The sequence below is a fragment of the Metabacillus fastidiosus NBRC 101226 genome (assembly GCF_001591625.1).
Lineage (GTDB): Bacteria > Bacillota > Bacilli > Bacillales > Bacillaceae > Metabacillus > Metabacillus fastidiosus.
The window spans coordinates 1-57,671 of the sequence record NZ_BCVG01000010.1; the positions used below are offsets into that span (position 1 = coordinate 1).

The 57,671-nt window shown below is 34.2% G+C and carries 53 protein-coding genes, 1 pseudogene and 1 riboswitch; of the genes and pseudogenes, 37 read left to right on the top strand and 17 right to left on the bottom strand.

Annotation, left to right across the window (positions count from 1 at the left end; translation table 11 throughout):
• Nucleotides 1-1,158 precede the first annotated feature (1,158 nt).
• The 12 genes from BFA01S_RS04465 to BFA01S_RS04520 all read left to right on the top strand — a co-directional run bounded on the left by BFA01S_RS04465 (nucleotide 1,159) and on the right by BFA01S_RS04520 (nucleotide 17,367).
• A complete protein-coding gene (locus BFA01S_RS04465; RefSeq protein WP_066226309.1) occupies nucleotides 1,159-2,505 on the top strand; it encodes a nucleobase:cation symporter-2 family protein in 1,347 nt (448 codons plus the stop codon).
• Nucleotides 2,506-3,147: 642 nt separating this feature from the next.
• A complete protein-coding gene (locus BFA01S_RS04470; protein ID WP_066226312.1) occupies nucleotides 3,148-3,903 on the top strand; it encodes an IclR family transcriptional regulator in 756 nt (251 codons plus the stop codon).
• A 316-nt stretch (nucleotides 3,904-4,219) separates the two neighbouring features.
• Nucleotides 4,220-5,044, top strand: a complete 825-nt coding sequence (locus tag BFA01S_RS04475) for a transketolase (protein ID WP_066226313.1) — start codon at nucleotides 4,220-4,222, stop codon at nucleotides 5,042-5,044.
• A 1-nt stretch (nucleotide 5,045) separates the two neighbouring features.
• On the top strand, nucleotides 5,046-5,993 hold the full coding sequence (locus BFA01S_RS04480) for a transketolase family protein (protein ID WP_066226316.1): 948 nt from the start codon (nucleotides 5,046-5,048) through the stop codon (nucleotides 5,991-5,993).
• 32 nt (nucleotides 5,994-6,025) lie between these two features.
• Nucleotides 6,026-7,474, top strand: a complete 1,449-nt coding sequence (locus tag BFA01S_RS04485; protein ID WP_066226317.1) for a four-carbon acid sugar kinase family protein — start codon at nucleotides 6,026-6,028, stop codon at nucleotides 7,472-7,474.
• Between the two features lie 13 nt (nucleotides 7,475-7,487).
• The gene (locus tag BFA01S_RS04490; protein ID WP_066226319.1) at nucleotides 7,488-9,248 is read left to right on the top strand and encodes a thiamine pyrophosphate-binding protein; all 1,761 of its coding nucleotides are present in this window, start codon (nucleotides 7,488-7,490) and stop codon (nucleotides 9,246-9,248) included.
• A 178-nt stretch (nucleotides 9,249-9,426) separates the two neighbouring features.
• Entirely contained in the window at nucleotides 9,427-10,359 is a 933-nt protein-coding gene (locus tag BFA01S_RS04495) for a sugar phosphate isomerase/epimerase family protein (RefSeq protein WP_235842966.1), read from the top strand.
• A gap of 158 nt (nucleotides 10,360-10,517) precedes the next feature.
• Nucleotides 10,518-11,390: an NAD(P)-dependent oxidoreductase gene (locus BFA01S_RS04500; RefSeq protein WP_066226322.1), complete on the top strand. Its 873-nt coding sequence runs from the start codon at nucleotides 10,518-10,520 to the stop codon at nucleotides 11,388-11,390.
• Nucleotides 11,391-11,470: 80 nt separating this feature from the next.
• Nucleotides 11,471-14,245 carry an ATP-binding protein gene (locus BFA01S_RS04505; RefSeq protein ID WP_066226324.1) on the top strand — a complete coding sequence of 925 codons (2,775 nt, stop codon included), beginning with the start codon at nucleotides 11,471-11,473 and terminating at the stop codon, nucleotides 14,243-14,245.
• Between the two features lie 11 nt (nucleotides 14,246-14,256).
• A complete protein-coding gene (locus tag BFA01S_RS04510) occupies nucleotides 14,257-15,096 on the top strand; it encodes a CheR family methyltransferase (RefSeq protein WP_066226326.1) in 840 nt (279 codons plus the stop codon).
• Nucleotides 15,071-17,146, top strand: a complete 2,076-nt coding sequence (locus tag BFA01S_RS04515; protein WP_066226328.1) for a PAS domain S-box protein — start codon at nucleotides 15,071-15,073, stop codon at nucleotides 17,144-17,146. The genes BFA01S_RS04510 and BFA01S_RS04515 overlap by 26 nt, the downstream gene beginning before the upstream one ends.
• Nucleotides 17,147-17,166: 20 nt before the next feature.
• Complete coding sequence (locus tag BFA01S_RS04520; protein ID WP_066226332.1) at nucleotides 17,167-17,367, top strand: hypothetical protein; 201 nt, start codon at nucleotides 17,167-17,169, stop codon at nucleotides 17,365-17,367.
• A gap of 60 nt (nucleotides 17,368-17,427) precedes the next feature.
• On the opposite strand, the gene BFA01S_RS04525 is transcribed toward BFA01S_RS04520, so the two are convergent.
• Complete coding sequence (locus BFA01S_RS04525) at nucleotides 17,428-18,291, bottom strand: YitT family protein (protein WP_066226335.1); 864 nt, start codon at nucleotides 18,289-18,291, stop codon at nucleotides 17,428-17,430.
• Between the two features lie 301 nt (nucleotides 18,292-18,592).
• Nucleotides 18,593-18,883, bottom strand: a complete 291-nt coding sequence (locus tag BFA01S_RS04530) for a Dabb family protein (protein ID WP_066226337.1) — start codon at nucleotides 18,881-18,883, stop codon at nucleotides 18,593-18,595.
• 234 nt (nucleotides 18,884-19,117) lie between these two features.
• On the opposite strand from BFA01S_RS04530, the gene BFA01S_RS04535 reads away from it, so the two are divergent.
• A complete protein-coding gene (locus tag BFA01S_RS04535; protein ID WP_066226339.1) occupies nucleotides 19,118-19,468 on the top strand; it encodes a hypothetical protein in 351 nt (116 codons plus the stop codon).
• Nucleotides 19,469-19,501: 33 nt separating this feature from the next.
• On the opposite strand, the gene BFA01S_RS04540 is transcribed toward BFA01S_RS04535, so the two are convergent.
• Nucleotides 19,502-21,214, bottom strand: a complete 1,713-nt coding sequence (locus BFA01S_RS04540; RefSeq protein WP_066226340.1) for a methyl-accepting chemotaxis protein — start codon at nucleotides 21,212-21,214, stop codon at nucleotides 19,502-19,504.
• A gap of 227 nt (nucleotides 21,215-21,441) precedes the next feature.
• Between BFA01S_RS04540 and BFA01S_RS23160 the strand changes: the two are divergent.
• The 3 genes and pseudogenes from BFA01S_RS23160 to BFA01S_RS04545 form a co-directional block, all read left to right on the top strand.
• Nucleotides 21,442-21,605, top strand: a pseudogene (locus BFA01S_RS23160) (carboxylesterase); the annotation flags it as partial.
• On the top strand, nucleotides 21,604-21,753 hold the full coding sequence (locus tag BFA01S_RS22270) for a hypothetical protein (protein ID WP_156483534.1): 150 nt from the start codon (nucleotides 21,604-21,606) through the stop codon (nucleotides 21,751-21,753). The pseudogene BFA01S_RS23160 and the gene BFA01S_RS22270, both read left to right, overlap by 2 nt.
• Before the next feature lie 104 nt (nucleotides 21,754-21,857).
• Nucleotides 21,858-22,673, top strand: a complete 816-nt coding sequence (locus BFA01S_RS04545) for an MOSC domain-containing protein (RefSeq protein ID WP_156483535.1) — start codon at nucleotides 21,858-21,860, stop codon at nucleotides 22,671-22,673.
• A gap of 14 nt (nucleotides 22,674-22,687) precedes the next feature.
• Here BFA01S_RS04545 and BFA01S_RS04550 read toward each other — a convergent pair whose 3' ends face one another.
• Together BFA01S_RS04550 and BFA01S_RS04555 are read right to left on the bottom strand one after the other, a co-directional pair.
• Nucleotides 22,688-23,377, bottom strand: a complete 690-nt coding sequence (locus tag BFA01S_RS04550; RefSeq protein WP_066226343.1) for an ankyrin repeat domain-containing protein — start codon at nucleotides 23,375-23,377, stop codon at nucleotides 22,688-22,690.
• A 24-nt stretch (nucleotides 23,378-23,401) separates the two neighbouring features.
• The gene (locus tag BFA01S_RS04555) at nucleotides 23,402-24,088 is read right to left on the bottom strand and encodes a class I SAM-dependent methyltransferase (RefSeq protein ID WP_066226345.1); all 687 of its coding nucleotides are present in this window, start codon (nucleotides 24,086-24,088) and stop codon (nucleotides 23,402-23,404) included.
• A gap of 97 nt (nucleotides 24,089-24,185) precedes the next feature.
• On the opposite strand from BFA01S_RS04555, the gene BFA01S_RS04560 reads away from it, so the two are divergent.
• Nucleotides 24,186-25,067, top strand: a complete 882-nt coding sequence (locus tag BFA01S_RS04560; RefSeq protein WP_066226347.1) for a hypothetical protein — start codon at nucleotides 24,186-24,188, stop codon at nucleotides 25,065-25,067.
• 118 nt (nucleotides 25,068-25,185) lie between these two features.
• Here BFA01S_RS04560 and BFA01S_RS04565 read toward each other — a convergent pair whose 3' ends face one another.
• From BFA01S_RS04565 to BFA01S_RS04580, 4 genes are all read right to left on the bottom strand, one after another.
• A complete protein-coding gene (locus tag BFA01S_RS04565) occupies nucleotides 25,186-26,097 on the bottom strand; it encodes an EamA family transporter (protein ID WP_066226348.1) in 912 nt (303 codons plus the stop codon).
• A 176-nt stretch (nucleotides 26,098-26,273) separates the two neighbouring features.
• Nucleotides 26,274-26,453, bottom strand: coding sequence for a hypothetical protein (locus BFA01S_RS04570; protein ID WP_066226349.1), 180 nt, complete (start codon nucleotides 26,451-26,453; stop codon nucleotides 26,274-26,276).
• Nucleotides 26,454-26,798: 345 nt separating this feature from the next.
• On the bottom strand, nucleotides 26,799-28,073 hold the full coding sequence (gene hmpA, locus BFA01S_RS04575; protein WP_066226351.1) for an NO-inducible flavohemoprotein: 1,275 nt from the start codon (nucleotides 28,071-28,073) through the stop codon (nucleotides 26,799-26,801).
• A 90-nt stretch (nucleotides 28,074-28,163) separates the two neighbouring features.
• Nucleotides 28,164-29,336, bottom strand: a complete 1,173-nt coding sequence (locus BFA01S_RS04580) for a M20 family metallopeptidase (protein ID WP_066226353.1) — start codon at nucleotides 29,334-29,336, stop codon at nucleotides 28,164-28,166.
• Between the two features lie 160 nt (nucleotides 29,337-29,496).
• Between BFA01S_RS04580 and BFA01S_RS04585 the strand changes: the two genes are divergently transcribed.
• Nucleotides 29,497-29,883, top strand: a complete 387-nt coding sequence (locus tag BFA01S_RS04585; protein WP_066226355.1) for a hypothetical protein — start codon at nucleotides 29,497-29,499, stop codon at nucleotides 29,881-29,883.
• A gap of 102 nt (nucleotides 29,884-29,985) precedes the next feature.
• Nucleotides 29,986-31,509, top strand: a complete 1,524-nt coding sequence (locus tag BFA01S_RS04590; RefSeq protein WP_429994845.1) for an MDR family MFS transporter — start codon at nucleotides 29,986-29,988, stop codon at nucleotides 31,507-31,509.
• A 48-nt stretch (nucleotides 31,510-31,557) separates the two neighbouring features.
• On the opposite strand, the gene BFA01S_RS04595 is transcribed toward BFA01S_RS04590, so the two are convergent.
• Nucleotides 31,558-32,049: a QueT transporter family protein gene (locus BFA01S_RS04595; protein WP_066226359.1), complete on the bottom strand. Its 492-nt coding sequence runs from the start codon at nucleotides 32,047-32,049 to the stop codon at nucleotides 31,558-31,560.
• A gap of 8 nt (nucleotides 32,050-32,057) precedes the next feature.
• Nucleotides 32,058-32,102, bottom strand: a riboswitch (PreQ1 riboswitch).
• Nucleotides 32,103-32,278: 176 nt separating this feature from the next.
• Between BFA01S_RS04595 and BFA01S_RS04600 the strand changes: the two genes are divergently transcribed.
• Nucleotides 32,279-34,855 (top strand): bifunctional diguanylate cyclase/phosphodiesterase, encoded by a 2,577-nt coding sequence (locus BFA01S_RS04600; protein WP_066226360.1) that lies wholly within the window; start codon nucleotides 32,279-32,281, stop codon nucleotides 34,853-34,855.
• 178 nt (nucleotides 34,856-35,033) lie between these two features.
• Here the strand turns inward: BFA01S_RS04600 and BFA01S_RS04605 are convergent, their stop codons facing one another.
• Nucleotides 35,034-35,273, bottom strand: coding sequence for a YiaA/YiaB family inner membrane protein (locus BFA01S_RS04605; RefSeq protein ID WP_066226362.1), 240 nt, complete (start codon nucleotides 35,271-35,273; stop codon nucleotides 35,034-35,036).
• Between the two features lie 1,666 nt (nucleotides 35,274-36,939).
• Between BFA01S_RS04605 and BFA01S_RS04610 the strand changes: the two genes are divergently transcribed.
• The 4 genes from BFA01S_RS04610 to BFA01S_RS04625 all read left to right on the top strand — a co-directional run bounded on the left by BFA01S_RS04610 (nucleotide 36,940) and on the right by BFA01S_RS04625 (nucleotide 40,814).
• Nucleotides 36,940-37,506 (top strand): competence protein ComK, encoded by a 567-nt coding sequence (locus BFA01S_RS04610; protein ID WP_066226364.1) that lies wholly within the window; start codon nucleotides 36,940-36,942, stop codon nucleotides 37,504-37,506.
• A 748-nt stretch (nucleotides 37,507-38,254) separates the two neighbouring features.
• A complete protein-coding gene (locus BFA01S_RS04615) occupies nucleotides 38,255-39,097 on the top strand; it encodes an ABC transporter ATP-binding protein (RefSeq protein ID WP_066226366.1) in 843 nt (280 codons plus the stop codon).
• Entirely contained in the window at nucleotides 39,030-39,782 is a 753-nt protein-coding gene (locus tag BFA01S_RS04620) for an ABC transporter permease (RefSeq protein WP_066226369.1), read from the top strand. The genes BFA01S_RS04615 and BFA01S_RS04620 overlap by 68 nt, the downstream gene beginning before the upstream one ends.
• Nucleotides 39,783-39,794: 12 nt before the next feature.
• Nucleotides 39,795-40,814 (top strand): aliphatic sulfonate ABC transporter substrate-binding protein, encoded by a 1,020-nt coding sequence (locus tag BFA01S_RS04625; protein ID WP_066226371.1) that lies wholly within the window; start codon nucleotides 39,795-39,797, stop codon nucleotides 40,812-40,814.
• A gap of 112 nt (nucleotides 40,815-40,926) precedes the next feature.
• Here the strand turns inward: BFA01S_RS04625 and BFA01S_RS04630 are convergent, their stop codons facing one another.
• Both BFA01S_RS04630 and BFA01S_RS04635 read right to left on the bottom strand, forming a co-directional pair.
• On the bottom strand, nucleotides 40,927-41,136 hold the full coding sequence (locus BFA01S_RS04630) for a hypothetical protein (RefSeq protein WP_066226373.1): 210 nt from the start codon (nucleotides 41,134-41,136) through the stop codon (nucleotides 40,927-40,929).
• A 12-nt stretch (nucleotides 41,137-41,148) separates the two neighbouring features.
• Nucleotides 41,149-41,487, bottom strand: a complete 339-nt coding sequence (locus tag BFA01S_RS04635; RefSeq protein ID WP_066226374.1) for a YrdB family protein — start codon at nucleotides 41,485-41,487, stop codon at nucleotides 41,149-41,151.
• A gap of 92 nt (nucleotides 41,488-41,579) precedes the next feature.
• Between BFA01S_RS04635 and BFA01S_RS04640 the strand changes: the two genes are divergently transcribed.
• A complete protein-coding gene (locus BFA01S_RS04640; protein WP_066226376.1) occupies nucleotides 41,580-42,020 on the top strand; it encodes a GNAT family N-acetyltransferase in 441 nt (146 codons plus the stop codon).
• A 138-nt stretch (nucleotides 42,021-42,158) separates the two neighbouring features.
• Here the strand turns inward: BFA01S_RS04640 and BFA01S_RS04645 are convergent, their stop codons facing one another.
• Nucleotides 42,159-42,494 (bottom strand): ArsR/SmtB family transcription factor, encoded by a 336-nt coding sequence (locus BFA01S_RS04645; protein WP_066226378.1) that lies wholly within the window; start codon nucleotides 42,492-42,494, stop codon nucleotides 42,159-42,161.
• Between the two features lie 28 nt (nucleotides 42,495-42,522).
• Nucleotides 42,523-44,274 carry a SulP family inorganic anion transporter gene (locus tag BFA01S_RS04650; protein WP_066226380.1) on the bottom strand — a complete coding sequence of 584 codons (1,752 nt, stop codon included), beginning with the start codon at nucleotides 44,272-44,274 and terminating at the stop codon, nucleotides 42,523-42,525.
• Nucleotides 44,275-44,428: 154 nt separating this feature from the next.
• Here BFA01S_RS04650 and BFA01S_RS04655 point away from each other — a divergent pair, with 154 nt between their 5' ends.
• Complete coding sequence (locus tag BFA01S_RS04655) at nucleotides 44,429-44,905, top strand: DNA mismatch repair protein (RefSeq protein WP_066226382.1); 477 nt, start codon at nucleotides 44,429-44,431, stop codon at nucleotides 44,903-44,905.
• A 220-nt stretch (nucleotides 44,906-45,125) separates the two neighbouring features.
• Here the strand turns inward: BFA01S_RS04655 and BFA01S_RS04660 are convergent, their stop codons facing one another.
• A complete protein-coding gene (locus tag BFA01S_RS04660; protein WP_066226384.1) occupies nucleotides 45,126-45,401 on the bottom strand; it encodes a hypothetical protein in 276 nt (91 codons plus the stop codon).
• Between the two features lies 1 nt (nucleotide 45,402).
• Nucleotides 45,403-45,819, bottom strand: coding sequence for a heavy metal-responsive transcriptional regulator (locus tag BFA01S_RS04665; protein ID WP_066226386.1), 417 nt, complete (start codon nucleotides 45,817-45,819; stop codon nucleotides 45,403-45,405).
• A 106-nt stretch (nucleotides 45,820-45,925) separates the two neighbouring features.
• On the opposite strand from BFA01S_RS04665, the gene BFA01S_RS21735 reads away from it, so the two are divergent.
• The 11 genes from BFA01S_RS21735 (at nucleotide 45,926) to BFA01S_RS04715 (ending at nucleotide 57,667) form a co-directional block, all read left to right on the top strand.
• The gene (locus BFA01S_RS21735) at nucleotides 45,926-46,120 is read left to right on the top strand and encodes a helix-turn-helix transcriptional regulator (RefSeq protein WP_082799855.1); all 195 of its coding nucleotides are present in this window, start codon (nucleotides 45,926-45,928) and stop codon (nucleotides 46,118-46,120) included.
• A 153-nt stretch (nucleotides 46,121-46,273) separates the two neighbouring features.
• Nucleotides 46,274-46,954 carry a phosphoribosylaminoimidazolesuccinocarboxamide synthase gene (locus BFA01S_RS04670; RefSeq protein WP_066226387.1) on the top strand — a complete coding sequence of 227 codons (681 nt, stop codon included), beginning with the start codon at nucleotides 46,274-46,276 and terminating at the stop codon, nucleotides 46,952-46,954.
• 226 nt (nucleotides 46,955-47,180) lie between these two features.
• Nucleotides 47,181-47,927: a zinc ribbon domain-containing protein gene (locus BFA01S_RS04675; RefSeq protein ID WP_156483536.1), complete on the top strand. Its 747-nt coding sequence runs from the start codon at nucleotides 47,181-47,183 to the stop codon at nucleotides 47,925-47,927.
• Between the two features lie 88 nt (nucleotides 47,928-48,015).
• Nucleotides 48,016-49,416 (top strand): TcaA 3rd/4th domain-containing protein, encoded by a 1,401-nt coding sequence (locus tag BFA01S_RS04680; RefSeq protein WP_066226391.1) that lies wholly within the window; start codon nucleotides 48,016-48,018, stop codon nucleotides 49,414-49,416.
• Nucleotides 49,413-50,585: a beta-N-acetylhexosaminidase gene (nagZ, locus tag BFA01S_RS04685; RefSeq protein WP_066226393.1), complete on the top strand. Its 1,173-nt coding sequence runs from the start codon at nucleotides 49,413-49,415 to the stop codon at nucleotides 50,583-50,585. Before BFA01S_RS04680 ends, nagZ begins: the two co-directional genes overlap by 4 nt.
• A 134-nt stretch (nucleotides 50,586-50,719) precedes the next feature.
• On the top strand, nucleotides 50,720-51,412 hold the full coding sequence (locus BFA01S_RS04690; RefSeq protein WP_066226395.1) for a response regulator transcription factor: 693 nt from the start codon (nucleotides 50,720-50,722) through the stop codon (nucleotides 51,410-51,412).
• A complete protein-coding gene (locus tag BFA01S_RS04695; RefSeq protein ID WP_066226397.1) occupies nucleotides 51,390-53,633 on the top strand; it encodes a sensor histidine kinase in 2,244 nt (747 codons plus the stop codon). The genes BFA01S_RS04690 and BFA01S_RS04695 overlap by 23 nt, the downstream gene beginning before the upstream one ends.
• Before the next feature lie 348 nt (nucleotides 53,634-53,981).
• Nucleotides 53,982-54,986 carry an LLM class flavin-dependent oxidoreductase gene (locus BFA01S_RS04700; RefSeq protein ID WP_066226399.1) on the top strand — a complete coding sequence of 335 codons (1,005 nt, stop codon included), beginning with the start codon at nucleotides 53,982-53,984 and terminating at the stop codon, nucleotides 54,984-54,986.
• 12 nt (nucleotides 54,987-54,998) lie between these two features.
• On the top strand, nucleotides 54,999-56,327 hold the full coding sequence (locus BFA01S_RS04705) for an LLM class flavin-dependent oxidoreductase (RefSeq protein WP_066226401.1): 1,329 nt from the start codon (nucleotides 54,999-55,001) through the stop codon (nucleotides 56,325-56,327).
• 9 nt (nucleotides 56,328-56,336) lie between these two features.
• The gene (locus BFA01S_RS04710; protein ID WP_066226403.1) at nucleotides 56,337-56,861 is read left to right on the top strand and encodes a GNAT family N-acetyltransferase; all 525 of its coding nucleotides are present in this window, start codon (nucleotides 56,337-56,339) and stop codon (nucleotides 56,859-56,861) included.
• Nucleotides 56,858-57,667 (top strand): transporter substrate-binding domain-containing protein, encoded by an 810-nt coding sequence (locus tag BFA01S_RS04715; RefSeq protein ID WP_066226405.1) that lies wholly within the window; start codon nucleotides 56,858-56,860, stop codon nucleotides 57,665-57,667. Before BFA01S_RS04710 ends, BFA01S_RS04715 begins: the two co-directional genes overlap by 4 nt.
• The last annotated feature ends 4 nt before the right edge of the window (nucleotides 57,668-57,671 follow it).

Genomic DNA, 57,671 nt, shown 5'->3' on the forward strand with positions numbered 1-57,671 from the left:
GAGAGAAAAAGCATCAGCTAACTCTGAATACGTTTCACAAGTTTAATAACTGCTTTATAAATATGTACAGAGAAGGCCATCAGTTTTGATGGTCTTTTCTTATTTTGCTAAGGATTGGATCTAAGATCTAGTTGGGGAAAGATTCTATCATCCATATTTGGCAGTATAATTAGCTCTTTTATTTTTTGCTAGTTAAAATAGAAGATATAAAGAAACTTATATAGTATATCTATGTTTAGTTAATAAGATCTATAGTGAAAATTAGATTAAAATACAGATATTTCCTAAATGAGGTTAGAAAAAGCTCATAAAATGTCGAATATGATAATGTGGAATATGTCGAATAACAGAGAATAAGCTAGATATTTATTTTTTTAATGGAACAAAAGAAGTTAAGTTGAGCTTACAAACAGCAGCAATTTAACATATTTTTCTTTCACCTAGAGAAAATTGGACTATTAAGAATGTTCTCCATTAGAAATTCACTTTAACTACAAAAATGTAAATATATTGAAAAATATCTGCTTTAAGTTGTGATTTTTCGGTAGTGTATAGTTCCTACAAAAAATTTTTTAGAATTTTTTTATAGGAACTTTTTTATAGAAATAAAATATGAAAAACAGGGAGAGCTTTGAAAAAACCCAGTGATAATGCGTTTTTCAAGATTTTTAATTTTTAATTTTAATGTTACAAGGAACCTTTTTCTGGTCAGTGAATGATTAAAAAATAATAATTTTAATTTTCAAAATTTTAAAAACTATTGAAATGATGAAAAAGTGATGTTATGATTCATTTATGAAAAATGTTAGGAACCACGTTTCGTTATAAACAACAATATTTAACAATCCTGCTAAATATTGAATTCCTAGTATTTTCCATATAAGAAAAAGATAGCGTTTACATGTTTCGAGAATAATGGTATAAAGGAGGAGAGAAATAAAAAAAGCGGTAATTTTCGATAAATTGACAAATATCGCTTAGGGGTAAAAGTTTTGAAAATTAGCAGACTAGTAGTGTTGAAGCAGTATCGCTGGAATACTTTGCAAAGCTATTGTTAAAAAGAGAGAATAATAAAACTGCAAAAATTCAGCAAGGGGAATGGTTATACTTTTTGAGTATAATGGATAACAAGTTTGTTAACTAGAGGAGGATTTAGGGATGAAAGATGAAAAACTAACGTTTTGGCAGTTACTTATTTTAGGTTTCCAACACGTATGTGTTATGTACGGGGGAGCAGTTGCGGTTCCGTTAATCATTGCACCAGCAATTGGTTTAACACAGCAACAACTAGTATACTTAATTTCATTTGACTTATTTACTTGTGGTGTAGCAACTTTAATTCAAGTTATCGGATTCAAAGGGGTAGGTATTAAACTTCCAGCTATGATGGCAATTTCCTTTACAGTTGTTCAGCCGGTTATAGCGATTGGGCAGATTCACAGTATTACAGGGGTATTTGGAGCAGTTATCGTTTCTGGTCTTATCGTTGCAATCGCAGCACAATTTGTTGGAAAGGTTTTACCATACTTCCCACACTTAGTAACTGGAGCAATCGTATTTATTATCGGGGTCTCCCTCATGCCTGTTGCGATGAATAATGCAGCTGGTGGTGTAGGAGCTGAAGATTTCGGTTCAATGAGTAACTTAGGATTAGCACTTGCGACATTGCTATTATTCTTAATATTCAACATGTTCTTAAAAGGCTTTTTGAAAGCGGTATCAGTACTTTTTGCAATGGCACTCGGTACACTCATTGCTTCTTTCATGGGCAAGGTAGATGGTTCTATTATCGGTCAATCTGATTGGGTAACACCAATTAAGCCATTCTACTTCGGTATGCCGACATTCGATATTCCGTCTATCATTACAATGACAGTTATTGCTATGATTATCATGATTGAAAGTATCGGTGTATTCATGGCATTAGGGGAAATCAGTAAACAGCATATCGGTGACTATGAAGTTAAAAAAGGTTTACGTGCAGAAGGTCTAGGAGCAGTATTCAGTGGTGTGTTCAACTCATTTAACCACTCAACATTCTCACAAAACGTTGGACTTGTTTTCTTAACAGGTGTTACAAATAGATTCGTTGTAGCAATGGGTGGGGTAATCCTTTTACTACTAGGTCTATTACCAAAGGTTGCAGCTGTTGCAACAATGATTCCAGCACCAGTTCTTGGTGGAGCTATGATCCCGATGTTCGGTATGTTAATCGCTGCTTCTTTAAGAATTATTGCACAATCTGATTTATCAAAACCTTCTAACCAATTAATTATCGCTGTTGGTGTTGGTGTTGGTTTAGCAATTAAAGGTGTACCAGGTGCTTTCGAAGCATTCCCAGATACAGCTAAAATGTTAGTTGGTAACGGTGTTGTTATGGGTACTCTTGTTCTATTCGTTCTTAACTTAGTGTTAAATGGTAAAGGTGATAGCCACTCTCATGAAGCAAATGAGGAAGATGTTTTACAAGAGTTGGAAACGGATAAAATCGAGGCAAAAGCATAAAGGTAACAGCAATTTTAAAACTTATTCATAAAATTATTCTATAGTTAAGTTTTCTGAAAAAAATTATTGTGCTTATTTTTATAGGGTGTTACAGATATAGAAAATCTTATATCAATCATTCTGCTTATTAGGTTAATGCGCTTACTAGGGAATGATAAGGACTATAATTGAAGGATCAGAATGAGGAAGATCAGCTTAACGAAGAATAGTTTGGAATTAAATAATATAACAGGTGATAATATAAGCTAGTTTAGCGGATGGGGAAAGCTATACACGGTTTAAAGGGATTTTATAACCGAAAATTATCACTGAATTATTTAATGGGAATTCAAATTATAGAATGACTTCGGCGTTGTGTCCGAAGTCATTTTTTTATGTAATATTTAATGATAAATAGTCTGGATTTTTTGAATCTATATTAAGTTAGTATAAAAGATTTTTATACTTCGATTGCGACAGCAATAATGATGAGAGAAAAAAATTATGTAATCTTAATGATAAGGATTTTGTGTAAAAATACTTATCCCTTCTACTATATATAGCAAGAAAACAGATGGTGGAAAAAATAGTTCATTAATATTAATCAGTACTATGGTATTATAGAGAAGAATTTATGTTCTTTATCGGAGGTTGACACATGATATGGTTAAGTCAGTGGACAGAGCATTAAGAATTATTACGATGGTGAGTACAAGAAAAGAGGGAATGGGTGTTACAGAACTGGCTGCTTTTCTTGATTTAAATAAAAGTACTATATTCAGACTATTAGCTACACTTGCAGAACATGGATTTATTGAGCAAGATCAAGAAACAAAAAAATACAGACTTGGATATAAGTATTTAGAATTAAGCTCTATGCTTCTTGAGTCGATCGATTTAAGAACTCAAGCCAAGCCATTTTTAAAGGAATTAGAATCACATACGAATGAAGTAATTCATCTGGTCGTTTATGATCAAGGTGAAGTAGTTTATATAGAAAAGCTTGAAGGAAATGAGACGTTAAGAACTCATTCACAGGTCGGAAGAAGAGCGCCGATACATTGTACAAGTGTTGGCAAAGTCATCTTAGCATATTTACCGGATGAAGAAATTTTGAATATTATTGAAAAGCATGGTTTGCCAAAGCATACGGAACAAACAATTTCAGATAAAGAGGCTTTTCTTGAAGAGCTGAACCGCATTAAGGAACAGGGCTACGGAACAGAGTTCGAAGAGAATGAGCCTGGTATTACTTGTATAGCGGCACCGATCTTCGACAATTCAAAAAAAATCACAGCGGCAATCAGTATTTCGGGACCAAGTATTCGTATGACAGATGAAAGATTAGCTGAACTTAAGACTGTTTTAATTGATATAGGAAATAAGATTTCAAAGAGGCTAGGTTATACTGAAAACTAAGGAAAATGTCGAATTGTATCATTCAGAATTTGGAAGTCGAATCTTAGGATAATATGGTGGACAAATTAAAGCGTTCACATTATAATTTAAAATATAGTGTTGATAATGAAATAAAAACATCAGCACGAAGGAAATTTTCTATAGTAGTATCTTATTATTTTCATAGTGGAATTAGTAAGAAAAACACTTGAAATATTCAGATATCAATGATAATATCAAATTAGAAATGCAGTTATGTAATGAGCAACGGTTTCTATAATTTTTTACAACAAAAATGAAACGCTGTTGCTTATTGTGAAACGAAGGAGGAATAATGATGGCTTTTTCGAAAGAAAGAACTGAATTTTATAACGATTTAACTAAAAAAATTCGTCGACATATTGTTAAAATGACGAATCATGCTGGAAGTGGGCATCCTGGTGGTTCTTTATCTGCAACTGAAACTTTAGCTGTTCTTTTCAATGATCATATGAACATTGATCCTAAGAACCCAGAGTGGAACGACCGTGACTGTTTCTTCCTATCTAAAGGGCATTGTACTCCAGTATACTACTCAGTACTTGCTGAATTAGGTTTCTTCCCAGTAGAAGAACTAATGACATTTAGAGATGTAGATGGCAGATTACACGGACATCCGCATTCTGGTCACATTCCTGGTGTTGATATTTCTTCTGGTTCACTTGGCCAAGGTTTATCTGTTGCTAACGGTGTTGCTTTAGCAGCTAAACTTGATGGAAGCAACAGAAGATCTTATGTAATGATTGGTGATGGTGAGCTTCAAGAAGGTCAATTATGGGAAGCTGCTATGACAAGTGCACAATTCAACCTTGATAATGTTTGTGCAATTATCGACTGGAACAAAATCCAACTTGATGACTTTGTAGAAAACATTAAAGGCATGAAAGATCTTGGCGCGAAATATAAAGCGTTTGGCTGGCATGTAATTGAAATTGACGGACATGATATTAACCAAGTAGACGAAGCTTTCAAAGAAGCTAAACGTACGAAAGGTAAACCGACTGCAATCCTAGCTCATACAGTTAAAGGTAAAGGTATTTCCTTCATGGAAGATACAGCTGACTGGCACGGAATGGCTCCAAATGATGAGCAATTAGAAATCGCTTTAAAGGAGTTGGCATAATATGACTAAAATGGAAGCACCTCGTCAAGGTTTCGCTAATGCGTTAATTAAACTTGGTAAAGAACATAAAGATTTAGTAGTTCTAGATGCAGACTGCGCTAAATCAAATATGACAAATTTATTCAAAGCTGAATACCCAGAGCGTTTCTTTAACATCGGGATTTCAGAGTGTGATATCGTAGGTACTGGTGCGGGTATGGCAGTAGCTGGTAAAGTGCCATTCGTTAATGCTTACGCAAACTTCTTAACTGGCCGTGCATTCGACCAAATGAGAATTTCTGTATGTTATTCTGACAAAAACGTAAAAATTTGTGGACACAACGCTGGTACGTCAGCTGCTCAAGAAGGAGCAACACACTTACCACTTGAAGATATTTCATTAATGCGTTCACTTCCAAACATGACTGTAATCGTTCCTGCTGATTCACTTGAAATGGAAAAAGCAGTAGAAGCAGCATACAACTTTGAGGGACCTGTATACCTTCGTGTAGGTAAATTACCTGTACCGGTTGTTACAAAGCCTGAAGATAAATTTGAAATCGGTAAAGCAATTAAATACCGTGACGGTTCTGATGTTACTCTTATCTCAACTGGTATTATGCTTGACGAAACATTCAAAGCTGCTGAAGAATTAGCTAAACAAGGTGTGGAAGCTGAAGTATTACACATTCACACTATTAAACCAATTGATAAAGAAGCTATTCTTGCTTCTGCTACAAAAACTGGTAAAGTTGTAACAGTTGAAGAGCATTCAATTATTGGTGGTTTAGGTAGTGCTGTAGCTGAAGTATTAGCTGAAAACCATCCAGTACCATTAAGAAGAATCGGTACAAACGACCGCTTCGGTGTATCTGGTAAAATGGATGAGCTTTTAGACTTATTCGAATTAAGAGCTGCACGTATTATTAAAACTGCTAATGAATTAGTAGGTGCAAAAGTTAATAACTAATTGTTATTTGGATATGAAAGGGGGAGGGTTTTTTGCCAAACGCAACTCATTATCAAGATATGAAGGATGCATTGGAAAATCCTCTCTTCTCTAAATCAGATGATAGTCTAAGAGGCCAAATTAGAGATCATTTAAAACAGACAAAACATAAATTTATCGTTTTAGATGATGATCCAACTGGTGTTCAAACTGTACATGACATTTATGTTATTACAGACTGGAGCAAAGATTGGATTAAAAAAGGCTTATCTGATGAGAGAAGTGTACTTTATATTTTAACTAACACGAGAAGTTACAACGAAGAAAAAGCGGAAAGAATTAATAGAGAGATTGTCGAAAATGTTGTTGCAGTTACGAAAGAAATGGGAATTGAGTTCACATTTATTAGTAGAGGCGATTCTACACTTCGCGGACATTATCCACTTGAAATTGATGTTATGCAAGATCAATTAAAAAAATCTGCTGATATTGAGATTTCAGGTCATTTAATTATTCCAGCTTTCTTTGAAGGTCATCGTTATACACTTGATAATACACATTATTTAGGTGTAGATGGTAAGCTTGTACCTGTTAGTGAAACAGAATTTGCAAACGACTCTGTTTTTGGTTTTAAGACAGCTGATCTCCCAAAATGGGTAGAAGAGAAGACAAATGGAGAAGTAAAATCTGATAAAGCAATTGTCATTTCATTGGAAGATATTCACACTGGCGGAGTAGATAAAGTATATGATATTCTAGTCTCAGCTAGTGATAATGCTCCGATAATTGTCAATGCTAAATCATATTATGACTTGGACATTTTATCTCTAGCAGTCTTAAAGGCTATTGATTCAGGCAAACATTTCTTATTTAGAACTGCCGCTTCATTAGTAAAATCAATTGCAGGTATTGCTGACAGACCATATTTAACAGCAAAAGAAATCGTTGCAGATGATGAAAGTAAAAACAATGGTGGATTCATCATTGTTGGATCACATACGAATAAAACAACTAGCCAAATTAATGAATTAATGAAGAGATATCCGATTGAGCAAATAGAGATTAATGTTCCTAAAATTCTAGATGATTCAACTAGAGCTGAAGAACTGAATCGTGTTTGCCAATTAGTTGATGAAAATGTTTCTTCTGGTCGCGATACTCTAGTTTATACGAGCAGAGATGTTATTATCGCAAAAGATAAAGAAGAAAACTTAAAAATCAGCCAATCTGTTTCAGGTTCATTAGTTGAAGTTGTTCAATCATTAAAAGTTAAGCCTAAGTTTATTATTGCTAAAGGCGGTATTACTTCTAGTGATGTAGCAACTGCTGGATTAGAAATTAAATATGCTAAAATTTTAGGGCAAGCAATTGCTGGTGTTCCAGTATGGTTAACTGGTCCGGAAGCTAAATTCAAAGACACTCCTTACATTGTCTTCCCAGGTAATGTAGGCGAGAAAGAATCAATTGCTCAAATTTTTGAAAATATAAAAAAAGACCAATAAGGGAGAGATTTTAATGGCTAAACAAAAAATGACAGCTGCTGAATTTATCGCACGTTATTTAGAAAAAAGAGGAGTAAAACATCTTTATGGAGTACCGGGTGCTGCAATCCTTCCATTCTACGATGCAATCAAAGAATTAACTGATATCGAATCATACGTTGTTCGTCATGAGCAAACAGGTGCTTTCATGGCTGACGGTTACTCAAGAGCAACTGGTGAAGTTGGTGTGTGTGCTGCGACTTCAGGTCCTGGTGGAACTAACTTCTTAACAGGTCTTTACGGTGCATGGATGGATTCTATTCCAATGATCGCTATCGTTGGACAACAAAAAAATAGCTTAATCGGAACAATGCAATTCCAAGAAGCTCCTATCGTTGAAATGGCTATCCCAGTTACTAAAGCTTCATACCGTTTAACTGATGGTTCTAAAGCTGCTGCATTTATGCAAGAAGCATGGGTAACAGCTACTACTGGTAGAAAAGGTCCAGTTCTTCTTGATTTACCAGTTGACCAACAAAAAGTTGAAATCGAAGTTGACATTGATGAACTTATCGCTTCAACTCCAGTAGATAACTTACCACAAGCTACTGACGCTGATATCGAGAAAACTTTAGAATTATTAAAAGATGCTAAACGCCCAGTATTACTTGCTGGTGGTGGGGTTAACCTTTCAAATTCTACTGAAGAATTAAAAGCTTTAGCTGAAGAGCTTCAAATTCCTGTTGTAACTACTGGTATGGGTATGGATACATTCCCTAATGATCACGCATTATTCGCTGGACGTATGGGAACAATGCTTGATACTCCATTCGGTAACAAAACAATTGTTGAAGCTGACTTAGTAATCAACCTTGCTGGACGTTTCGGTGACCGTTCTACTGGTAACGTTGCAGTATTCACACAAAACGGTAAAAAAATTATCCACGTTAACCTTGATAACAAAGAAATCGGTAAAAATGTACCAACAGTTTTAGGTATCGTTTCTGATGTTAAAACATTCATGGTTAAACTTGCAGAAGCTCACAAAGCTTTAGGTGCTCCTGTAGCTGCAACTGCTGAAGCAGGTACAAAACTTGACTTAACTGAAGAGCGTACAAAATGGGCTCGTAAAACTGATTACACTTCTCTTCCAATCAGACAAGAGCGTGCATTACGTGAACTTCGTGAATTCTTAGATCGCGATGCATTCGTATCACATGACTGCGGTATCAGCCAAATCTGGTCTTGCCAATTATTCGAAACTTACGTACCACGTACTTACCTATTAACAGGTGGAGCAGGTACAATGGGTTGGGGTCTTGGTGCAGCAATGGCAGCGAAACTTGCATTCCCTGAAAGACAATCTGTTAACATCCTTGGTGACGGAAGCTTAGGTATGTCATTACAAGATATCGCTACAGCTGCAAAACATGATATCCCAGTAATTATTTTCTGCATGAACAACTCATTACTTGGATTAATTCGTCAACAACAAAACTGGTTCTACGACAACCGTCGTATTTCTACAGACTTAGATTACATCAACGAATTATCTGAAGATCAAAATGCACGCGGAATCGACTTCGTTAAAACTGCTGAAGGTATGGGTGTACGTGGTGAGCGCGTTCTACACTTTGATGATATCAAACCAGCATTACAACGTGCAGTTGACTCAGGCAAACCATATTTAATCGAAGTTATCGTTGATGGCGATCCAGAAAAAGCTTGCGAATTCTCTAACAATGGTGCACTTAGCGGATTCAAATATTCTAAAGACATTAACTTTAACAACTAATTAAAGCTTTTAACATACGTGCGGCTTAATGAAGCAATTGGTATCTTATCAATTGCTTCAAGTCCCGCGTATAATTACATAGTGTTAAGACATCTTAATTATTGTTTAGTAGAGCTAATTGCTACTCAAATGTAATGAAATTTCTAAAAAGAGTTTAATTACTAAAGGAGGAATAATGATGGCTAATCTTCATAATTATATGAAAGTCGGTATCGTTCATTTCATGGCATACCCAGAAACAATTGCTGGGGACGGTCCAGCAGTTGAAACAATCAAAAAAATTGTACAAGATGATTTCTTCTCAGGAATTGAAATCACTTCTATCAATGATCCAGAAGCTCGTCAAGAAGCAATCCAAGTATTGCAATCTGGCGGCATGACTGTAGGTTTTGGTGCACAGCCAATCCTTCTAAGAAACAAAGGAAACCTTAACTCATTCGATGAAGCTGAACGCAGAAGAGCAATCGATTTAGTTAAAGGTGGAATTGACCAAGCATATGAAGTTGGAGCTTCTAAATTAGGTTTCTTAAGTGGTGCTAAACCTGATGAAAAAGAAGATTATGCTTTACAATTATTAACTGATTCTATTAAAGAATTATGTGAATATGCAAAATCTAAAGGTGATCTAGCACTTTCACTTGAAACTTTTGATGATATTACTGATAAAAAATGTCTAATCGGATCTAACGCACTTGCTGTTCAAGTTGCGAAAGAAGTTCGTACTGTTGATCCAACTTTCGGATTAATGCTTGACTTAAGTCACTTACCAATGCAGCGTGAAGGTTCATTTGAAGCTTTAACAACTGCTCGTGACTATATTACACACGCACATATCGGAAACTGCTATATTAAGGATACTTCTGATCCTGCTTACGGTGATCAGCATCCACGTTTCGGCTATCCTGGAAGTGAAATTGATACTCCAGAATTAGCAGAATACTTAAGAGCATTATTAGAGATCGGTTATATCGGTGAAGGAAATAAAAATGTTGTTGCATTCGAAGTGAAACCAGTTGGTAACGAATCTTCTGACATTATTATTGCACAGTCTAAGCGTAAACTTGTTGATGCTTGGTCATTAGTTCACTCTCAAAGACGCAACCGCTACTAAGCGCCAGCTAAGGTATAGAGAGACGATATAATTTTTTGACTAGCGACAAGTAATTTACTTGTCGCTAGTTATGTTCAATAATTAAAAAATATTTTATAATAAAACTTGTGATTCGGCGCATCGGGTCACAAGTTTTTTATAAATTAGGAGGATTTATGATGAAACTTGCGTTTATTGGTTTAGGTAATATGGGTTTTCCGATGTCATGTAATTTAGTCAAAGCCGGTTACACTGTTTATGGTGTAAATAGAAGTGAACCAAAAGAATTACAGTTCCAAAAGCAAGGTGGACATATCGGTAAATCATTAAAAGAGCTTGCCCAAGAAGCAGATGTAATTATGACATGCTTACCACTTCCTGCTGATGTAGAAAAAGTTTTACTCGGTGAAGAAGGAATTATTCCCAATGGGAAAGAAAACTTAATTATTATCGATTTCAGCACAGTGTCACCTAATTTAAATAAGAAGATTTATGCTGCTGCGAAAGAGAAAAATATGGCGTTTCTTGATGCACCAATTAGTGGCGGAACAACTGGTGCAGAGGCTGGAACACTTAGTATTATGGTTGGTGGAGATAAAGAGATTTATGATAAAGTTCTTCCTATCTTTGAAATTTTAGGTAAAAACGTGTATCATATTGGTGAATCAGGCAGTGGTTCAAGTATTAAATTATTAAATCAGTATATGGTAAGTGCACATACACAAGCTGTAAGTGAAGCATTCGTACTTGCTGAAAAAGCTGGTATTGATCTTAGCTTGCTTTATGAAATTTTAAATGTCAGCTACGCTCAAAGTAAAATCATGGAGAGACATTATATAAATAATATTTCTAAAGATGATTTTACACCAGGATTTGAGTTAGGCCTATTACATAAAGATATTTCCCTCGTCAATGAAATGGCTAGCTCATTTGATGTAACTCTGCCTTTAGGACAAAAAGTAACTGAACTAATAAGTGAAGCACTTGAAGCTGGACTTAGCAAAGATGATATGTCAGCAATGATTAAATTAATGAGAGAGAAAGCAAAATAAGTTAACTAACCATCAGAGGAGATGAGAATACTTCTCTGATGGAAATTTCACCTTAATGATAAGCAGGGGGAAAATAGTATATGAAATTTAAAACAAAACTGTACTTAGGGTTTGGTTTCATTCTTTCTCTTTTTATAGTATTGCTAGTTATTCTTATGATGCTCATTAATCAGCTAAATCATAATATGAATATTACAGTTCAAAACTATGAGTATTCTAAACTTGCTACTACTATCCAGGCATCATTAAATATTTACAGCAGGGAATCGAAGGGGCTTGTAGCAAATCCGCCGGCTAAACTCGTTGAGCGATTAGAATATAGGAAAAACAAAGCTTTAGATGATGCAGAACATTCCATTAGAACTCTTCAAAGATTAGATAAAAGAGAGGAATCTCAAGAATTAACTACGGAACTTTTAAGATTAGCTATAAAATTACGTGAAAATGAAGCTGATATTAAAAGACTTGAAGATGAAGGTAAAAAAGAAGAGGCAATGGACCGCTTCTGGTTCGATAATTGGCAAATTATTGATGCGATGATTCTTGCTTCAGATGAATTGCATGAGATCCAAGAGACATCAGTTGGGACTGAATTAAAGCGTTCTAGTGATACGTATAACCTGGCACTTAACTTGATTATTGCCTTTGCGATTATTGGTTTCTTAACATTTCTATTCTTAATAGTATTGGTTGTTCGAAGCATTACAAATAATTTGAATAAAGTTACGGATGTTATGACAAATGTTGAATTTGGAAGTAAAGAAAGCTTACCAAGAATCGAAATGGGAACAAATGATGAAATTGGAGCAATCTCTACAGCATATAATGAGATGGCCAGAGCAATAGAAGAGCATACGAAAAAGGAAAAGGAGCTCAAAAATATTGCTGAAGAACAGAGCTGGCTGCAATCTAGAATTGCGGAAATTGCAACGATGTACTCAGGGATTGAACAGATTGAACAGCTTGCCCAGCAATTTATTATGAAATTAACACCGATGGTCGGTGCGAGTTATGGAGTTTTCTACATGAAAGAATATGAGGAAAATGAGGAGAAACTCGTCAGACTGGCATCCTATGCATATAGTAGTGATAGTATAGGGAAAAAGGTTTTTAAAATTGGCGAAGGAATTGTTGGTCAAACTGCTTTAGAAAACAATATGATCCATTTAACTAATATTCCAGAAGACTATATTAAAATCACTTCTGGTATAGGTGAAGCGGCACCAAAAAGTATTCTAACAATCCCAGCTGCTTATGAAGGAGAAGTGCTTGCTGTTATCGAATTAGCATCATTTGAATCTTTCAGTTCTATGGAACAATTGTTAATAAAAGAGGTTACGGGTAATATTGGAATTAATATTAAGAGTATTTCCAGACATAATCAAGTGAAGAAATTACTTTTAGAATCACAAGCATTAACGGAAGAATTGCAAACACAATCAGAAGAGCTTCATTTACAACAAGAAGAACTGCGGCAAGTAAATGAGCAGTTAGAACAGCAATATGAACAATCAGAAGAAAAAACGAGAGAATTAGAAGAGACGAAAAAGGTGCTTGAAGAGCAAGCGCAGCAACTCAAACTTAGTTCAAAATATAAATCAGAATTTCTTGCCAATATGTCACATGAGCTGAGAACACCATTAAATAGTTTACTTATATTAGCTCAAATATTGTCAGAGAACGGGGAAAGAAATTTAACGTTAAAGCAGATTGAATATGCAAAAACTATTTTCTCATCGGGTAATGATCTCTTACATTTAATTAATGATATTTTAGATTTAGCAAAAGTAGAAGCTGGAAAAATGGAAATCCATTTTGAAGAAGTAAAGCTAGGGGAAATTAAAAGTTTTGTAGAAAGTCAATTTACCCATATTGCTAAACAGAAAAATATTGAGTTTATTATTCAAATAGATTCGGATTTACCTGGAATAATATGGACAGATCAGCATCGTCTACAGCAGATTTTGAAAAATTTATTGTCAAATGCATTTAAATTTACAGAAGAAGGCACTGTTACATTCATTATTGAAAGGAAAAGTAAGGGACTGGGTGAAAGTAACCATTTCTTAGATAGTGCAGAAGATATATATGCTTTTTCAGTTAAAGATACAGGAGTTGGTATTTCTCCAGAACATCAGACCGCAATATTTGAAGCATTTAATCAACTAGATGGAACAACTAGCCGTAAATATGGTGGAACTGGCTTAGGATTATCGATTAGTAAAGAGATAGCAGAGTTATTAGAAGGATCGATTGAAGTAGAAAGTGAAAAAGGAAAAGGGACTACTTTTACTTTATATATTCCTAATAAAGAATACCGAAAAAAGAATAGAAATTATGGAGTACTTCAAGAAGTAGCAGTTGGTTCCTTAGTAGAAAGTTATCGATCTGTTGAATCTGTGGACACAAAGCTTTTAGCTGAAGATGAGAATGAATATTTGACAGAAACATTTGAAGAAATTGATGATTCAAAGGAATTACTCAGAGGCAAAAAGATACTAGTTGTTGATGATGATATGCGTAATATTTTTGCAATAACAACTGCACTTGAAATACATGATGTAGAAGTAGTATTCGCCGAGAATGGAAAAGAAGGTATTGAAAGGTTAACAGAACATCCTGATGTCGATCTTATTTTAATGGATATTATGATGCCTGAAATGGATGGATTACAGGCAATTAGGGCAATACGCCAAATGGAAGACTATGAAGATATGCCAATTATCGTTCTAACTGCAAAGGCGATGAAAGACGATAGAGTTCAATGTATTGAAGCAGGGGCGTCCGACTATATTAGTAAACCTGTGAATTTAGACCAGCTTTTCTCATTAATGTGGGTTTGGCTATATAGATAGGTAGGGTTCATATGACTTTTAAATTGCAGCAACATGACGAGAATTTTGAAGATATAGAAATTGATTTGCTCCTTGAAAGTATTTATCGGTACTATGGTTTTGATTTTAGGAACTATGCCTTTTCTTTTTTAAAAAGGCGAATTTGGAATCGTTTACGTGCAGAAAGAGTGAATAATATTTCTGAATTGCAGGGGGCTCTGCTCCGTGACCATACGATAATGGAAAGATTATTTGCCGATTTTTCAATTAATATTACTGAGATGTTTCGTGACCCCAGTTTTTTCTTAGCTTTTAGGAGAAAAGCTGTCCCTATTTTAAAAGAGTACCCGCTCATTCGTATTTGGCATGTAGGCTGTTCATCTGGTGAAGAGGTTTATTCAATGGCAATCCTTTTACATGAAGAAGGCTTAATTCATAAGGCTAAAATTTATGCGACAGATATGAATAAAAAGGTGATTGAAAAAGCAAAAAAAGGAAGCTTCTCTCTGCATAAAATGCAGCAGTATACGAAGAATTACTTAGCGGCAGGAGGGAAGACTGCCTTTTCAGAATATTATACAGCAAAACAAGAAAATGCCACATTTCATTCATTTTTAACTGAAAATGTTGTGTTTGCACAGCATAATTTAAGTACAGACGGTTCTTTTAATGAATTTCATGTTATTATTTGTAGGAACGTACTTATTTATTTTAACCGTGATTTGCAAAAGCATGTATTTGATCTTTTTAATGAAAGCCTGACAAGAAGAGGAATTCTAGGATTAGGCAGTAAGGAAACAATTAAATTCATTGGTAATGAAAATGATTATGAGGAGGTTGACGTATATGAAAAGTTATATAGAAAAAAATAATGATAGCTATACAGAAGGTCAACCCCTCGACCTGCAAAAGAAGAAACCGAGTCATGATGAAACAAATAAAATGGAAAAAGTAAAAATCTTAATGGTCGATGACCGGCGAGAAAATTTATTGGCATTAGAAGCCGTTCTCAATTCACCCGATTACCATCTTATAAGTGCGAATTCAGGTGAAGAGGCTTTAAGATATGTACTTCACCATGATTTTGCTGTTATTTTACTAGATGTTCAAATGCCTGGATTAAATGGATTTGAAACAGCAAAACTTATAAAAAAAAGAAAGAAATATACACATATTCCGATTATTTTTATTACAGCAATTAATCAGGCGAAAGAGCATGTTCTTCGTGGTTATAGTGTCGGGGCAGTTGATTATATCGTAAAGCCTTTTTTACCTGAAACCTTAAGATTAAAGGTTCGTGAATTTGTGAAAATTTATCAGGAAAATGAAAACGCTAAACTGGAAAGCGAACGAAGAAGGAAAGAAGAATTAAAAGAAGTAAATGCAAAGTTGAGCCTTACAAATAGAGATCTCAGAAAAAATAAAGAACTGGCAAGAGTAGTTGGAGAGACACTTCTTGATACAATTATTACGTTTGATTGTGACGGCTTTATCCTTTCTGTCAATCCTGCTGTTAAAGAGATGTTCGGTTATTCAATGGACGAGTTAATTGGAGAACATATTTCAAGCCTATTAATTAATAATAATCAATTAGCAGTAGATAGGCTAACTGATTTACCAAGTAAAGTAGTAGTCGAATGTATGGCGAAAGGTAAATATGATCATTACTTTCCAGTTGATATTCAAATCGGTTCTACTTCCATCGAAAATGAAAAGATCTTTGTTTGTTCCATTCGTGATATAACAGAGCGGAAGAAAATTGAACATGAGAGAAAAAATCAGTATGAACTGTTAGAAAAATTAGTGGAAGAAAGAACGCAAACATTGCAATTAACAAATGAAAAATTAGTGGCAGAGATGAAAGAAAAGGAAAAAATCGCCGCGGATCTTCAGTTATCGCAAGAACTTTTTTATAAGATCTTTGAATCCAGTCCATGTCTATTAACGATTCAAAAGCTGGAAAATGGTGAATATATTGATGTAAATGCAAGCTGGTTAAATAATACATTATACAGCTACGAAGATGTTAAAAATAAAGCGTTTCCTATTTTACATTATGTAAGTAAATTTGATACGGGAATAGAGCATAATCTCACTGACATAAGTATTCATAACGAAAAAATACAATATGAAACGAAAGATAAAGAAATTCGAGATGGATTATTATCGACTGAAATTATTGATGTTCGTGGAGAAAAATGCATTTTAAGTGTGATTACGGATCTAACAGAAAGGGTTAGACTTGAGCATGAGATTCAAAGGTTAGACAGATTGAACCTGATTGGTGAAATGGCAGCAGGTATTGCTCATGAAATACGTAATCCAATGACAACGGTGCGAGGATTTCTAGAGCTTTCAAAAAGCAGTCCTGAACATTTATCAAAGCAATATATTGATTTAATGCTTGGAGAATTGAAGAGAGCGAACTCTATAATTTCTGAATTTTTAAACCTGGCTCGAAATAAAATGACTCACAAAGTGCAGCAGCAATTAAATACAATTGTGACTACGATCTTTCCATTAATTCAGGCAGAGGCTGTTTTAAGTAATAAATCAGTTATACTTGAATTAGGAGAATGTCCAGAAATAGAAGTCGATGAAAAGGAAATAACACAAGTTATTTTAAACTTATCATTAAATGGACTTGAAGCAATGGAGAGCGGTGGAAAATTAACGATTAAGACATATTCTGAAAATGGAATGACTATGTTAGAAATCCGTGATGAAGGCAGCGGTATTGATGCCAAAATATTAGAAAAGGTCGGTACACCATTCTTTACGACAAAAGAAGAAGGCACAGGGCTTGGTTTAGCAATTTGCTACAGTGTTGCTGAGCGTCATAAAGCGGTTATTGACTTAGAAACGAGCGAAGAAGGCACAACATTCTTTATTAGATTTAATGAGGATATTTCTACGCGGTAAATGTGAGAGGAATTGTTTTTATGAAAATAAATACAAGATTGTTTCTTAGCATAGGAATATTGTCTCTAGCTATCACTATATTTTTAATTGGCTCTGAATCTTATTTTACTAGACAGGAAATAAGGGCATTAAATGATGGCTGCCATAAAGTTGGAGGAAATCCAATTTTAGAAGTAGAAGGCTTCCTAGGTCTTAATTATTATTTTTCTTGTGAAAAGTAATAATTATGTTCACTAAGTAAAAAGCTGATCCTTATTAATTTAGGAATCAGCTTTTTGTATTTAATGAATAGCAGATTTAAATTTCCCGCCATGTGCTTCTTGAGTATCCATAATGGTTGTAAATGCGTTTGGATCAATTTCATGGACGATATTTTTTAATTTTGCTACTTCAAGTCTTGTAACAACAACATAAATAACTTCTTTTTCTTGATTATAGTAACCACCTTTACCATAAAGCGTCGTTACTCCCCGGCCGAGCCGGTGTGAAATTGCATCTGTCAGCTCCTCAAACTCATCAGAAACGATAATAGCAGCCTTTGTTTCATCAAGTCCCTGAATGACAGTATCAATTGTTTTTGAGGCAATATAATATGTAAGAATGGAATACATTGCCTGCTCCCAGCCAAGAACAAATCCTGCCCACCCAAAAATAAATAGATTTAAAAACATAACAAATTCACCGACAGAGAAGGGGATATTTTTTGTTAATAAAATACCTAGAATTTCTGTCCCATCTAAAGCTCCACTATTTCGAATAACAATTCCAACACCAACACCTAATAATAAGCCGCCAAAAATAGTTGCAAGCAGTGGTTCTGTTGTGAATGGTTTAAAATGATGAAGATTTGATTCCACTATTGCTAGGGAAATAATTCCTAAAAGAGAAGAAAGGAGGAAGTTCTTACCGATATGTTTATACCCTGCAAAAAGGAAAGGAAGATTAATAACGATTACTAAAATCCCAAAATTAACTCCGCTTAAATAATTAATAAGCAAGGAAATCCCAATTACACCGCCATCAATAATAGAGTTTGGGACTAAAAATAATTCAATTGAAATTGCTGCAATGGAGGCACCAATCATAATTAAAACATAGCGGAAAATAAGATGAAGTATATTTTCCTTTTTATGCTGTTTTGTCATTTAACACACCTTCTCAGCCAAAAAATATAAAAATTTTCAATTATTGTATTTAAATAGTAACGAAAAGTGACTTAATTAGCAATACAGCTAGAAGAAAATTTAACAGAACAAAAAATAACAGTTTACGTAAGCATTATAAAGATACGGTTAGAAAGATAGAAGAGGATGTCCCAAAAGCGTAAAAAGCAACCCTTTTGGGACATCCTGCTGAAAGGCCCTGTCATGGAAATCCAGTAAAGTCAAGGATTTGGTGACAGGACCTTTCAGCTCTTAAGACTTATTAGGGACTCCCCTTTTTATTTTAAAGCTCAAAATCTGTACCGATACTATCAAGACGTCCAACATCTTGAATAAACTTAGCAACTGCTACATGCTCGGGGCTTACAACATATGCATCAAGTGCTGCACGATCTTCAAAACGAACCATTAATACAACTTGGTATTCCTTACTTTTTCCAATATTAATACCTGCTTGAAGGTCGACAATTCCTGTAAGCTGGTCTTTTAAAGCTTTAAAACGTTCTACAACTTCATTTAGTTGTACTTCTGTTGTTGTTTCACCAAATTTAATAAGTACTGTGCGATGAATCATTATTATACCTCTTCTCTGAATAAATTATATGTCCTTATTAATTTTAACGAATGAATATAAATAAATCCAAGATAATTATTTGAGAGAATGGATTTCTCTTTGAATATTGAAAAATAGCGAAAAATCAATTTTTATCTTTACACATGGGAATTTAGTACAAAAGTATTATATTAAAACTTATGTTCTACATGTAATATAAGAATACTGAGATTATATCTAGGAAGTGAAAGATAAATGTATAAAACAATGACATTGCTAACCTTTGCGGTTGTACTTACAGCTTGTAGCAGTGATGATACAGCTAATAAGGGGAATGAGAAACAAGAGCAAAAAGTGGAAGTAAATGTCGGAGAAGAAACTACAGAATGGTCTTCCTTGCCTGAATATGAGAAAATCATGGAAGTCATCGACGGGAATAATTATACATTTCAAATGATGACAGATAATCAAGGTAAAAGAATACTTTTTCTTACAAATAATAATGATGAAAAAATATATAAGACAGTTTTTGTGAAAAGTGAAAAAAGATTAAAGATCATTAAAGTGAATGGCAGCGGTGAGATTTTTAATGACATTATTAATTAATATAAAAAAGGATAGAGAAAGCTCTATCCTTTTTTATATTTTAAACTTCATAATCATTTCTTGCAGCTCTTCAGAAATTTTTGCTAAGTTTAATGATGCAGATGCGATTTGTTCAATAGAAGCGAGCTGTTGCTGCGTTGCTGCGGAAATATTTTGAGTACCATTTGCTGATTCTTCCGCAATTGTTTTAACTTTTGAGACAGAAGAAGCAACTTGTTCTGTACCGGATGATAATTCATTAATAGCAAATGTGACATCCTTCAATTGATTAAATACTTCACTTAGGGCTGTTTCAATCTTTTCAAAAGATGTCCCCGCATCCTTAACGACATGCAGTCCTTCTTCGACTTCTTTTGTTGTTGATTCCATTGATTTTAATGTTTTTCCAGTATCATTTTGAATATGTTGAATAAGACTTGTTATTTGTTTCGCAGAGTTAGCTGATTGCTCGGCAAGCTTACGTACTTCATCAGCAACGACTGCAAACCCTTTACCTGCTTCACCCGCTCTTGCGGCTTCAATAGCAGCATTGAGAGCAAGAAGATTTGTTTGTGCTGCAATAGCAGTAATTACTTCATTAATTTTCCCGATCTCAGCAGAGCTGTCACTTAAATTTTTAATAGAGTCTTCAAGTATAGAAACATTTGAATTAATAGAATTCATTTGCGTTATAACTCTTTCAATTGACTCTTTACCTTCGATTGAAATCTCTGATGTTTGGGAAGCGCTTTCTGAGAGCTGATTTGCATTTTTATTAATTTGCTGTGCATAGCTTGAAATTTCGTTGATAATATCAGAGCTTTCTTCTACACTGTAGACTTGTTGATCAGTTCCTGTTGCCAACTGTTGAATATTCGTAGAAATATGCTCACTCGTTTGTGCACTTTGCTCAGCACTTGCACTTAATTGTTCAGAGGAAGCAGCAACAATTCCAGATGTTTCACTTACCGATTTAATCATTTTTTTTAAACCATCGATCATATTATTGTAAGAAACAACTAACTGACCAATCTCATCTCTTGACTGATAACTTCCACTGGTTGTAAAGTCTCCATCTTCTGCTTTTAGCATAAGAGATTGAACTTGTCTGATTGGTTTGACGATAATAAGAGTGATAAATAGTCCGACAATAATAGAAAGTATAATTCCAACGATACTGACTGTTGTTAAGATAAATGTAGCACTTTCTAATTTCTTCTCATTTTCCTGGCTGATTTTATTTGCCAAATCTTGATTGAAATTTTGCAGGTCAATGACAACTTCGTTTAAGTCCTGTCTTTTCTTATTAGCAAACTCAGTATATAGCTTATAAGCTTCTCCATTCTTTTTTGCTTTTGCTAACTCAAAAGCTTCATTTCTAACAGGAGTAAATTCTTTAATATTTTTTGAATAATCTTCGAGACCTTTTAATTCTTCAGTATACAGATCTCCTTCTTCATATTGTGCCCGCATTTCATTATTTACTTTAATTGTCTGGCTGATTGAGTCCATTAACTGTTCAAATCTTGTATTATCTTCTGTCAGTAAGGCTTCAGATGTATAGGAGTCGATCATAAGATTATTTACGCGAATATGACCAAGCCATTCGATCGGTTTTAATCGTTCTTTATAAATAAGCTCTGAACTATGAGCGATCTCTTTCATATATTTATGACCTACAAAACTGACGATAATTAATGAGAAGGCTGAAATTACTATTAATAATAGTAGTTTTGTTGGGATCTTTAAGTTCTGGATAAGTCTCATCTGCATCTCCCTTTTTTAGACTGTTTATTTCTTATATCGGTAAGCATAGGTTAAATATTTATTGATATTAAATAATATTTACAAATATGTAATAATTTTTGACAAAAATAGTTATTAATAATAAATTTTCTCACATTCAAGATAATTTTGCTATATAAATGATCAGAAAAGAAGCAGAGGATAGAACATGAAATATATTTTGAAAAAAATGGAGGAATTCTCCAAAGCTGACTTTCCTTTTACTGCATGGGACAGGTGAAACAGAATTAGATTTACTGCCGTTAGCTGAAAAAAACTTGATTATGAAGCATCTCTACTAAGTGTACGTGGAAATGTATTAGAAAATGGAATGTCTCGATTTTTTAGAAGAATAGCAGAGGGTATATTTGATGGATATAATCGGTTGTATTCTAAAAGGAAATATATGCTGTAATGATAAAGAATCATTGGAAATTAAATTTTCCCCAATTAATGAACTGTCAGAGGCTTTACTCGGTATGCATCTTAAATGGCTTGAAGATGTGCTGAAAAATGGATGAAGTTCATTTCTTCATTAGAGAAATAAGAAGGGATTTCTTATGTATTGCCGAATGTTACAATTTAATGTTGAAAAATTTAAAGGGATGAAGAAAGGTGAGTTATTGTGACAATTCCACTGGTTTCATCATTATGGAGATATCCTGTCAAGTCAATGATGGGGGAAGAAATGAATGCATGCTATATGACAGAAAAAGGACTTTTGGGAGATCGTGCTTTCGGTGTAATTGATATAGAAACAGGGAAGCTTGCTAATGCTAAAAATCCTCTTAAATGGCCAAATATGTTTCAGTATAGAGCGGCTTTTGTGAAACCGCCACATGTGGACGAGCCGATTCCGCCTGTTCGTATTACATTTCCAAATGGTCAAATGATCTTAAGTACGGATAATGATAAAGATGTACTTCTTACAGAGACTTTTAATCGGAATGTAAAATTATCAATACCTTCAACTGAAGATGTTGAATTTGAAGGATATATTCCGGAAGAGTTAACCGAAGTGGAAAATCCCGGCTCTATTTTTACGAGAGAGTCACCAAAAGGCACTTTTTACGATATTGGCATTGTGCATCTCATTACGACTGCAACAATTGATAGGCTAAGGGAGATAAACCCAAGCAGTAGAATTGAGGCAAGAAGATTCCGGCCGAATATTATTATAGATGTTCCAAACGGAGAAGGTTTTATTGAGAATGAATGGGTTGGTAAAACCTTAGCTATAGGTGATGAAGTGGAACTGAAAATTATGCAAAATACGAAGCGATGTATTATGACAACACTTGCGCAAGGCGACTTACCAAAAGATACAAATGTGCTAAAATCAATTGTTAAACATAATGAGGGCAGCTTCGGTGTATATGCTTCAGTTATAAAAAAAGGTGAGATTAAGATTGGGGATCAAATTAAACCCAAATATTATTAAAAGCAGGAGCATATTTATTTTGCTCCTGCTTTTAATAATATTTGTTCTATTTCTTTATAATTTTTATTACGGGTATGCTGCAAAGGAGTTATGTTGTCATTGTCTGGAATATTAACATTTGCTCCATGATCAATGAGTAATTGAACTGTTTTCTGCTGCTTTTCATCCCCATCATTTAAAATGATTGCCTCAATTAAAGCAGTCCATCCAAGATTATTAACATGATTAACATCGACTTTTGTATGAGTGAGAATTTCTTTAACGATGTCAACGTAACCATGCTCAGCAGCGGGAATCAGGGCGGTGCCTCCGTAACGATCTGTAATGGAGGGGTCCGCTCCCGCTCTAATCGTAAGTTTTACAATATCGGTATATCCTTCCGCTGCCGCATAAAGGAATGGATTATTTTCCATATCGTCTTGTAGATTGACATCTGCTCCACCTTGAATAAGAAGTTTCACAATTTTTGGTTCATTATTATAGGTAGCAATCATAAGAGGGGTTCTTCCCCTTAAATCTTTTGTATTAAGGTCTGTACCATTGCTAATAAGTTTTTTAATTTTATGTATATCATTAAGCTCTACAGCTTTAATAAGTTCATTATTTTCTGTTTCAAATTCTGCTGTTGATTCAGAACTATGGAGTATACTGCAGCCTTGAATGATAAGAAGACTGCTAACAACTGCTATAACCCTTTTCAACATAATTATACGCCTCCATTATTATTGTTAACTTTTTCTCCCGAATAAAATAACGAAATTAAAGTATTTATAAAGGCAGTCAACGTCTTTAAATCCGCTCTCGTTCAACCAATGAAGCTGTTTTGCTAGTGTTGCCATTTTATCAAGCTTTGTTCTATCAAATGCAGCATTTATCTCTTCTGTTGTTAGACCACTTGCTTCTATCTTATTTTTCCAGTCATCTTTGTAAAGGTTTTCAATAAAAGATGTATGACCTAGAACTTGATCAGCATTTATAAAGATCCCGTCTTCTTTAAGTATAGAGAATATTTTATGATATAAATTTTGTTTATCATTGTCATTTAAATGATGGATCGACAGGGAAGAAATAACAAGATCATATTTTTCTTCAAATTTATAATCAGTGTAATCAGCAATAATATAATCAATATTTGGATCATCTTTAAATCTATTTTTAGCACTTTCTAACATTTTTTCAGAAATATCAATTAATGTTATTTTGGCTTTCGGATATTTTTCTTTTATAAATGAGGAAAATAATCCTGTACCTGCCCCAATATCTAAAATATTCGGTGTGTCATTCTCTATTTCTATTACAGATACAGGAATAGAATAGAAATCATCAAAACAGGGAATTAACTTACTTCTTTGGTTATCATATTGCATAGCATTTTCATTGAATTTTTTTATAATATCATTTTTTGTTCCAATCATTTTGAAAATCCTCTCTTAAGTTAAATTTAGCAATCGCAGCGGATTTATATCATTAAATCATCCTCATTTTAATAGATTAATAAAAGGAGGGGATTTGATGAAACTACCAGCTCTCATTCTTGGCGGTGCTTTTAAAAAACAGGGATTATTAAATAGCAATATTGAAAGACATTCAAGACCGAATCACAAAGACTTGAATGAGAAATACTTCCGCCCATCTAAGCTGCCTGCTTTAAATAAAAGGAACTTGTCTTATTCAATTGGTGAAAAAGACTCGATACAAATAGAACTGCCAAAACAATTCATGCTTACACCTCGGGATACCATCATAAACTATTTTAGTATTTTACGAGAAGCTGCTCATTTATCAGACAATATAGCTGGAGGATGTGGAACAGTTGGTATGGCGACGTTGCCATATCCAGTTGTATATAATTTCCTAACTATAGAATATCAGAAAAGAGTGAATTATAAAAATTTTTTTAATTCTTTTCGAAATATAGGCCATATAAATTTAGTTAAATTAAAGAGAGTAAGAAATGAGAAGGGAAAATGGGAATATTTCGCTGAAATCGAGACAATTGAGGGTTCTCTAAAAGGCTTAACATATTTTGCTTATTATTATAGTTTTATTACAATTATACGAGAAAACGATGTTTATAAAATAGATGATCTTCATTTTTATGGGGAGGATTTTTTATGTGCTCCGTATCATGGATGGAGCCATGACGCTGAAGCGGTTGTAGATATTAAATATGGAAATTGGTGCAAACTTGTAAGCAGAAGGTATCCGACAGTTCAAAATGGCTATGTGAAAAATGTTTTCTTCAAGGGAACAGATGGAAATGATTATCTTTTTATTTTTTTTGAGCTGACGAATGGAACAGATATTGAAATTGCACAATATAGAAGGGGATTAGATGGGGGATGGATAGAGATAAAAATAGATCCTGAGAAATGTTTAGAACCTGTCCAATAAGTCTCTCATAAGTCGTAAAAGTACTAAAAGGCCCCACTATGATTAATGATTCTCATAGTGGGGCTTTGCAGGAGGATGTCTAAAGGGAGCAGTTTTTACCCTTTTTTAGACATCTTCTTTAAATAGCAGATTGATTATCTACTTGAATACTTTTTCCATTCTTTTTAGACATCCTCATATTTCCAATAATGATTCCACCTAAAATGAGAAGAACACCAAGCCATTGCAATAACGTGACATCTTCTCTTAAAATAAGTGCAGACATAGAGACGACGACTGGAAGTTCAGCAGAGCTTAAAATTGTTCCGAGTCCAGGCCCAATATGTGGCATCCCAATAGAGAATAGAAGAGGCGGGAGCGCAACACCGAAAAATCCAAGGAATAAACCATACGGTGCAACTCCCGTTAATAATTCTGTATTAAATAAAAATGCTGGAGGGAGAAAGATTAAAACAACGATTACCCCGCCAGTTGTAAGAATGGCACTTTTTAAAACCGGAGGCAGCTCTTTTGCAACTGATCCGCTAATGAAAATAAAGCTGGTAAATGTAAAAGCAGAAAGAAGTGCCCAAATTGTTCCTTGTAATGGAAGAGAAAGCTCCCCATTTAATACAAAACCTGCAGAGAGAACCGAACCGACAATTAAAATAGCAATTGCAATAAGTTTATTTTTCGTAGGCTTTTTCTTATAAAAAATCCATTCAAAAAGAGAGCCAATCCAAACAAATTGGAATAAAAAGATAATTGCAAGTGAAGCATCAAGTGTTTTTAATGATTCATAATAAAAAAGTCCTGTCAGACCAAAAGGTACACCAGATATTAATAGTTTAAATATCTGTCCAAATTGTAATTTTTGTTTTTTTGTAAAAAGAGCGATGATCCAAATAAAAATTGCTCCAAATAAAAATTGGCTTCCAGTCACTTCCGGCATAGAAAAACCGGCAGCGTATGCGAGCTTTACAAATGTCGATAATAATCCATAGCAGCAACCGCCTAGAAACACAATAAATGCATATTGCCAAGTCTTCATTAAAATTACTCCTTTCATCACATAAAAAGCCACACAATCATTTATTTACTAAACAATTGTGTGGCGAAAATAGAATTGCATCTAGAAAAGTCCACGGATCCCTAAAAGGTTTTATTAATTAAACTCTATTAATCAGTATAAGGGAGGAGAAAGGAATTTGTCAATTCAAACCATGATTAGAAAGCGTTTTCATAAATGATCCCTTTAAATTTGATTTTTAAGTCTGAGTTACTATTGTCATTTAAATGATTTTTTAAATCTTGAACTCTTTTTAATGCGTCTGTCATTCCAGTAGCATGTATCTTATGTTCACTTGTTTCATTACCTGTATCTATTAAAAAAACAAACTGTTTCATTGTTTAATATTACCCCTTTAGATAGTATTATTAATGTTATCCTTATTATAAATGAAAGCTGTTTTATTGTCAGCACATTCTGTTACATAATTGTGTATATATTGTGAAATCGTTTTCATTTTAAGTTTTTAAAAAATGTACACTTGTGAAGTTATACACAAATTTATATATAAGAAAAATATTTTATTAGAATATAATAACGCAGAACTAGTGAAATAGAAACAAAAAAATTCAGATCCTTTATAGAAACAGGGTCTGAATTTTTTTGTTTTACTGTGTTGAAATGTCCGATTAGTTTAATAACTGTTAGCAGGGAATAAAAATACTGATGGAGTTTTCCTTTATTCAATCGCTGTCCAAGTTACCAAAAGAACCAAAAAATTCATAGTGGATATTTTCTGCTGGAACATCCCATTGTTTTAATGCTTTGTTAATTGCTTTCATAAACGGCTCCGGTCCGCAGAAATAAAAATTACCCTCATTGGAAGGAAGAATTTTTTGTAAAGCAGGTAATGTAATATAGCCTTCCTCATCAAAGTTATGAGAGACCTTATCTTCATCGGTTGGTGTTTGATAAAAAGTAAAAGCTTTTACATTTTCATGTTCTGAAGATACTTTTTTTACATCTTCTTTAAAGGCATGTACTGTGCTATTCATTGCTGCATGAATATAGTAGACTTTTCGATCAGGCTGTTCATGAATAATGGTATTAAGCATGCTAAGCATAGGAGTTTGTCCAACACCGCCGCTAATCAAAATAACCGGTGCCCTGCTTTCCATATCCAAATAGAAATCTCCGGCCGGTGCTGTAATCGGGATAGTATCTCCTTCATTAAAAAGCTCATGCAAATCAGTAGATACGACTCCTTTCGGATAACCTTCTTCAAGAGCATCCTCCCGTTTTACACTTATGCGAAAATAATCTAAGCCAGGGCGATCTGATAAGCTGTACTGGCGCAAATGTGTGAATTCCTCTTGTTCGATATCGACCTTAATTGTAATATACTGTCCCGGAATAAATAATGGTAATTCATTCCCGTCTTTAGGTTTCAAATAAAAAGAAGTAATAACATCACTTTCCCTTACCTTTTTATCGATAACGAAGTCTTTAAAACCACCCCAGCCTCCTGGTGCCGATTCTGTTGTTTTATAAAGGATGCCTTCCATTTTGATAAATACATCAGCAATAATTGTGTAAGCATCTGCCCATGCATCAATAATTTCAGGCGTTGCTGCTTCACCAAGAATTTCTTTAATAGCACCTAATAAATTTTCACCGACGATCGGATACTGTTCAGGTTTAATTTGCAAGCTGCGGTGCTTTTGTCCGATTCTTTCGAGTGCAGGCATAATGGCACTCATATCTTCAATATTGGCAGCAGCTGCATAAACAGCATTGGCAAGTGCTTTCGGCTGATGACCTGTTTTTTGATGTGTTAAATTAAAAACATTTTTCAATTCTGGATGGTTTTCGAATAAACGTTCATAAAATCTTGTTGTAATTGCTTCACCGTGTTCAAGTACAACGGGTAATGTTGCTTTTACAATTTCTAATTTTTCAGGGTCTAATTTTTTAACTGTTTTTAAGATATCTTCCCATACATACTTTCTAGCAGTCATATTTATCCCTCCATTGTAATGAAGTATTTCTAAAGAGTTAATATACCCGAAAGAATGGAGGGATATTCATAATATGGTTAATAGTGGGATTTAATTTTCTTCCATATAAGATAATACTGCTGTACCTAGCACCTTTGCAGCGATTAATAAAGCTTTTTCATCGAAATCAAATTTTGCATGATGATGAGGATATGTTTCACGTCCGGCAATTTTTGCTCCTGTCATGAAAAAAGTGCCTTTTACATGTTGTAAATAATAAGCGAAATCTTCTGCCCCCATCCGTGGTTCATATTCTTTCACAGATTGAACATCCGGTACAGTTTCAGCTGTCTTTGCAATGAATTCTGTTTCTTCTTTATGGTTTACTGTTGCGGGGTATCCTTTTAAAAATGTGTAATCATAGCTGACATTTGCAGTGAGGCAAGTACCTTTTATAATACGTTCTATCTCTTCTTCAATAAAATCTCTTGTGTCTTCTTTGAACGTTCTTACTGTACCTGCTAAAACAGCAGAATCTGCAATAATATTAAATGGATTTTTAGCTTCAAAGGAACAAACCGAGACGACAGCACTATCTAACGGGCTTACACGTCTGCTTACAATTTGCTGGAGACTGGTTACAAGCTGGGAACCGACGACAATGCTGTCTTTTGTCCGTTCAGGCTGTGATGCATGGCCTCCATATCCTTGAATTTTGATATCAAAGCGGTCAGCAGCAGCCATGAATGGTCCGACCTTATAGCCGATTTCACCAAGCGGTGCTGTAGCCCATAAATGTGTACCAAAAATAACATCAACACCGTCAAGGCAGCCGTCCTCAATCATCGCAATTGCACCACCTGGAGGAAGTTCTTCTGCATGCTGATGAATAAAGACGACAGATCCTTCCAGTTCGCTTTTTAATTTATTTAATGCTTTTGCAACACCTAATAATGTTGCCGTATGTCCATCATGCCCGCAAGCATGCATAACCCCGTCTACTTTTGATCTATAGGCTGCTTCATTTTCTTCCTGGATTGGAAGTGCATCAAAATCAGCTCTTAATGCAACTGTTGGTCCAGGCTTTTCACCTCTTAAAGTTGCAACAACACCTCGTCCACCGACATTTGTTCGAACATCATGCCCGAGTTTTTCATGAAATGCCGCAATAAATTTCGGTGTCTCTACTTCTTCAAATGAAAGCTCAGGATATTGATGCAAATGACGTCTAATCTCTACCATCTCTTTATAAAACCCATCAAGCAATTCATATAGTTTCTTCATATTTAACTCCCCCTATTTCTAAAATGATATCATGCCCGGGGGTTTTCTACATTAGTTAAAGATTCAATTATAAATACATGCTAACTAAAATTCTTTCGGAATGGATTATTACTGCACTAGATGAACAGGTTGTATTAATAAGAAGGAGGGATGAATTGCAATGAATATTATTGATCGTTTAAAGAAGTTTATCATTGATCAAACTGTTATTCCGAAATCAATTAAAATCCATCCGAAATATATAGAGGAACTCGAGAATGCGAAATATGCATACAGACTTGAACGCCGGGTTAATGGAGATGTGAGGAAGTTTATGGGGATTGAACTCATTCCAGATGAAGAGACAGATATATTTGAAGCAGCAGAGAAAGATGAGAATGATCATTGTATTGTGAAAAAGGAAGTAAAAAGATTGAAAGAAAAGTATGAAAAGAAAGATAATGAGGCAGCAAAAGACATTAGTTTGCTATTTGGATATATAGGTTATTTTGAACGTGAACTGGAAGACAAGCGCAATTATCTTTGGTATTTAAAGAAACAGCAGTAATCGTTTTTATAGTAAAATTTACAAAAAATAATTTGCAGTAAAGCATATCCATATGATTCAATAAAAGGCGGCAGCTAATTTATAAAAAAGGGAGAAAACTTAGTGGAAGCAAATAAAAATATTAACTTTGTCGTTGCGGGCCTATTATTGACGATTTTAATGTCATCTATGGATAATACGATCGTTGCAACAGCAATGGGTACAATTGTTGGTGAAATGGGTGGATTGGATAAATTCATCTGGGTTACTTCCGCGTATATGGTAGCAGAAATGGCTGGTATGCCTATTTTTGGTAAACTATCTGATATGTACGGAAGGAAACGTTTTTTTATTTTTGGACTTATCGTTTTTTTACTCGGTTCGATTCTTTGCGGAACAGCACAAAGTATTGAGCAGCTTAGTCTTTACAGGGCAATTCAAGGAATCGGCGGCGGAGCATTAATTCCGATTACTTTCACTATTTTATTTGATATTTTCCCACCGGAAAAACGTGGTAAAATGACAGGATTATTCGGAGCAGTTTTCGGTCTTTCAAGTGTATTCGGACCGCTCCTCGGCGCATATATTACAGATTACATAAGCTGGCATTGGATTTTCTATATTAACCTGCCGCTCGGTTTTATCGCATTTTTCTTCGTTTTAAAATATTATAAGGAATCTCATGAACATTCAAAACAGCGCATTGACTGGCTCGGTGCATTTACACTTGTTGGAGCAGTCGTCTGTCTCATATTCGCTTTAGAGCTTGGCGGGAATAAATATGAATGGAACTCAGCTGTTATTATAGGTTTATTTAGCACCTTCTCTGTTTTATTCGTCGCATTCTTATTTATTGAGAGAACAGTAACAGAACCGATTATTTCATTTAAAATGTTCCAAAATCGTCTATTTGCCGCCAGTACTCTTGTTGGTCTTTGTTATGGGGTAGGATTCATTGTTGCCGCAGTCTATATCCCAATTTATGTTCAAGGTGTGACAGGAGGATCAGCGACGAATTCGGGTCTTATTTTGCTGCCGATGATGCTCGGTGTAGTTGTTTCCAGTCAGCTTGGCGCTATTTTGGCAGCTAAAGTTGGTTATCGAAATGTCATGATCGTATTTGCCCTTATTTTTGTACTTGGCATTTATCTGCTTGGTACATTGGATGAAAATACATCGAAAATGACACTGACTATTTTTATGATTATCGTTGGTCTTGGTACTGGTGCTTCGTTCTCTGTCATAAGTATGGCAGCAATTCATCATATGGATGTAAGACAGAGAGGTTCAGCAAATTCTACTATTTCCTTCGTTCGCCAATTAGGAATGACGATTGGAATTACAGTTTACGGAATCATTCAAAGAAATGAATTCACAGATAAAATGGCCAGTGCTTTTGATAAGACAGGACAAATATTCCAGGGAGGAATGTCAGCTGATCCTCGGGCTATCCTGTCACCTGAAGCACGAGCATCCATTCCAGCCCCTATTTTAGAAAAAATAACGAATATACTCGCAAGCTCGATTACACAGACATTTACATGGGCTCTTATTCCAGCGGGTTTAGTTATCGTATTTGTTTTCTTATTAACGAATGACCGTTTAGTAACATCAGCACAGCCAAAAGAGAAGATACAAGCAGAATAAAATAAAAAAATGCCTCACTTCATTTTAGAAGGAAGGCATTTTTTGCATTTAATCTATTATTTTCTCGAAATGAATGCGTTTGTTAATCGCAATGATAATTGGTGCCCCTGCAAACATGACAACGAATTCTCCGATAGCTGTCGTTAACCATAATAGAGAAAACGGTAAATCTAAATCTGTGAAAATATACAATTCAAATGCAATAATAAACATCGTAAATGAAAAGACGATCGTATTAATAAACATTCGCATCCAAATTCCTTTTATATAGCGCGCTGTAACAATTGTAATAAGCAGGGCAATCAGTGATTGTCCAACGCCGAAAATAACATCGACCTTCATTGGCGAAAAAAATAAATTTGCCAGAAATACACCTAAAAGAATTCCATATATATATTTCTTATTGAAAACAATTAGATGATTAAATATTTCAGGGATACGAAATTGGATATTCCCAAATCCAATTGGCTGGATGAGCATTGTTACGACAATATATATCGCAGCTAAGAGCCCATTCACAACAAGGGTTTTTACTTTCATATTTAAATCTCTCCTTAGTTTTTTATCGTGGGATGGTTACGAACCACGTTATGCGTACATTCAAGAAGAAAATAATAAAGCAATGCGATCTATTCGTCAATATGATAAGTATGGAAACTTTTCTGTTTTTTTAATAAGAAGAACCTGTTTTTACTTTGAGTTTTTGGTAGCACTTTCCTATGAATTTGTTATAATTTTTACAAGACTAAAAAAAGTGGGTTGAAAACAAATGTTAAGTGACCGACAAAATTTACAATTACAAGCGATTTTAGATGCGAGTGACGATATAATAATCGTTAAAAACAGTGAAGGATACTGGATTGAAGCAAATAAAAGAACATTGGAAATTTTTAAGATAGACGAGAGTAATTATAAGGGAAAACTCGATCATCAATTAGGTGAAATATACTATTATTATGCACCGTTTGTTAATAGTTTTATAGAGATGGATAAAAAGACATGGGAAACGGGAAAGCAAATAGAAATAGAAGAGGAAATAAACGTTAATGAAATAACCTATTTGTTTAAGCTGATTGGGATTCCTGTTTATGATCGTTTTGGAAACCCGGATATCATAATGATTATTGGACGGGATGTTACTGAAAAGAGAAGAACAGATATGCTTCTATTGAAGAGTGAGAAGAAGTATAATTCATTTTTTACGAAAAATCCCGATGGAATTTACTCCTTGGATATTAACGGTCATTTTCTGGATGTGAATGAAATTGCAGAAAAACTTATCGGTTACAGCCGTGAACAATTACTTGAAATGGATTTTTTCTCTACGATTGATAAAAGGGATAATGAGAAAATAAGAAGTGCTTTTGAAAGTGTAAAAAGCGGGAAAACTGAAAGCCGTGAAGCAAGACTTGTGCGTAAAGATGGTGAAAGGATAGACTTGTATCTAACACTTATTCCGACTTCTTTAAATGAAAATGTCATTGGGATTACCGGAATTGCTCAAGATATTACGAGTAAAAAGCAGTCTGAATTTTTAAGGCAGACACAGACTGCTATTTTGGAATTAATCGCAGTCGGAAAGCCGCTTCCTGAAATTTTGGAGAAAATTGTAAAGGTGATAGAGGGCCAAACAGATGATGTTTGTTGTTCAGTTATGTTTTATCATGAGGAAGAAAATGTACTTAGGATTGGCTATGCACCTCATTTAAATGAAGCGCTGCGAAGAAAATTCAGTGAAATACCAGTTCATTTGAATAACAATTCCTGCAGCCGTACTGTACATATAAAAGAATTAGAGATTGCTCAAAATATTACAACTGATGAAGTATGGAGAAATTACTGTGATGAGGCAATGAAGTATGGTATCCGTTCTTGCTGGTCCTTGCCGATTTTGTCTACGACTGATTCTTTGCTTGGTACATTTGTCCTTTGCTATACAAATGTTAGGACACCGACGAAATTTGAGATTGAAATGCTGACGAGTTTAAGTTATTTAACGGGGCTTGCGATTGAGAGAAATAAATTTGAAGAAAATATTCAATATTTAGCATCACATGATGTTCTTACCGATTTGGCAAATCTTCGTTATTTTAAAGAAATATCAACAAATACAATTGAAGAAGCAAAAAGGGAAAATAGAAAGCTTTATATTATGTTTATGGATTTAAATGAATTTAAATCCATTAATGATAATTTTGGTCATGCTTATGGAGATTTGATCTTGAAAACAACTGCAGAGCGAATTAAGGAAAGTATGACAGCGAGTGATATTGTTTCAAGGGTAGGAGGCGATGAATTCGTTATCTTACTTTGTAATATTACAGATTATGATAAGGTAAATGATATTGCTAAAAAGATTTTGGAGGCAGTAAAGCAGCCTATCATTATTGATAATAGTGAATTTCATATAACGACGAGCATCGGAATAAGCATGTATCCAAACCATGGAGAAACGATTGAAGAGTTAATAAGAAATGCTGATACGGCAATGTATAACGTAAAATCAACTGGTGGAAACGCAAGCTTAATATATGATGAAAAAATGGCTGATCCAGCATTCGAATACTTTGCACTGCAAGGGGAATTCCGTAAAGCTCTTATCCAAAATCAATTCATTCTCCATTACCAGCCGAAAGTTAATATTGAAACAGGCGAAGTGATAGGTGTAGAAGCATTAGTTCGCTGGAATCATCCGACAAAAGGATTGATTAGTCCAGCTATATTTATCCCTTTAGCGGAAGAAAGCGGATTCATTATGGAGCTTGGCGCATGGGTGATTGAAGAAACCTGCCGTCAAATTCGGGCTTGGAAAGAAGCTGGTCCATTTAATATTCGAGTAGCAGTAAATGTTTCTGTTCGTCAGTTTATTCAGCAGGATGTTGTTATTCTTGTGAAAGAAACATTGAAAAAAGAAGGTCTCCCGCCAAATTGTCTGGAAATTGAAATTACTGAAAGTGTATTTGTGAAGCATGAAAATATTATTCAAGATGCCATCGCAAATTTACAAGATATTGGTATACGAGTCTCAATCGATGATTTTGGCACCGGTTATGCTTCTTTATCCTATTTAAAGCAATTCAGGGCAAATACAATTAAAATTGACCGCTCATTTATTCGTTCTCTTCCAGAAATGAAAGATGATGCCGCAATCGTTTCGGCAGTAATTACACTTGCACGCAAGCTTAATATGGATGTCGTTGCTGAAGGAGTGGAAACAAAAGAGCAGGCGGAATTCTTACTTGGGAAGGGATGCAGTGATGTGCAAGGTTTTTACTACAGCAAACCGCTTCCGGCTGAGGAAGTACCGAAATTTTTAGAAAAAAAAGAGTGGAAAATAATTTCATAAAAGAGAGGAGCATACGGTTCTAACTTACAAAACATCATCCTTCGTTTCTTTAAAAAAGACTGTCTCTATACAAGTGTCACCCTACCTTATGATAGACGGATGAGAACTATGTGAGACAGTCTGATCTCGAATCCCCGGCGAAGAATAATGAGGATTTATTATTTAATTTTACAAATAATTAAGACTCAATATGAGGCTTTCTTTCTTCATCCTCGTCCTCTTGATTATCCCTTACGACTTTTGCCACAGTAAAAGATGAAATAATGACGCCGACAGTTCCCATTAAGTAATAGCCCTTCACCATTAATGGCTGGTCTAATGTATATAAGCCAATTAAAATAAGTGCTGTAAAAAGAATTAAACCAGACCATGCAAGCATCGTGAATGCAGGTGTATTTCTCCTTTTATATTTAGCCATAATTTACCTCCATTATCTTTAGTTGGTAGTAATGCATAAAACTATCATAGCATTTTTCTGATCCAATCGAAAACAAACTATTTTACCAGGTAGAAAGTTTTATAGATAAGCGGCATTTTCAGCGAGGAACTCAAAAAATGTCTTGCTTTTCCGTAAAGATTCATTAATTTTTGGATACGAAGGCTACATGTTTTTAATAATATATGATAAAGAAATAAATATATATCTAAATAAGCGATGCTTGATTTTTCAGTATAAGATAATGATAAAGAAGCGATTCATTACAACAAATTTTTATAATGGAATGACTGCTCTTTTGTCTCATATTATAAAAATGCTAATTTGAATCTATATAAATATTAATGGGTCTGGCGTATAAATGCCAGACCCATTATTTCATTATATAATTTAACTATTAGAAACGATCTTCTTCCCATAGTTTGTAGTAGTATTCTTGCTCTTCATATTCATCCTCAAACTGAATTTCCTCTACGTTTACTAATTGAATTAATTTCTCCATCAAAAAACATCCCCTTCTGCCAATCTCTAGTAATTATGTTGTTTTTATTGTAACAGAACATATCTGTTAATATAATTGAAACATTTTGACTATTTCAGCTAAGTCTCGACAAAAATGAAAGAAAAAATGGACTTTGTATCTGTTTTTACATCATTAATTGCTGAAAATAAGATCATTATTTCAATATTTGTCGAGAAGTTTTTCCTTGTTTAATAGAAAATACCCCCTAGATTTATTTTTAAACATATTAATTTAAGAAATTAATTACTAGAGGGGGAAGAGGAAGATGTAAGTAAGGTGTAACAAATCTATCTAAAGTATATTTTAGTGTTCGATTTTAGGTTCATTTCACTCAAGCACATTATAATTTATAAGTTCATGTTATCTAACTAGAGAATTATTTAGGAATCAGCTATTTTATAACGAAAATAGAGCTTCAGAAGTTCATTTAACAATTAGTAGTGGATAAGAAAAGCCCCTAATTGAAAATACACTTTATGGAATTAGTTTACATAAAATTAACATAATCTTAATACTAACAAGATGTGGTAAAACTATAATAGGGAATAGGAAGGAGGAAGAGCTGTGTAGGAAGACCTAAAAATGCGAAGTCATTATTCTGAGAAATTCATATAGAAAACCTTTTTGACTGCTAAGCTATTTAAATAAAGATAAAGTATATTTAAATCTAATCATCATGTTTTAAGAAAATTGATCTCTAAATAAACAATATCAGATGAGAATTTTTTTAGATATAGCATAGGTCGCGGTCACAGATTAGCTCCGCATAAACTCTCAATTAATAGAATAACATTCTTATAGAAGTCAACCGATCTGCTAATATCTCCGAAATTATCCGCTGTAACGAAAAAATTACTTACCTTTCTTTCCTCAAGAAAAACAGCAATTATTTCCGATTATTATAATGAAAATAGAATAGATATGTCGTTTTCTCTAGATTTGAACCTCAATAAATAGCGGTAAGGTTAATCCAATTTAAGGAGGTGATAGATGATGTAAATAAAGAAAAGAGGAGCTTTGAATAGCGTAAAGGTTCGTATAATTGAAAATTCCAATTTGTTTAATAATATATCTAACTCTGCTGTTTTGAAAACAGTTCTATAGACAAAGGAGATGTTGGATAATATGTATGAGCAATTGTTAAAATCTTTAAAGGTTGAACGAGAAGAAGAAGATTACATTATTAAGGGAAGTACAATGATGATTATCCCGTTTTATGCAGAGCAGGGTGCACTTAATAGTATTGTTATTGATAGGTTTGAAGCCGTTAAAGTGAAAAGGAAGTCACAAAATATTATCGATGAAAGCTGTATATACTTTGCCAGTGATATGAAAGGAAGAATCAGGTCAGCAGCGAAAATTTTAAAAGGACATCAAATGCTTCCAATAGTTATAAGTAAAATGAATAAAACATGTATGATCCCAATTAGTTCACCTTACAATAAAAGATGTATTTGGGTATCGTACAGGCATATTATAGATATTACATCATATAAAAGAAAGTCTATTTTAACATTAGAAAATGGCCAGAGATTTGAACTGAATGTATCAAGAAAGACTATGGAAAATAAAATAAATAGAGCGAATCGCCTAGTTAATACATACGATATTCGTAATAAAGAAATGCAGGATACATATAAAGCAAATTATATAGCTGAAACAAAAGTGATTTATGTGCCGGATTTAGAGTAGCACTTATTAATAAAAAGAATAGTTATTAAGGATTTTTAAATTGGTAGATAATATGTTTTCTATCGGAAATAATTCGTATAATTTGGAAATTGATGAGGGAATGAAGAAGTTCTTTATAAATAGACAAAAGAAATTTGTAAGTATAGATTACACTGTCACTTTAAGAGAAAATCAAATTCTGCTACGTACTTAAGAAGCTTGGAACGTAATTCATTCCAAGCTTTTTATCTGTGTTACTTTCTTATATTTAGAAAAGAATCACATATACACTACAAACCTTCAATCTCATCTAAAAATGCTGATAAAATTTGAATATTTTCTATTGAGTCTGTAGCTGATATTCGAACGTTTGTAGAATTAATAATAATATTTTCATCATTTGTTTTCTATATTGTTGTAAGACAATTGAAGTAAGAGTTTTAACAGAAATTTTCTCATTTTGATATGGATTTTCTTCTGGAGGCAACGGCTATTTTCTAATAAGGGCAAAGTTTACAATTTTTGCGTAGTGAAATTAACTATAAAGGATATATGTTGAGAATTTCGAGAATGTTTTTTCTTATTTATATTGTCATAATGGTAAAAATAAAATATTATTATTAAATCCAAAAGATTATAAATAGTTAGAATTTAATAAGGATTCATTCGTTTTGCGAAAAGTTCATTGACAAAGCCTATTAAATAAGTAAGAATAATGATAATTAATTTACTGAAACAATTTTGTTTTAAAATTGAGGTGAGGACAAGAATGTATTTACACATCGATGGAATTGAAAAGAGCTTTCATCACAAGGCGAAGGGTGAATTGAAAGTTTTAGATAATATTAATCTTTCAGTTGAAAAGGGAGAATTTGTTTCGATCGTTGGACCGTCTGGTTGCGGGAAATCCACATTGCTTTATTTAATCGCAGGTCTTGAAAAAGCCGATACGGGTGAGATTCGTGTTAATAATGAAGTTGTGAAAAATCCAAGTCCAGAGCGTGTTGTTGTTTTCCAGGAAGCAGGTCTTTTCCCATGGTTAACGGTTCTTGATAATGTAACTTACGGTTTATTATTAAAAGGTATGTCTAAAAAAGAAGCAGAAGAAAAAGCAGTTGAAATGTTAAAAATGGTGCATCTAAGCAACTATATTGATTCATATCCTCATCAGTTATCAGGAGGAATGAAGCAGCGTGTAGCGATTGCTCGTGCGCTTGTGATGGAACCTGATATTTTATTAATGGACGAGCCTTTTGCAGCGCTTGATGAGCAGACGAGAATGGTGCTGCATAAAGAACTTTTGGAAATATGGAAAAAATTAAAAATTACAGTTATTTTCATTACACATAATATTCGTGAGGCTGTTCTTCTATCACAGAAAATTATTGTGTTTGCGACACGTCCGGGGAAAATTAAAGCGACTTTTGAAACGCAGAGGGAAAAAGATGGCATAATGCCGGATGATGTGTCTCTTCATTTAGAGCAGCGAATTTTAGCTGCCCTGCAGGATGAAATTGAAAAGGTATTAAAGGAGGAAATGGGAGATGACTACAGCTTTAAGACGGATCATCTTCATCGCGATAATAGCGGTGATATGGGAAGCCACATCTAGACTGTCTGGATTGCCGGCGTTTATGTTTCCAAGTCTCTCACAAGTTCTGACGACTTTATTCCATGGTATTGTTGATGGACAAATTTTAGTTGCGGTATTTAAAAGTTTAAGCCGTTTACTAATCGGTTTTGCAATTGCGATTTCATTGGGAGTATTTTTAGGCTATCTTATTTGGAGATTTAAACTTGTGGAAGATACGCTCGGGTTCCTTGTTACTGCATTACAGTCGATTCCAAGTATTGTTTGGTTTCCGCTTGCAATTATATGGTTTGGATTAAACGATATTTCAATTTTATTTATTGTAACAATTGGAGCAACATGGACGATGACTGTAAGTGCAGCATCAGGATTTAAAAATGTGCCTACACTCTATCAGCGTGTGGCAAAAACATTTGGTTCAAAAGGTTTTCATTTTGTACGGACTGTTATTTTACCAGCATCTGTTCCGCAAATGATTTCAGGACTTCGTATAGCATGGGCATTCTCTTGGCGTGCACTGATGGCAGGAGAATTACTTGGTGCAGGCGGTGGTCTTGGACAAATGCTTGAGATGGGCCGTTCACTTGGACAGATGGATCTCGTTATCTCAGTTATGATTATTATTGGTGTTATTGGAACAATAATGGATAATATCGTTTTCATGAGATTAGAGAAAAGTGTGCAAAGAAAATGGGGATTAAATTAAGGAGGTAAGAATTTGAAGAGCAATATATTAAAATTAACAGTTGTTTTAGCATTATTAGTGGGAATTTTAGCTGCTTGCGGCGGACAAGGTAACAGTGGAGAAAAGTCAACTGGCGGTGGCGATAAAAAAGAAGTAAAGATTGGTTATTTTCCAAACTTAACACATATGGCGACAATAGTGGCGCTTGAAAAAGGCTACTTTGCTGAAGAGTTTGGCAAAGATGTGAAGATTACGAAGAAAACAGTATCAAACGGCGGTTTATTCATGGAAGCAATGGCGACAAAAACGATTGATATCGGTACAGTCGGACCAGGTCCAGTTCTTAACTTCTATGCAAAAGACCCAAGTTACCGTATTCTTTCAGGTGCTGTAAATGGTGGTGCAGTATTAGTTGCAAGTGAAAAGAGCGGTGTGAAAGATTTAAAAGATTTAGATGGTAAAAAAGTAGCCATTCCGGTTATCGGGAGTACACAAGATGTTATGCTTCGTAAAGCCCTTCAAGAAGTAGGTTTAAAACCGACATCAAATGGTGGAACAGTTCAACTATTTGCAGCGGCACCAGCGGATACAGCGACATTATTCGTTCAAAATTCTGTTGATGCAGCAGCAACACAAGAGCCATGGGGATATATTTTAGAAACGCAGGCAAAAGGAAAACTATTGCTTGATTGGGATAAATTCGCTTGGGGTAAAGATTCAACGAACACAGTTGTAACAGCTCGTAAAGACTTTTTAGAAAATGAAGATTTAGTAAAAGCTTATTTAAAAGCACATGTAAAAGCTGTAAACTTTATTAAAGAAAATCCTGAAGAAGCTAAAAAGATTGTAGCGGCACATTTAAAAGAATTAACTGGAAAAGAAATTAATGAAGATGAATTAAATGCAGCATTCTCAAGATTAGAAGTAACAACAGCTGTTAACGAAAATGTTATCCAGGAAATGGCTGATATAAGTAAAGAAGCAAAATATATTCCAAGCAATGACATTAAAGGGTTAGTTGACTTGAAATATTTAGAAGAAGTAAATAAATAAGATTATGAAAAGCATGACTTAATCGGAATAGATTAGTTATGCTTTTTTTGCTGCATTCAACTAATAATAAAGTGATATGCAGCTCTCCTATTTATATGAAGTCTTATTAGGGTTAATTAAATGTTCTTCTGATTTTTTCAGCTATGTGAGCAACAATAATCCCGATTAATAGTGGTAAGATAGAACCCGTTGTGCCATATGTATCATTTGTATCGTTAATATATTCATATTGAAGCATGAATAGCGGGATCGTAAAAATATATCCGATTGTATAAAGAAGCCCAGTTATTATTAAAAATAAAGCAAATTGACGTATGCTCATGTTCTCCCCTCCTTACTGCTCCCAAACATACATTAAAGTAAGATTTGCCAAAGCAATAGTAATAAAAAGTACAGCTATTTTTGGACGACCAGTCGTATAAATTGCAGCTGAAGCAAGCAAGTATATGATAAGTTCTAAACTAAGGCGTAAACCGCTATTCAGTTGATAGGAAGCATTAGGTGAGCCGAATATTGCCCATATAACAGCGATTGTAAGAGGAGCGCCAATGCCAAGGATAGATTTTAGTAATGTCCCTTTTCCCGTCTGGAATCCCCAATATCCGATCGCAAATAAGGAGCAAAGTTCGATTAGAAAGCGTAAGGCGATGTTTAAAGATTTTATTAATTCCATTATTTTAACTCCATTCCATCATTTAACTATTATTTATTATACTTGATATATTGGAAAGATAATGTAAAATCTTTGTAAAAAGGGGAGAGCTTATGATTCTACCAATTACGTTAGATAATTTAAATAAAAATATAGAGTTATATGTTTCCGTATTTAATGAACCACCTTGGCAAGATAATTGGACATTTGAAAAAGCGGAGAGACGTTTTCTTGATCTTTTACATACACCGAGATTCGTAGGTTTTTCCTATTATCACAATGAAGAATTAGTCGCATTGGCCGCTGGAAACTGTGAAGAATGGAGTGATGGTGAGCTTTTTTATTTGAAGGAAATGTGTGTGCGTCCTAATATGCAAGGAAAGGGGATTGGCACGCGGCTGCTTTCTTATTTGGATGCTTATTTACAGGAACGAGGTGTTATTTATTCTTATTTGCTAACATTGCAAGAAGGGCAGGCAGCGTCATTTTATGCGAAAAATAGTTATAAAAAAGATTTAAATACAGTGTTTATGTTACATAAATTAAAAAAGTAGGGGGTGTATCATAAGTCCCTGATAAGTTTTAAAAGCTGAAAGGCCCTGTCTCCAAATCCTTGATTTTATCGGATTTTCATTACAGGGCCTTTCAGAAGGATGTCCCTAAAGGGTGCTTTTTACCCTTTAGGGACATCCTCATTCTGCATTCGAATCTTTCATTTTATCTAAAATCGTAATTGTATCAACAAGATGGTTATTAAAGATTTGTTTTGCTACTTTAAGCAGTTCAATAATCATCGGGTCCCTGAGTGAATAGATGACACGTGTTCCTTCTTTCGTACCCGTTACAATATTTTTCGTTCTTAAAACAGTTAATTGCTGGGAGACAGCCGATCCTTCACTTCCGACTAAGCTTTGAATTTCGTTTACACTTTTATCGCCTTCTGCTAATAGCTCGAGAATTCTTATTCTGAGCGGGTGTGCCAGTGCTTTGAAGAATTCTGCTTTAAACTGCTGCATTTCAAGATTCAATTGTTTTTTCCTCTCTTTCTCTTTTTCACTAGGATGAAGATTTTGTTAAAAGTTTTTTATGATTTTCTTTAGAAAGGACTGTACATTCGCTGAATGCGAAATGTTTGCAGCCGATACATTTATCTTGATCTAAATGTTTTAGAGCATAATCGATTGCTTCACCTGTATGATCAAAGAAGTTCTCTTCTCCTATTAAATCATATAAACCGGTCTTCTTTAACATCTTTTTCGGCTGGGACTTCATTCCTGATATTAAGATAATACCGCTTTTTGAGAAATCTTTCACAATGCTGGATAAGTAGACCTCTCCGGTTGTATCCATAAAAGGAACTCTCCCCATTCGTAAGAGCAGAACACGGGGTTTTAAATTAATAGTTTTCATAATAGATGATTCAAATGTTTGGGCAGCCCCAAAAAATAAAGGACCCTCGACATTATAAATACTGATTTGAGGGCAATCATGCCCATCTGTTACTACTTGTGACTCTACTTTTTTCTGTTTCGTATCAGGGTTAGGCAATGCTTTAACAGTAACTAACATTTCGCTCATTCGTTTCGTGAAAAGGAGAATAGCGAGCAGTAGTCCGACTGGAACAGCAACAGTTAAGTTGACGAATACTGTTAATAAAAATGTAATAACTAAAACGAGAGAATCTTCTGTTTTTGTTTTTAATAAATGGATAAAAACTTTTCTCTCACTCATATTCCATGCAACAACCATTAAAATTGGTGCCATACTAGCCAGCGGAATATTGGATGCATATGGTCCAAATAATAACAAGATGATTAATACGACGAAACCGTGAGTAATCCCTGCAATCGGTGAAAATGCCCCGTTTTTAATATTTGTTGCCGTTCTGGCAATTGCCCCTGTTGCTGGGATTCCGCCAAATAGTGGTGTGACCATGTTTGCAATTCCCTGACCGAATAGTTCCCGGTTGCTATTATGTTTACTTTTTGTCATCCCATCCGCAACAACCGCAGATAATAATGATTCAATTGCTCCGAGCATTGCGATGACAAAGGCAGGTCCCAGCAGCGAAATGATTCTTTCAACCGTAATTTCTGGAATATGGAATTTTGGCAAGCTGTTTGGAATATCTCCATAAGTTGAACCGATTGTTGCTACATGGCTTGGGAAAAAGATACTAGCAACAATAGTGGAAAGGACGAGTCCGATAATTGGACCAGGAACCTTAGGAATAAATTTAGGTGTTAAAATGATTGTCATGAGACAAATAAGAGCAGTTAATATACTGTAAAAATTAATAATATTAATGTGACTGATGACTTCGAACACATTTTGATGAAAGTATTCATGAGTTTTTGTACCAGTCAGTCCTAAAAAATTCCCGATTTGTCCGAAAAAGATAATGACAGCAATTCCGGATGTAAAGCCGACTGTTACAGGTCGCGGAATAAATTTAATTAATGAACCGAGACGCAGAATCCCCATTAATAATAGCATGATACCGGCCAAGAACCCTGCAATTAATAAGTTTTCATAGCCGTATGTCATTACAATGCCGAATAAAATCGGAATAAACGCCCCAGTCGGTCCGCCAATCTGATATTTTGAACCTCCGAAAACAGAAATTAAAATCCCTGCAATAATTGTTGTATAAATCCCATACTCCGGTTTTACACCAGAAGCAATTGCAAATGCCATTCCTAGTGGAATTGCAATGACACCAACAACGAGACCTGACAAAACATCTTTTTGAAAGTTTCGCAGATTATATCCGGAGTATCTCCCCGAGAAACTGAATTTTTGTTGCATGCCAACTCTTCTCCTTTTATAATGTTTATATATTAATATATCTGATTATTTGAATATATTTTATATAAAATGTACAATTATTTTGAGTTGATGTCAAAGGTTTTTTTTAGGGTGACCAGTTTCTATAAAACTAATAAATGATGGAGCGAATAAATTGAGTATCGAAATAACGAGAGAAGGATTAATTAAGCATGGAGTTGCCGTGCTTCAATCAATCGGGTCACATCATATTTGTCATGTTTGTATAAAAAGTGGAAATTCATGCTGCAAAGGCTGTGATTTTTTACAGGAGGGTGTCGGCTGCCAAAAAAGAAATACGAGCTGCACGGCATGGCTCTGTGGTCTGCAAAAATTTTATCTGAAAGAAATCGGTTTGTTGAAAGAATGGGAGCATATGTGGGAACAAGTACCGGGACAATGTTTCAGAAGAGACGAAACACCGCATACCGTGAAAATTGATTCGTTGATAAAGATTGGAAAATATGATGATAAAGCTGCCAAACTAGTGGCAAAAAAATTAGAATCATTTGCAGAAGAAGGAGGAAATATCGGTAAATTGGAAACGAAGCTGGCGCTTGATTTTGAGGTGAAGAAAATGGAAAAAATTCATCCGTTATATAGGGATAAGTGAGAAATATTCACATTTTACAATGGAAAAGGACTTATCACTTGTCCTTCTCCACTTTTTTAAACCATATATTAAACAGATTTTATAGAGAGTTACTAAAAAAGCTGTTGTACATAGGCCGGTTGTATCCGTTTTAATACCGATATTTGTAATAAACACCTGTATTATAAAGTCCAAGCTGTAACAGATGATTGGCTCCTTTTTGAATTCATAAATGAGAATTTCAAGTAAGGAGCTGTTTTAATTTGTCTATGACCTTTTTATGAAAATACCGGCCTAATTTTCCCTTCTTTAATGTTTCAATATCTGTTAATCTCCCGTCAATTGTTATAGCAGGGAAAGATTGGATATTATAAGAGTTTGCAGTTTCTTTATCTTCATTTACTCTAGCATCATATATAATTAATTCACATCTGCTGCATACCATTTCTTTAACTGTTTGAACGGTGCTTTCACATAAGGGGGTCCCCATCGTAAAAACTTCCACTTTTTTAGCCAATTTACATTTCTCCTTTAGACAATATTTTTATAATTGGACATGAACTTTTTGTGAGTGGGAGTTCTGAACCTGCACAATGAACTGCTGCTTGCAATAAAGCTTTAAGTCTATTTAATTGGGTTATCTTTTCCTCAATTTCTCCAATTTTCTCTACAGAAAAATTGTACATTTCCTCTGCTGGAAAATAACTCTCTGTTTTATAGATTGCTAGAATTTTTTTTATTTCTTCAAGTGTAAATCCTAAACTTTGTGTCTGCTTAATTAATTTTATATTTTCAATTACTTCATCGGAAAACATTCTATATCCGGACTCGTTACGGGTAGGTTTGTCCACAAGCCCCCTTTTTTCGTAATATCTGACTGTTGCAACATTGACATTTGTTATTTTTGCCACTTCGCTTATTGTGTAATAGTTCATAATGATCCTCCGATTTCAATATAAACCCTGTACCTAGGATTAAGGTCAAGATGTTATTTCATTTATATACGTTTGAATTTTTGTTTCGTTTCATAGAAACGTAATTATGAAAAATATAAGGAGGAAGGTTGCAAGAATCGAGAAAGATTTATTACAGGAGCAATTGGCTAAGATTGTTAGAGTATCAAGACAGACCATAGGTTTAATTGAAGCGAGAAAATATAATCCATCACTAAGTTTATGTGTTTCTATTTGTAAGGCTTTATCACGAACGTTAGATGAATTATTTTGGGAATCATAAGGAAATGGAGGTATAAATTCTGAAAATAAACATTTGAATTAAGATTTTTTAAACTTTTTCCGAACTTTTTTCAAAAAAACTAACCGAAAATTCGTTTTTTGTATTATAATATGTAGGCAATAGAGAAAATCTAATTCAGAGGAGTTGCTTACGATGAAACTCACTTATACTGGTAAAACAAAAGATGTATATGCTTTAGAGGACGGAAATTATTTACTTAAGTTTAAAGACGATGTAACAGGTGAGAACGGTGTGTTTGACCCGGGTGCAAATACTGTTGGTTTAACAATCGAAGGTGCAGGCCGTGCAGGTTTAAGATTAACAAAGTTCTTCTTTGAGATCTTAAAAGAAAAAGGTATACCAACTCATTATGTTGATGCAAATATTGAAGAAGCAACAATGACGGTTAAACCGGCTGAATTATTCGGTAAAGGTCTTGAAGTGATCTGCCGATATCGTGCAGATGGAAGCTTTTTACGCCGCTACGGTTTATATACAGAAGCAGGACAAGCACTTGATGCTTTCGTTGAAGTAACATTAAAAGATGATGGCAGACAAGACCCGCCAATTAGTGAAGATGCCCTTGATATGCTTGGTATTCTTTCCAAAGATGAATATAAAGTATTAAAAGGACTTACTCAGCAGATTGGAAATGTTGTAAAAGAAGAACTTGCGAAAAAGGGAATTGAGCTTCACGACATTAAATTTGAATTCGGTCGTGTTGGTGAAAATAAACAAATCGTATTAATCGACGAAATTTCAGGTGGAAATATGCGTGCTTATAAAGACGGCGAGTATATTGAACCGCTTGATTTAGAAAAAATGTTTCAATAAATAAGAAATGAGAGCAGCTTATCAAGCTGCTCTTTTTATTTCTGCTCGAAATAGTATGGTTTTGGCTTAAGATTGATTAAAATTGGCTTTTGTTTTATTAAATAATTGTAAAGATTAAACAAAAAGATATATAAAATAGACCAGCTTGCGAAAAAAGTGTATATTAAATTTATTGGTATATTTACCAATTTAGTTAACAAATGTTATAAAAGGAGGATGGTTGGAAGTGGTTTGTGGTCAATGTGGTCATTTGAATGAAACAGGGAAATTTTGTGTGAAATGTGGTGGGAAATTACAGGCAGGTGGAGCAGAAGAGCAGGCAGCAACAGTACATATTAATGATTCGGCAGCGGTAAAAACGAATGAACATGTGGAAAAGGCGAAGGTAATGTCGAAAATGTATATTAATTATTTTATACAAGGGATGAAAAACCCAACGATAGCTGCACAGTCAGTTAATAGTGAGCAATTTATAAATGGTCTTATTACAATGATTATCTATGCGATCAGCATACCGCTAATGTTTTATTTCAGTGTTCCATATGCTGATAGTTTTACAGAAGTTGTTCTTAAACCATCATTTTATTATTTATTATTCATTGGCTTCGTTGCATTGGTCACATTCGCAGTTGTTAAATTAGGTAGAGTTCCAGTTGTTATACAAGATGTTTTTGCAAGGTTCGGTACTTTTTTAATCGTACCAACAGCGTTTTTCATAGGAGCATTTATTTTATCTTTAATTAAAGTCCATGATTTCGCAGGTATCCTATTATTATTCGGCTTTTTAGGTTTATTTATTGCTGTTCCATTTACCATTTTTAGTTTTAAAAAGGATATAAAAGTAGGTCTTGACGCTGTTTATGGTACATTTTTAACTTATTTAGCTATTATTATTTTAATTTTAACGATTTCTAGAATTATAATTGATCAAATTTTATATAATATAGGTTCAATGTTTTCTAGTCCTTTTTAACTTAATTTTCTCAGTGAACAAGCGTCTTATTTATTTTTGATGCTTGTTTTTGCAATTCATTATTGTCAGTAATGCAAGGAGTGATTTCATGAGTTATTGTGGGAATTGTGGTACACAGTTAATGGGAAATGATCAGTTCTGTGCAGAATGTGGTCAGCAGGTGCAAGGAGAAAAGGCTGTAAACCTTGAAAAAAGAGAAACTGCTACGGAACAAACAAGATTAGGTAAAGGCCAGGGTGAACCATTATTTAAAAGCAGAAAATCAAAAATAATTGCTATTTGTGCTGCAATCTTTTTGATCCTTTTGGCAGGCAGTTATTTCACAGTGAAACAGATGACCTCATCTAAGGCAGTTGCCGAAGGATTTATTGAAGCAATTAATAAAAAAGATGCAAAGAAGATAAAGAAATTTATAAATAATGGACAATATGAAATGAAAGCAGATGACAGGAAAGCGAAAGAGTTCTTAACATACTTACATAATAATCCCCGTATGATTACATCGATTATCGAAGGTCTGCGCTATGAAGCAGCTGTTTATGAAAATAAAGCTTCATATGGTGAACCGTCTTCGTATGTAAGTTTACAGCATAAAGGGGATAAGTGGGTAGTCTTTGATAATTACACTATAAAGATTCCGACTTACTACATGGAGATTTCATCTGACATTGATAAAACAAATATTTATGTGAACGGAGAAAAAGCAGGAATTATTAAAGAAAAAGAAAAATCATTTGGTCCATATTTGCCAGGGGAATATGAAATAAAGGCAGTGATAAACAGTGATTATGGTACAGTGGAACAGAAGGGGAAAATAAATACAGCTGATTTAAGCGGACAAACAGAAGCGATTGGATTTGACTGGTCAGATCATTTTATTAATATTGAAACGAATGATGAAACAGCTTATTTGTTTATTAACAATAAAAATACAGGGAAAAAAATTAGTGAAATATCAGAGCTTGGTCCTATTCCTTTAAATGGTTCTATAAAGGTATTTGCTCAGAGAAAGACAGAGAAAGGTGTGGAAAATACGGAAGCTGTAACGGTACAAAAAGAAACAGGAGCAGCGAATCTTTATTTTGAAGAAGCAGGATTTAATTATCCTTCAAATATGACAGCTTGGAGTGATGGAAGTGATGTGGCTGTGATTGAAAATGTCATTTTAGGACATTATCAAAAAATTTCCGATGATGAATATCGTGCCGCTTATGATCTTTTCTCATCCTCTCGTAAAAATAAAGTCGATCTCGATGTTTGGAAAAAAGGGCTTCAGGAAAATATTAGAGATGAAGTGACTAAGTTAGAAAATATTGAAGTGACCGGAAATTACGCAAAAGCTGATATAAGAATGACTTCTTATGACCGTACAGCAGATGGAAAAACATTAGTTCTGGAGTGGGGTGGGCACTGGAAACTTGTGTGGGAAAGTGACGGCTGGAAACTTAATGAGGCGAAACTTGATAAACTGGCTTCCAGAATAGAATGATAAAAAAATCGTTTATATTTACAGTGAGTATCATATTTCTAGTATTCATTTTAATTGGTATATTTACCATTCAATCTTTGAAAACAAAAGAGATAAAAGAAGCAGATTATTCTGTTCCAGTATTTTCACTGAAAGAGAGTACTATTGATAAGAAAGTGAATGATTTACTAAATAGAATGACGCTTGAAGAGAAGATTGGTCAGTTGATAGTTGTAGGCTTTAAAAGCAAAGAAGTTGATGATCATATAAAAACAATGATTAGCGATTATAAAGTCGGGGGTGTCATTTTATATGATAGAAATATGAAAAACCCGGCGCAGGTTACCAATTTGACAAATGATTTGCAAGCTCTCGCACTTAAAAATGACAGCAAAATCCCTCTTTTATTAAGTGTCGATCAAGAGGGAGGAAAGATCGTTCGAATGAGGGAATATGTTTCTCCGATTCCATCCCAGCAGGAGCTTGCTGGAAAGGGAGATAAAGAAGCTGTATATAATACAGCGCTCCAGAGCGGGAAAGAATTAAAAGAAATGGGTATTCATGTTAATTATGCTCCGGTATTAGATTTATCAGCTGAAGACAGCCGTTCATACGGGGAAAATCCACGACAAGCAGGCGAATTTGCTAAACAAGCTGTATTGGGATTGACACAGGCTGAAGTAACAGCAACATTGAAGCATTTCCCGGGACATGGCCGGAGTAATATTGATCCGCATTTTGAAACATCATCTGTTGAAGCGAATCAGGCTGATTTAGAAAATAAAGATCTTTATCCATTCAAAAAAATAATCAATGAAGTCGATCATAGTAAGTTTTTTGTTATGGTTACACATATTAAATACCCTGCGTATGACAAAGAAAAGCCCGCAAGTATTTCAGCAAAGATTATGAAGGATCTATTGAGAGAAAAACTTGGTTATGAAGGAATTGTTGTAACAGATGATTTAGAAATGGGTGCTGTTAATAAGTATTACACATATAAAGAGTTAGGTTATGAAGCTGTAAATGCAGGGGCAGATCTTCTGTTAGTATGTCATACGTTAGAAAGCCAGAGAGAAGTAATAAATGGAATAAGAGATGCTGTTTTAGAAAATAAACTGTCAGAAAAAACGATTGATGAAGCAGTGAAAAGAATTTTAATTTATAAATTATCAAATATTAAAGTGTAAGCCTCGGAATGACTATTCCGAGCTTTTTTCCATTTTAAGAAATTCTTCATTTTTAAATCCATTTAATATTAAGATTTAAAGTCTACAATAGTCAGTATTAAAAAGTATATAATGGAGGGAGGAGAGTGAGAAATATGAAGAATCATGTCGTATTAGTCGTTGATGATGAAGAAGAAATCCGTGATGCGATTGAAATATATTTGAAAAATGAAGGGCTTACGATCATTAAAGCAAAAGACGGAATCGAAGCAATTGAAAAGTTAACAGAAAATGATGTCCATCTTATTATTTTAGATATTATGATGCCGCGTCTGGATGGAATTTCTACTACTTTTAAAATTCGTGAACAGAAAAATATTCCAATCATTATTTTAAGTGCAAAAAGTGAGGATACAGATAAAATACTCGGTCTTCAGGTCGGAGCAGATGATTATGTGACAAAACCATTTAATCCGCTTGAGCTTATTGCTCGAGTGAAATCACAGTTAAGAAGATATGTAAGTCTTGGAACGTATGAAGGAGTGCAAAGAGTTATTGAATTAAACGGGCTTACATTAGATGAGGCAGCAAAGGAAGTGCGGGTCAACGGTGAAGTTGTGAAATTAACACCGATTGAGTATAAAATTGTGGAATTATTAATGAGAAATGCAGGCAGGGTGTTTTCTATTGTGGAAATTTATGAGCGGGTTTGGAATGAGCCCTGCTATAATGCAGAAAATACAGTAGCCGTGCATATTAGAAAAATCAGGGAAAAGATTGAGATTGACCCGAAGAATCCGAGGTATTTAAAGGTGGTATGGGGAATTGGATACAAAATGGAGAAGTAAGCTCGTACTTGTATTCTGGCTTATTTTATTTACATACGGGCTAAGCGGTGTAACAGCTGGAATTTCGAGCGGCAGTGATTATTTAAGAGGGGATTATTTTAAAACACCTCAGTTTAATGATGAATTAAATCAATTTATTAATTATTTAAGCATGTTTGAATTAAACGAACTTCCGAAAACAGAAGCAAAAGGGGCGATCACTGTTTCGAAGGATGAGATTGATGAGCACCGCTATCGCTATGGAAACCTCTCATCCCAAATTTCAAGTATAAAGAGCCAGTATGAAGATAAAGTTAATGATGCAAAAGAGGCAGGCAATGAAGAAGTTGCCCAGACATATGTAGAAGAAAGAGATAAAAAGATAGAAGATATTACAAATAATTTCAAAAGTGATGAATATATCCAAGCGAAAATTATAAAAGAAAAAGAACAGCGAATTGATGAATATTATAAGATAAAAGAGAATTACCGTACTGATTTTTTACGATATAAAAAGGCATTTACGTATTATTTAAAAGATACAGTAACTGGTCAAGTATATACAAACATTGGAGATGTGAACGCTCAATCACTTAAAAATACTTTTAATAGTAAAACAATGGAGTTCATTCAAACATATCCGACACGAACAAATGATTATTTATCGACTGAAATAACTGGCAGCTATTACAGTGATGCAGTCAGTGAGTATGAAGATGTAATTACCCTTTTAAAAGCCAACACAACACATTTATTTGAAGGAAAGATTGCTGTTCCGAAATCCGCTATTAAGGAAAGTGCTATCCATGCTAATTACTATGATTTCCTTTATAAGAAAGATCTTTTCCTTAAATTTACAATAAGTGGATTGATTTTATTGATAATAAGCAGTTACTTTTTATTTAGGGAGAAATCTTATTTTCGAAGAGAAACAAGCGAAAAATGGAGAGCTCTTTATCATCTGATTCCGATTGATATTAGTGTATTCGGTCTCATTTGTTTAGTTTTTATTAACTTAGGGCTGTTGTTTTTAATAGGAGACCGCATTCTTTATTTTGATGAAAATATATTTATGACAAGCAGGGATATTATATTCAGCCTGATGATTGGGGCCCTGTCTATTACATTGACCTTTTTTTATGGAAAGCTTTTGTTTGAAAGATTCAAATATGCAGAAAAGCTAAAAGAGGATTGGAAGGGTTCATTTATTATAAGAAGCTGGGGAGCTTTACAGCTTGCTTTTTTAAACCGTCATGTCGGTACCCAATTGTTTATCCTTCTTGCAGCGGTATTTGCTTTCGGTGCTGTCTTAACTGCAGCAGTAATTAAGCCTGTCTTAATCTTGCTTTATATTCCGGCATTTCTTTTTATTGGCATTCCGATACTTGTTCTTCTTATAAGAAGAATAGGTTATTTCAATAAAATTACGAGAAGTACAAATGAGATAGTAAGAGGGAATTTGGAGCCTGATCTTCCTATTGTTGGACAATCTATTCTTGCAAAGCTCGCTAATAATATTAATATATTGAAACATGGTGTAAGAACGTCGAAAAAAGAGCAGGCAAAGAGTGAAAGATTGAAAACAGAGCTTATAACAAATGTTAGTCATGATTTAAGAACACCGCTAACATCAATTATTACGTATACAGAACTGTTAAAAACCCCTAATTTGTCCAAAGAGGACAGTGATTCATATTTAGAAATTATTGACCGGAAATCAAAACGGTTAAAAGTATTAATCGATGACTTATTTGAAGCATCGAAAATGGCGAGTGGAAATATCGAGCTTATAAAACAAAAAGTAGATATTGTTCAATTATTACAGCAGTCACTTGCTGAGTATAATGAAATGATTAATGAATCATCTTTACAATTTAGAATTACAAATACAGAGCAGCCGATTTATGCGCTTGTGGATGGACAAAAATTATGGCGTGTATTTGAAAATTTGATTTCCAATATACTGAAATATACTTTAGAAAACACAAGAGTTTACATTTCAGTAAAAACAGAAGAAGAACGTGCTATTATTGAATTTAAGAATATTAGTAAATACGAATTAAGTGAAAATAGTGATGAATTATTTGAAAGATTTAAACGAGGTGACACATCTCGTAATACGGAAGGTTCAGGGCTTGGACTTGCGATTGCAAAATCAATTGTTGATCTTCACGGAGGCAGTTTAGATATTGAAATTGATGGTGATTTATTTAAGGTAATAGTGATTTTAAATATCGAATAAAATAAATTATTTATCGATGGATAGACTGTATCCCTGCTAAACTTTATGAGAAGAGAAATCCCATAAAAAATAAATTAAAATGAAAACTAACTTGATTTATCGGAAAAATAGGATTATTATATATCTAAATTAAATAGCTAACTGGTTAACCAGAGGCATTTATTTAAGAGATAAACTCTTAATAAATGCCTCTTTTTTTATATCTAAATCATACTTTTTTGATATGTTAAATATGAATATATTAACCTGTCTAATGAGAAGCCGACTAGCCGACTAGAGATGCTTCAATGAAGATAAATTTATCTTTATTGAAGCATCTTTTTTAAAAAAAGAAATGGGGGAAATAAGATGGTTTTTAAACTCAGTATTCTTGATCAAAGCCCTATCAGGCATAATGAAACAGCTTTTGAAGCATTTCAAAACACGATTAAATTAGCAAAAAAGGCTGAGGAACTCGGCTATGATCGGTTTTGGGTATCTGAGCATCATCATTCCGATGAGTTAGGAGGCTCAGCTCCAGAAATATTAATTTCTTATTTATTAGCAGAAACAAAAAGTATAAGAATTGGTTCAGGAGGAGTTATGCTGCAGCACTATAGTCCATATAAAGTAGCTGAACAATTCAATGTATTAGCTTCTCTATCACCAGGAAGGGTTGATCTTGGCGTAGGCAAAGGTCCTGGAGGATTGCCGTTATCAACAAGAGCATTACAGATCGATCGTTTAACAGCGAGTGAAGAATTTTCTGAGAAATTATTAGATTTAAAGAGTTTCATTCAGAACGATCTTCCATCGGAGCATAAACTGTTTGGTTTACATGCAACCCCTATTCCTCCTGAACAGCCTGAGATTTTTTTATTGGGTGCTAGTGTAGAGAGTGCTGAGTTAGCTGCAAAATTAGGTATATCCTATGTATTTGCTCAATTTATAAATAGTGATGAAAACGTACTTGCAGAATCAGCACGTACTTTTCATAGCAGAAAGCTTGGTGAATCTAAATTTATCGTGGCACTTTCTATAGTTGTTGGCCAGACAGATGGGGAAGCGGAAGAGCTGGTTACAGATTATACAAATATTAAAATAAAGCTTGCGAGTGGTAAAAGAGTAACCGTAAAAACGATTGAGCAGGCAGAGCAATTTATTAGTGAACTAAATGAAGAATATACGATTGAGATAAAAGAAGCTCATGTTATAAAAGGATCTAAGGAAACTGTGAGGTCTAAATTATTACAATTAAAAGAAGAACTTCAGCTGGATGAAATAATAGTAGTGACACCAGTAGAAAAATTTGAAAAAAAGCTTCAATCTTACATTCTTTTAAAAGAAGCTTTTGAGAAAATACCGGTTGAGTAAGGAGGGAAGAAGATGTCAGAGCGAAAACAAGTGAAGCTTGGAGTTATGCTGCATGGTCCTGGCGGCCATATGGCAGCATGGAGATATCCAACTGCTGTATCAAATGCAAGTGTTAATTTTAAATTTTATAAACAAATGATACAAACAGCAGAAAATGCAAAATTTGATCTCATTTTTATTGCAGATGGTTTATATATTAACGAGAAATCTATTCCCCATTTCTTAAATAGGTTTGAGCCGGTAACGATCTTATCAAGTTTAGCAGCAGTAACGTCACATATTGGCTTGGTCGGAACAATTTCAACTTCATATAGTGAACCTTTTACGATTGCAAGACAAATAGCCTCACTCGATAAAATTAGTGATGGGAGAGCCGGTTTTAATGCAGTTACGTCTCCTTTGGAAGGGTCTGCGTTAAATTATAGTAAGAAGGAACATCCGACACATGAGCGTAGATATAAAATTGCAAATGAGTATCTTGAAGTTATTAAAGGCTTATGGGATTCCTGGGAAGATGATGCATTTATTCGTAATAAGGAAACAGGAGTATTTTTTAATCCCGAAAAAATGCATCAGTTAGATTATAAGGGAGAATTTTTCGAAATCGCAGGTCCATTAAATATAGAGCGTTCAAAGCAAGGACAGCCAGTTATATTTCAAGCAGGCTCTTCAGAGGCAGGAATTGATTTGGCAGCAAAGGAAGCGGATGCTGTTTTTACTGGACATGAAACTATAGAAGAGGCAAGAGAGTTTTATAAAAAAATAAAGAATAAGGCAATTGAATATGGACGTTCACCTGATGAAATATTAGTTTTTCCGGGTATTAGCCCAATTATTGGAGCTACGGAAGAAGAAGCAGATCAAAAATATGAACAGATTGCAAATTTAGTAACAATTGAAAATGCACTTGATTATCTAGGTAGGTTTTTTGATCACTTTGATTTTACCCAATTTGCGTTGGATGAGCCCTTTCCTGATATTGGAGATATAGGGAAAAATAATTTCCAAAGTACAACAGATAGAATTAAAAGAATGGCAAAGGAGGAATCTCTTACACTTCGGGAAGTTGCATTAAGAGTCGTTTCACCAAAAAGTTCATTTGTAGGCACCCCAGAAGAAATAGCTGATTTGCTTCAAACATGGGTTGAAGAAGGTGCAGCAGATGGATTTATGATTGGAAATGCTGTTCTTCCTGATGGATTGGCAGACTTTATTCAATATATATTACCGATTTTAAGAGAACGAGGTCTTTTCCGGACGGAATATGAAGGAGAGACCTTAAGAGAAAATTTAGGTCTGCCGATAAGAGAGAATCGTTATTCATTAAAAGAAAGAGTATGAGGTGAAATAATGGGAATAAATTATCGTCTAGCTACATTAGAAGATGCAGAAGTACTTTTACAACTAACATTAAAGGCTTATGAGCCAATAAGGAAACTTAATATTAAATTTCCTGCTGCAACAGCAGATTTACAGTTAGTGAAAGAAAATATTACAAAGCATTCATGCTATGTATTAGAAAATGAAGGAGTAATTGTTGCGACAATTTCCATTCGGAAATTTGAAGAAGTAACCGATTTGCCTTGCGTTTGGTGGTTAGCTGTTGATCCTGCTTATAAAAAGCAAGGATTCGGTTCAAAAATATTACGTTATGTAGAAGAAGCAATCTTGAGAGATCAATTAAAAGCACCGGCTGTTGCTTTAGGTACCTCCGATCAGCATCCATGGCTTATTCCAATGTATGAAAGAAATGGTTATGAACGATTTTATGAGCAAGACTATGGTGAAAGTGGAAAAGGAGTTTTTTTAAGAAAGATTCTTCTTCCTGAACTATTTAAAGAAGAGACAAAAGTTCAAACGGGGGATGGCAGATGAAAACATTAAAATGGAGCACGGCATTTCTAGCGATTTCACTATTTCTTACAGGCTGCGGCAGTAGTGAAACGGTAAGCTCAGGAGAGAAGAAAGCAGAAGTTAAAAAAGTGATTGTTGGTACGGGGACACAATTTCCGAATATATGCTTTATTAATGATAAAGGCGAATTGACAGGATATGATGTGGAACTCGTAAAAGAAATCGATAAACGATTGAAGGATTACGAATTTGAGTTCAAAACAATGGATTTTTCGAATTTATTACTTAGTCTAGAGACGAATAAAATTGATTTAATTGCCCATCAAATGGAAGTAAATGAGGAAAGAAAAAAGAAATTTCTATTTAATGATGAGCCTTATAACATTTTTCCGTTACATGTCATAGTCAATGAAAAGAATAATGATATTCAATCTGTTGAAGATTTAAGTGGAAAAAAAGTGATTGTTGGGGCAACAAGTAATTCAGCTGTTTTGATTGATAAATATAATAAGGAGCATGGTAGTAAATTTGAAATAGTCTTTTCAGGTCAAGGTGCAGATGATACGACGACACAGTTAAAAACCGGTCGTGCAGATGCAACAATCAGTACACCATTTGCGGTGAAGTTTTTCAATGACGCAGTCGATGCACAGCAAAAAGTAGTCGGTTCAGCGTTATCTAATTCAAAAGTATACTTTATGCTTCCAAAAGATCAGACAGAACTAAAAGATGAGATAGATGGAGCATTAAAAGAAATTAAAAAAGATGGCACATTAAGAAAGTTAAGTACGGATTGGCTTGGTGAAGATTATACGGTAGAAAATTAGAATA

Excerpts from the sequence above, each read along its gene's own strand:
- BFA01S_RS04465 (WP_066226309.1), top strand. The coding sequence starts at position 1,159 with ATGAAAGATGAAAAACTAACGTTTTGGCAGTTACTTATTTTAGGTTTC.
- BFA01S_RS04470 (WP_066226312.1), top strand. The coding sequence starts at position 3,148 with ATGGTTAAGTCAGTGGACAGAGCATTAAGAATTATTACGATGGTGAGT.
- BFA01S_RS04475 (WP_066226313.1), top strand. The coding sequence starts at position 4,220 with ATGGCTTTTTCGAAAGAAAGAACTGAATTTTATAACGATTTAACTAAA.
- BFA01S_RS04480 (WP_066226316.1), top strand. The coding sequence starts at position 5,046 with ATGACTAAAATGGAAGCACCTCGTCAAGGTTTCGCTAATGCGTTAATT.
- BFA01S_RS04490 (WP_066226319.1), top strand. The coding sequence starts at position 7,488 with ATGGCTAAACAAAAAATGACAGCTGCTGAATTTATCGCACGTTATTTA.
- BFA01S_RS04495 (WP_235842966.1), top strand. The coding sequence starts at position 9,427 with ATGGCTAATCTTCATAATTATATGAAAGTCGGTATCGTTCATTTCATG.
- BFA01S_RS04500 (WP_066226322.1), top strand. The coding sequence starts at position 10,518 with ATGAAACTTGCGTTTATTGGTTTAGGTAATATGGGTTTTCCGATGTCA.
- BFA01S_RS04505 (WP_066226324.1), top strand. The coding sequence starts at position 11,471 with ATGAAATTTAAAACAAAACTGTACTTAGGGTTTGGTTTCATTCTTTCT.
- BFA01S_RS04510 (WP_066226326.1), top strand. The coding sequence starts at position 14,257 with ATGACTTTTAAATTGCAGCAACATGACGAGAATTTTGAAGATATAGAA.
- BFA01S_RS04515 (WP_066226328.1), top strand. The coding sequence starts at position 15,071 with ATGAAAAGTTATATAGAAAAAAATAATGATAGCTATACAGAAGGTCAA.
- BFA01S_RS04520 (WP_066226332.1), top strand. The coding sequence starts at position 17,167 with ATGAAAATAAATACAAGATTGTTTCTTAGCATAGGAATATTGTCTCTA.
- BFA01S_RS04525 (WP_066226335.1), bottom strand. The coding sequence starts at position 18,291 with ATGACAAAACAGCATAAAAAGGAAAATATACTTCATCTTATTTTCCGC.
- BFA01S_RS04530 (WP_066226337.1), bottom strand. The coding sequence starts at position 18,883 with ATGATTCATCGCACAGTACTTATTAAATTTGGTGAAACAACAACAGAA.
- BFA01S_RS04535 (WP_066226339.1), top strand. The coding sequence starts at position 19,118 with ATGTATAAAACAATGACATTGCTAACCTTTGCGGTTGTACTTACAGCT.
- BFA01S_RS04540 (WP_066226340.1), bottom strand. The coding sequence starts at position 21,214 with ATGAGACTTATCCAGAACTTAAAGATCCCAACAAAACTACTATTATTA.
- BFA01S_RS22270 (WP_156483534.1), top strand. The coding sequence starts at position 21,604 with ATGGATATAATCGGTTGTATTCTAAAAGGAAATATATGCTGTAATGAT.
- BFA01S_RS04550 (WP_066226343.1), bottom strand. The coding sequence starts at position 23,377 with ATGTTGAAAAGGGTTATAGCAGTTGTTAGCAGTCTTCTTATCATTCAA.
- BFA01S_RS04555 (WP_066226345.1), bottom strand. The coding sequence starts at position 24,088 with ATGATTGGAACAAAAAATGATATTATAAAAAAATTCAATGAAAATGCT.
- BFA01S_RS04560 (WP_066226347.1), top strand. The coding sequence starts at position 24,186 with ATGAAACTACCAGCTCTCATTCTTGGCGGTGCTTTTAAAAAACAGGGA.
- BFA01S_RS04565 (WP_066226348.1), bottom strand. The coding sequence starts at position 26,097 with ATGAAGACTTGGCAATATGCATTTATTGTGTTTCTAGGCGGTTGCTGC.
- BFA01S_RS04570 (WP_066226349.1), bottom strand. The coding sequence starts at position 26,453 with ATGAAACAGTTTGTTTTTTTAATAGATACAGGTAATGAAACAAGTGAA.
- hmpA (WP_066226351.1), bottom strand. The coding sequence starts at position 28,073 with ATGACTGCTAGAAAGTATGTATGGGAAGATATCTTAAAAACAGTTAAA.
- BFA01S_RS04580 (WP_066226353.1), bottom strand. The coding sequence starts at position 29,336 with ATGAAGAAACTATATGAATTGCTTGATGGGTTTTATAAAGAGATGGTA.
- BFA01S_RS04585 (WP_066226355.1), top strand. The coding sequence starts at position 29,497 with ATGAATATTATTGATCGTTTAAAGAAGTTTATCATTGATCAAACTGTT.
- BFA01S_RS04595 (WP_066226359.1), bottom strand. The coding sequence starts at position 32,049 with ATGAAAGTAAAAACCCTTGTTGTGAATGGGCTCTTAGCTGCGATATAT.
- BFA01S_RS04600 (WP_066226360.1), top strand. The coding sequence starts at position 32,279 with ATGTTAAGTGACCGACAAAATTTACAATTACAAGCGATTTTAGATGCG.
- BFA01S_RS04605 (WP_066226362.1), bottom strand. The coding sequence starts at position 35,273 with ATGGCTAAATATAAAAGGAGAAATACACCTGCATTCACGATGCTTGCA.
- BFA01S_RS04610 (WP_066226364.1), top strand. The coding sequence starts at position 36,940 with ATGTATGAGCAATTGTTAAAATCTTTAAAGGTTGAACGAGAAGAAGAA.
- BFA01S_RS04615 (WP_066226366.1), top strand. The coding sequence starts at position 38,255 with ATGTATTTACACATCGATGGAATTGAAAAGAGCTTTCATCACAAGGCG.
- BFA01S_RS04620 (WP_066226369.1), top strand. The coding sequence starts at position 39,030 with ATGACTACAGCTTTAAGACGGATCATCTTCATCGCGATAATAGCGGTG.
- BFA01S_RS04630 (WP_066226373.1), bottom strand. The coding sequence starts at position 41,136 with ATGAGCATACGTCAATTTGCTTTATTTTTAATAATAACTGGGCTTCTT.
- BFA01S_RS04635 (WP_066226374.1), bottom strand. The coding sequence starts at position 41,487 with ATGGAATTAATAAAATCTTTAAACATCGCCTTACGCTTTCTAATCGAA.
- BFA01S_RS04640 (WP_066226376.1), top strand. The coding sequence starts at position 41,580 with ATGATTCTACCAATTACGTTAGATAATTTAAATAAAAATATAGAGTTA.
- BFA01S_RS04650 (WP_066226380.1), bottom strand. The coding sequence starts at position 44,274 with ATGCAACAAAAATTCAGTTTCTCGGGGAGATACTCCGGATATAATCTG.
- BFA01S_RS04665 (WP_066226386.1), bottom strand. The coding sequence starts at position 45,819 with ATGAACTATTACACAATAAGCGAAGTGGCAAAAATAACAAATGTCAAT.
- BFA01S_RS21735 (WP_082799855.1), top strand. The coding sequence starts at position 45,926 with ATGAAAAATATAAGGAGGAAGGTTGCAAGAATCGAGAAAGATTTATTA.
- BFA01S_RS04670 (WP_066226387.1), top strand. The coding sequence starts at position 46,274 with ATGAAACTCACTTATACTGGTAAAACAAAAGATGTATATGCTTTAGAG.
- BFA01S_RS04680 (WP_066226391.1), top strand. The coding sequence starts at position 48,016 with ATGAGTTATTGTGGGAATTGTGGTACACAGTTAATGGGAAATGATCAG.
- nagZ (WP_066226393.1), top strand. The coding sequence starts at position 49,413 with ATGATAAAAAAATCGTTTATATTTACAGTGAGTATCATATTTCTAGTA.
- BFA01S_RS04690 (WP_066226395.1), top strand. The coding sequence starts at position 50,720 with ATGAAGAATCATGTCGTATTAGTCGTTGATGATGAAGAAGAAATCCGT.
- BFA01S_RS04700 (WP_066226399.1), top strand. The coding sequence starts at position 53,982 with ATGGTTTTTAAACTCAGTATTCTTGATCAAAGCCCTATCAGGCATAAT.
- BFA01S_RS04705 (WP_066226401.1), top strand. The coding sequence starts at position 54,999 with ATGTCAGAGCGAAAACAAGTGAAGCTTGGAGTTATGCTGCATGGTCCT.
- BFA01S_RS04710 (WP_066226403.1), top strand. The coding sequence starts at position 56,337 with ATGGGAATAAATTATCGTCTAGCTACATTAGAAGATGCAGAAGTACTT.
- BFA01S_RS04715 (WP_066226405.1), top strand. The coding sequence starts at position 56,858 with ATGAAAACATTAAAATGGAGCACGGCATTTCTAGCGATTTCACTATTT.